Below are 56506 nucleotides of genomic sequence, written 5' to 3'. Positions count from 1 at the left end.
TGGAACAGCCAGCCGCCCGCAGCGGTCGCCTTTTCAGCGGCAGCCGCATCGGTGAAGGCATCCGGGCCTGGCCAGAACCAGACCATGTGCGCGATCGGCAGGTAGGAGAAGGTGAACCACAGCACGACGAACAACAGCACGGCCGAGAACTTGATGCGTTCGGCGAATGCGCCGACGATCAGGCCGCAGGTAATTGCCGCGAAGGTTGCCTGGAAGGCGACGAAACTGAATTCAGGAATCACCACACCCTTGCTGAAGGTGCCGGTATTGGAATCCGGGGTCATCCCTTTCAGGAACAGACGATCGAGCGAGCCGATAAAGCTGTTGCCTTCGGTGAATGCGAGCGAGTAGCCGTAAATGCACCACAACACGATGATCAGGGCGAAGATCATGAAGACCTGCATCAGGATCGACAGCATGTTCTTGGAGCGCACCAGGCCGCCATAGAACAGGGCCAGGCCCGGAATCGTCATCAGGATCACCAGCACGGTGGCTACCATCATCCAGGCGGTGTCGCCCTTGTTGGGAGCCGGTGCCGGAGCGGCGGCAGCCGAGGCGGCCGGTGCTGCGGGCGCGGCGCTTGCCGGAGCGACAGCCACAGGGGTAGCAGGAGCAGATGCCTGGGCAACGACTGCTTCAACCTTGGCGGACGGCGCATCGTCAGCCAGCGCCTGCTGCGCGAAGCCGACCGCGCACAGCAGGGCGCCGGTCGCCACGAAGCTTGCAAAGAATTTTTTCATTTCACTCCTCCTTTAGAGTGCGTCGTTACCGGTTTCGCCGGTACGGATACGAACGACTTGCTGCAGGTCGTACACGAAGATCTTGCCGTCGCCGATCTTGCCGGTACGTGCAGCGGTTTCGATGGTTTCGATGGCGCGGTCGACAATGGCGTCGTCCACTGCGGCTTCGATCTTGGTCTTGGGCAGGAAGTCGACCACATACTCGGCGCCGCGATACAGCTCCGTGTGACCCTTCTGGCGGCCGAAACCCTTGACTTCGGTGACGGTAATTCCCTGCACGCCTATCGTCGACAAGGCCTCGCGCACTTCATCCAGCTTGAATGGTTTGATAATCGCAGTGATCAGTTTCATGACAACCTCGCTTAGAAAGTTTTGGCGACGGAAACCAGCAGCGCGTTCTTGCCGAGATTCTTGCCGTCGCGCCCGACATACTTGTCGGTATTGGTGCCGATCAGCGCTGCCGAGGCGGTCGCAATGCCGAAGTCCTTGGTCACGCCGACTTTCCAGTCGGTATAGCTGAACGACGAATTGTTTTTCACCTTCTGATGTCCGGCATGCAGGTTGAGCGTCAGGCCTTCGCCGACTTCAAGATTGGCGCCCGCATCGAGATAACCGCTGCGCTTGCTGTCGGCAAAGCCGAACAGATTGGTCAGCGAGTGCGAATACTTGACATACCCTGGGCCGTAGCCGACCTGGCCATAGATCTCCGTCGTATTGGGACTCGGCGTGAGTGCATTCGACGGATATTGATAGCGCAGCACACCGACATCATAGGAAACGTCCTTGACGATCTCGCCGCGCTTGCCGCCGTAGATATCCCATTCGACATTGCCGTCGCCGCCGGTATCCTTGATCCACTTGATGGTCGACAACCAGGTGCCGGCGTAGAATCCGGTCGGGTTGTGCGTATAATCGGCGCCGCCTTGCAATGCCGGTTTCAGACGTGTCTGCGAGATGCCGCGATAACGGTAATCGCTGACAACGGAAGCATTGAAGCTGATTTCATGGTCCGGCTTCTTCTCTTCTGCCTGAGCATGGCTGCCGGCGAAAACGGCAAGCACAGCCGAAGCGAGAATCAGTTTTTTCATGGCGTTTCCCTTTGGTGTTGGAACAAAATGACTGGAATTGCATTTTCCCAAGCACTTAGCAGGACTCATGCCACCCTTTTTCCGCACGGGATGCGTTATTATTTTTCCATTTCGACGTCAATCTGCCCCTTAAACCGGCATCAGCCGCCATGGCGACTGCACCGAATTCAAACAATGCACCACACTGATCGCACCACCATGACGCGCACCATGGCGGGCCGCACCAAGAATGGGCGATTTATTCAATCAAGGATTCATCATGGACAAGACCAACTTTTTTAACGACCTTCAAGCGAAAATCAATCAGGCGCTCGAAAACTCCCCGGCCAAGGATATCGAGAAGAATGTGAAGGCCATGCTCACCCAGGGCTTTTCCCGGCTCGACCTGGTGACGCGGGAGGAATTCGATATTCAGTCGCAGATCCTTGCCAAGACCCGCGCCAAGCTGGAAGCATTGGAAGCGCGCGTCGCGGAGCTGGAGGCCCAGCTGAAAAAAGCGCCTGAACAATGAGCCTGGCAGTTCTGAAAAGCCGCGCACTTTCCGGAATGCAAGCCCCGGAGGTCACGGTCGAAGTTCATCTGGCAAACGGCTTACCGTCCTTCACGATCGTTGGCCTTCCGGAAACCGAAGTCAAGGAATCGAAGGACCGGGTGCGCGCGGCATTGCAGAATGCGCGTTTCGAGTTCCCCGCGCGTCGCATCACCGTCAATCTTGCGCCTGCCGACCTGCCGAAGGAATCCGGCCGCTTCGACCTGCCGATCGCGCTTGGCATCCTCGCCGCTTCCGGACAGATGCCGGCCGACGAACTGGACAAGTACGAGTTCGCGGGCGAGCTGTCCTTGTCGGGCGAGTTGCGCCCGATTCGGGGTGCGCTGGCAATGACCTATGCGATGCACCGCGCCGGCGATGTCAGCGGCAAGGAACGCGCCTTCATCCTGCCGCGCGCCAATGCCGATGAAGCAGCGCTGGTGCGCGATGCGTCGATTTTCCCGGCCGAGTCCCTGCTGCAGGTCTGCGCCCACTTCGCCGCCAGCGACGGAGAAGCCCGGCTCGCGCGGCATCGTGCGCATGCGGACGCAGCCCGCCCGGCCTATCCCGATTTCGCCGACGTAAAAGGGCAGGCGCAGGCCAAGCGCGCATTGGAAGTCGCCGCTGCCGGCGGCCATAGCGTGTTGATGGTCGGCCCACCTGGAACCGGCAAGTCGATGCTGGCGGCGCGCTTCCCCGGCATCCTGCCGCCGATGACGGATGAAGAAGCCCTCGAATCAGCGGCAGTGCAATCGCTTTCGAGCGGCTTTTCGATCTCCCGCTGGAAGGCACGCCCTTTCCGCGCTCCGCACCACACGGCATCCGGCGTGGCGCTGGTCGGCGGCGGCGGCACGCCACGTCCCGGCGAAATTTCGCTGGCGCATCGGGGCGTCCTCTTCCTCGATGAATTGCCTGAATTCGATCGCAAGGTACTTGAAGTGCTGCGCGAGCCCTTGGAGTCGGGTCACATCACGATTTCACGCGCAGCGCGGCAATCCGATTTCCCGGCGCGCTTTCAACTGGTCGCGGCCATGAACCCCTGCCCCTGCGGCTACCTCGGCCACCATGCCAATCGCTGCCGCTGCACGCCGGATGTGGTGGCGCGTTATCAGGACAAGATTTCCGGCCCGCTGCTTGACCGTATCGACATGCAGATCCAGGTCGGCGCGCTGCCGCATGACGAATTGCTCAGGCAAGCCGACGGCGAGGCATCAAGCGTGATTGCCGGGCGCGTCGAGCAGGCGTTCGAAAGACAGCTCAAACGCCAGGGCAAGGGCAATCACGGTTTGTCCACGGCCGAGATCGACGCGCATTGCAAGCCGGATGAATCAGGCGAACAGCTCTTGCGCCATGCCATGTCGAGGCTGAACTGGTCCGCGCGTGCCTATCACCGTGTGCTGAAAGTCGCTCGCACCATTGCCGATATTGCCAATGAAAACATCATCCGCCAGCCGCATGTGGCGGAAGCGATTCAATATCGCCGCGCGCTGCGCGAGCATTGAACCCTCGGTCGGGGCAGGCTCCGCCCCGACACTCCCAAGATCATTGCAGGATCGTCGAGCCACAATGCGGTGACGAATTCCGTCACTTGATCACCTTCGACGCGCGCTGCGTCCGCACGCAAACCGCAAGAGGCCCGCGCATCAAGCCGCTTTCCTCGCCAGGCTTCCCACAATGTCCCCCAGCCGTCGCATCGCCGCGTCAAGATCGTCGGAATGGCGTCCGCCGCAACTCACCCGCATGAAGTGCTCGAAGCGGCCGGAGTTGGAGAACATCGAACCCGGCGCAAACAGAATTCCCTCGCGCAGAGCCGCATCGAAGACATCCTTCGCCGACAGTTTGTCGGGAAGCTCAACCCAAAGTGTGATGCCACCTTCCGGCACGGTGAGCCGTGTGCCGAGCGGGAAATTGGCGGCAATCCCCTCGGCCATGCGCTCTCGCTGTCCGCGCAGGGCCGCGCGCAGGCGTCGCAGATGGCGATCATAATCGGTGGATGCGAGGAATTCCGCGGCGGCAGCCTGCGACCACTCCTCGTTGTCGCGTGTCTGTGTGTACTTGAGCATCGCAACGCGTGCATGCCAGCGTCCCGCAGCCATCCAGCCGAGGCGCATGCCGGGTGCAAGGATCTTGTGCAGCGAAGCGCAGTAGATGACATTTCCGCTGCGATCCCATGCCTTCAATGCGTTGAGCGGAGTTTCGACATCAGCCAGTGCGCTGTAGGTATCGTCCTCGATCAGCGGAATACCGTGCTGTTCGCACAATCGCACGAGGCGCTGCTTGTGCGCGTCCGGCATGATGCTGCCAAGCGGATTTTGCAGATGCGGAACCACGACCACCGCCTTGATGTCGTCGTAGGTCTGCATCGCCAACTCCAGTGCTTCGACGGAAATTCCTGTATTCGCACTGGTCGGAATTTCGAGCGCACGCAGGCCCAGACTTTCCAGTATTTGCAGCAAGCCGTAAAAGGTTGGTGATTCGACCGCAATGGTATCGCCGGGCTGCGCGACTGCGCGCAAGGCAAGGTTGAGCGCCTCGATGCACCCATGCGTCACGATCAGCTCATCGGCATTGAGCACCAGTCCGCTGGCCATGGCGCGTTTCGCCAGCACGGCACGAAATTGCGGATTGCCGCCCGGCGGGGCAGCACGCACCAGCATGTCCGGATCGCGGCGCAGCGCGCGGACAGCCGCGTTCTTCAATTGCAGGGAGGGATACAGATCCGCTGCGGCGCGCGCACCCGAGAGGTTGATTTTCGGTGGATGACGGCGTCCCTGGGCGATGAACTCGGATACCCGGGCATGTATCCCGACATACTGCGCCGGGTCGAGCGGCTGCCCGATGTCCGGCTCCTCAAGCGGCGGCATGGCAAGTCGTTTCGGCTGGCGCACGAAATAGCCCGAGCGCGGACGCGCCTCGATCCAGCCTTCGCTCTCCAACTGCCGGCAAACCTGGAGGGCCGTCGAAAGACTGACGTCGTGCAGGCGCATCATGGCGCGCACCGACGGCATGCGTTCGCCGTGCACGAGGGTGCCCATCCTGATCGCGCCCAGATAGTGATCCGCCAGTTGCCGGTAAAGAGGTCGTGCATCCATGTCGCATGATCGCCTGTCCGCGGCGTGCGGAACAGATATAGATTGCAGAAAAATGAACGATAACAGAACCCAAGCGCGCGATCTGTTTCGATGCAGCATGTCGTCTTCTGTGCCTGTTTTCCCTTGCCTTGTTTCCCTACCATGGAAGCTCGATGGCGGCACGCAAGGAGCGCAGATGAAACAACAACTTCCGCAGCAAATCCGGCTAGGCAAGGGTCGGGTCTTGCACATGTTCATGCCTGCGCGCACGACGATTGTGGCAGCAGACGGCGGCGTGCGCGTGACCGGTCCCTTGATGTGGATCGGCGAACAGGCGGTGCAACAAGATCTTGTCCTGCGGGAAGGCGAAGCGCATGTGACGCAAACCGCAGGCTGGGCTGCGGTCACGGCAATCAGTTGCGCCGAAATTCGGTGTTTTGCGCCGGAACCGTGGTATGCCGCACTGATCCCGCGCCTGCTCGCGCCGCTGTCGCGACGCGGCACTTTACTGGCCGGCAGCGGCGAGCAGCCATAAGCACCTATGTCGATAAAGATTTATGATGGCGGGCATGTTCCGCCATCCATCCGAATTCGTCACCTTCAAGGCCAGTCCGCATCTGCCGGGTGTAGAGATGTATTCGGCGCGGCTGGTCGATCATGCGTTCGCACCGCATGTGCATGACGGCTATTCTCTCGGCGCCATCGAAACCGGTGTGGAGCGCTTCCGCTACCAGGGAACGGACCACCTGGCGCCGGCCGGCACCCTGGTGCTCCTCAATCCGGATGAAATGCACACGGGCCAGGCCGAAATCGCGGCCGGTTGGACCTATCAGATGCTTTACATCGAGCCGGAAACCTTGTGCGCAATGACCGGCGGCGAAGCCTTTTTCCCTGATGCGACAACGCATGATCCGCAACTGGCCGCGGCTTTCCGGAAGACTTTTGGCCGGATGTGGAACGCAGCCGACGATCTCGCGTTCGTGTCAGAGTTCACGCGCCTGGTTGATGCGATCGTTGCGCGCTACGGCAGAAGCGCGCGCCCCGTGCGGCCCGTGTCGGCGCAAGAGAGTCGCCGCGCGGCAGGCATGCGGCGCGTGCTGGATTGCATTGAAGCGCATCTGGATGAAACGCTGAGCATCGACAACCTGGCGGCGGAAGCCGGCCTGTCGACGTTTCATTTCGTGCGCGCGTTTTCCGCCAGCTTTCACGTCACGCCCCATCAATACCTGCAGGCGCGCCGTGCGGCCCGCGCCAAATCGCTGCTGGCGCGGCGCATCAGCCCCTCGGAGGCCGCCGCCGCCGCGGGGCTGACCGATCAAAGCCATCTGAACCGCTGGTTCAAGCGCGCCTATGGCGTCACACCAGCGCAATATCAACAGCAAATCGGTACAAGACCGGAAACCGGCAAGCGCGGATAATCGCTCGTATCCATGCAGGGCTGCATGGAACCTGTTCTATCTTTCTGCGTTTGCATCATGTTCATCGGATTATTGTGTGCGCTCGGCGCCGGCCTCGTGTGGGGCCTTGTGTTCGTGGTGCCGCTCATGCTCGGCGACTACCCCGGGCTGGTTTTGTCGTTCGGCCGCTATATCGGCTTCGGTCTGATCGCGCTCGTTCCGGCGTTCTTCGATCGCCGTCGCATTGCCGCCTTGTCGAAAGCGGACTGGGTGGCTGCGCTCAAGCTTTCGCTGGTGGGCAATATTCTTTACTACGCGGCGCTCGCCACCGGCATTCAGTTGGCCGACGCGCCACTGCCGACGATGATGATCGGCACCTTGCCGATTGTCATTTCGATCTGGTCGAACTGGGCGCCGGGTCATCCCTCGGAAGCCATCGCGTGGCGGCGGCTGGTTCCTTCGCTGATGATTATCCTTGCCGGCCTGATGCTGGTGAACGCCAGCGAACTGGCACATCTCGACGGCAAGCGCTCCCTCGCGGAGTACGCGCTCGGATGCTTCATCACGCTCGGCGCCCTGGCGGCATGGACCTGGTATCCGGTGATGAATGCGCGGCACATGAAACAGCATCCGCATATTTCCTCCTCCACCTGGGCCACCGTACAGGGACTGGCGACGCTGCCCTTGGCCCTGATCGGCCTGGCGGGCTATGCGGTGTATGTGCGCTTGCTGCCGAACGGATTCGAGTTTCCGCTCGGCCCCAGACCGTGGCAATTCATCGGCTTGATGCTGACGCTTGGATTGTGCGCGTCCTGGCTGGGGACAACCTTGTGGAACAAGGCCAGCCAGCGGCTTCCGACCTCCCTGGCGGGGCAGTTGATCGTGTTCGAGACCTTATCCGCGCTGCTGTATGCATTCATCTGGCGCGGCGCCGTGCCGCCCCTGCCGGTGATCGGCGGCATCGTGCTGTTATGCGTCGGCGTGACGCTTGGCCTGCGCGCTTTTCAAAAGAAGCGGGGTGGAGGCGATACCAAGCGGCAGCTTGAAGTCGTATCGGGCGCGGATTGATGTACGGGCCGTCTTCGGACGAAAGCCGGCGCAACTGATACCATTTCGTCCATGACCAAGTTCTCCCTCGCTCCGTTTTTCAAGGCAGCATGCGTGGCATGCGCCCTCCTGCTCGCCGCATGCAGTCCCAAACTCGACTGGCGCGAGGTGCGCGGTTCCGGCGCGCCATTCGTCGTTCTCCTGCCCGCAAAACCGGCCAGCTATACGCGCACGGTGAATCTCGATGGTTTGCAGGTTTCCATGACCATGACTGCGGCCGAAGTCGACAAGGTCGTTTTCGCGGTCGGCACCGCCGAACTGCCTGACGTCGCCCTGACCCCCAAGGCGCTGAATGCAATGAAAACTGCGCTCGTGCGCAATATCGGCGGCACCATCAAGCAGGAAAAGGTATCGCAGGCCGGCACCGCGCCGGCGACGATCGATATCGAGGCAAGCGGAACCGAATCGCGCCTGCTGCTGGCGCGCTTTCTCGCAAAAGACAAACGCGTCTACCAGCTCGTGATGCTCGGCAAGGAAGGGACGCTGTCGCGGGAGGCGGCCGACACCTTCTTCGGCTCCTTCAAGCTCAATTGAGATGCGCCCGATTCGCGTCGCACTCGCGGTTCGCGTCTTTCTGAGTTTCGCGTCGGCGTATTTCCTTTCTTATGCATTCCGCTCGGTGAATGCGGTAATCGCGCCCGCCCTGATTGACGACGTCAGCTTGTCGAATGCAGACCTCGGCTTGCTATCCTCCGCCTATTTCATCAGCTTTGCCAGCATGCAGTTGCCGCTCGGGATCTGGCTCGACAAGTACGGTTCACGCCGCACCGAGTCGGCCCTGTTGCTGTTTGCCGCGGCGGGCGCGGCCATCTTTGCGAGCAGCTCATCGCTGACAGGACTCTGGATCGGCCGCGCCCTGATCGGCGTCGGCGTATCGGCTTGCCTGATGGCGCCGCTCAAAGCTTACCGCCAATGGTTTTTGCCTGAACGCCAAAGTCAGCTGGCCAGCTGGATGCTGGTCGCCGGCACCTCGGGTGCGCTGGCGGCGACGGTGCCGGTCAACGCCGCTCTGCCGCTGATCGGCTGGCGCGGTGTGTTCTGGATCATGAGCGCGATGATCGTCGCCGCTGCAGCAGCGATCTTTTTCCTGCTGAAAAAGATGGAGGCGGCGCATCCGCCGCCATCGTCGCGCCTCGCGCCGTCCGGTCCGGCCACCGACATGGGCTATGCGCAAATCTTCGGCAATCCGTATTTCCGCCGCATGGCGCTGCTGGGCACCGTCAACCACGGCAGCTTCATTGCCCTGCAAACCTTGTGGGCGGGCCCATGGATGATCACGGTACTCGGCATGGACAAGGCACAGACGGCACGCATCTTGTTCATGTTCAATCTTTCCCTGCTGCTGGCCTACCTTTTGATGTCATGGTGGGCGCCGCGTCACGTCGCGCAACACGGTTCGCGCGGCATCCCGGTCATGCGCGTGATTATCGCGGGCCTTGCGGGAACCATTCTGGCGCAGCTCATGATGCTGATGACGACGGCTTCATGGTCATGGATCCTGTGGATCGTGATGGCAACATGCATCACTGTCGCCACGCTGGTGCAAACAGAAGTGAGCCTGTCTTTCCCGATCGCATTGGCCGGCCGCGCCAATACCGCCTACAACCTTCTGCTCTTCGTCGGCGCCTTTGTCGTTCAATGGGGTGTGGGCCTGTTGATCGACATGTTCAAGACCTGCGGCGCCTCGCCCGCCAACGCGATGCGGCTGGCGTTCGCGCTGTGCGTCGCCGGCCAGGCGCTCGCGCTGGCCGCTTTTTTAATGAACCGCGCGGAACCAAACGCGGTCTGATTTGACGTATAGGAAATTCTGAAACTCATGCTATGGTGGAGATATCAGATTGAACATTGGAGGCTTCATGTTGGTTACGTTCAAATCCAAAGCCGCTGCCGAAGTGTTGATGTACGAAGAGCATGCAAAACGCATACTCGACTTGCTGAACAAGGATGTGAAGCGCGGTGTCCTGACACCGGGCGAGCTGCCAAAGGCGGTTTCGACGCTGGAGGCGGAAATCGCCGAAAGCCGGCTGCATCCGTTGTCCGAGGAAGTGAGCCGCGACGTGCTGGCGCATCACGGTGAAGACTGGGATGACAATGAACACGAGCCGGTTGAATTTGTCAGCTTTGCAACGCGCGCCTATCCCTTGCTGGAAATGATGCGCGCCGCGAAGAACGAGGGACGCGATGTCATGTGGGGGGTGTGACGGCTCCCTGGATTGAGGTTTCTGTCGAAGTGCGGACGTGACTGCCCCCCCGTAGATCGCGCCGGCGGCAACGCACTTTTCTCGCACCGCCGGGCTGCGATCACGCGATCTTCAAAAAGCCTGGCATGACCCGCACGCGCGGACGTGCGCGGCAATACATGTCTGCGGCGGCGCAATCCTCACTCGCCGCCACTCCGGCTACAATCACATCTTTATTTCATTGCATCGCTTGCCGATGCGCAATGCGCATGGATACCTTTGGCATTTCGAATTTCGGCCTGTTTTGTGCGGCAGTCCTGTTGTTGAACGCAACGCCGGGGCCGGATACCGCCTATATTGTCGGTCGAAGCGTTGCGCAGGGCCGCGCCGCGGGCTTGATGTCCGCGATGGGAATTTCCGCCGGGTGCTGCGTGCACGCCGCCGCGTCCGCAGTCGGGCTGAGCGCGATCCTGGCTGCCTCCGCCACCGCCTTCATGCTCGTCAAGTTTGCCGGCGGCGCGTATCTTGTTTATCTCGGCCTTCGCATGGCCATGGTCAAGCCGGGCGGCGCGTCCGAGCGGACCGCGGCGCACGATGTGCGTTCGCGCCGCACCATTTTCTGGCAGGCCGTCGTCACAAACGTGCTGAATCCCAAGGTCATCCTGTTCTTCCTCGCCTTCATCCCGCAGTTTGTGCGCGCCGATGCGCCGCGGCAGACCCTGGCTTTCCTGTTGCTGGGCCTCGCCTTTGCCGCCATCAGCATGTGCTGGAACAGCGGCACCGCCATTCTTGCCGGCACACTGGCGCGCCATGCGGGCCAGAATCCGCGCATCCGGCTGTGGCTGGAGCGCACCGTGGGCGCGACCTTCATCGCGCTGGGCGCAAAACTCGCTCTCGGCAGAAACTGATCCCTCAACTTCAAGGACTGCGCCGGCCATGCCGCGCAGCGTCATGTGTCAAAACCACGTTTAAAAACCGATTCGCTTGCGTTCAGCCTGCTCGGCGCAGCGCGCGCCGTCGCCAAGGTGAAGGCCGGCACTGCGCTGCCGCAAGCATTGGCGGCTGTCTTTGCGCAGACAAACGCACCGGCGCAGGCGCGCGGCGCGATGCAGGACATCGCCTACCGCACCATGCGCCGGCTCGGCAGGGCCGAAGCGCTGCTGGGCCTGCTGGCCCGGAAAGCACCGGAGGCGGCTGAACTGCACGCGCTCTTGTGCTGTGCGCTGGCGCTGATTTCCGATGCGGACAGCACCAGCGGCGATGCCCCGTATGAGGACTTTACCGTGGTTGACCAGGCGGTCACGGCCTGTTCCGCCGACAGCGCCATGTTCCACGCGAAAGGCATGGTGAATGCGGTGTTGCGACGATTTCTGCGCGAACGCGAGGCCCTGTTGCAGAAGGTGTTGACGCAGGCAGAAGCCTGCTGGAACTATCCGGCATGGTGGATCAGCGCGCTGCAGCAAGCCTATCCCGACAGTTGGGAGGCGATCCTGAGCGCGGGCAATAGCACGCCGCCCCTCACCCTGCGCATCAACCGGCGCAAGACCACAATGGGCAGTTATCTGCAGACCCTTGCCGACAACGGCATCGTCGCACGCGAGATCGGTCCCTGCGCGGTGCGCCTGGAGCGGCCGATCCCGGTCGGCCAGATACCGGGCTTCGCGCAGGGACTGGTGTCGGTGCAGGACGCCGCCGCACAATTGGCCGCGCCGCTGCTGGATCTGCACGACGGCATGCGCGTACTGGATGCCTGCGCCGCGCCGGGCGGCAAGACTGGACACATCCTTGAAAGCACGGAGGTCGACTTGCTGGCGCTCGACAGCGATCCCAAGCGCCTCGTACGGATCGAGGAAAACCTGCGACGCCTGCAACTGACCGCCACGTTGAAGGCCGGCGATGCCGGGGCTGGCGACTGGTGGGATGGACAGCCGTTCGACCGCATCCTGGCCGATGTGCCCTGCACCGCTTCGGGCATCGTCCGTCGCCATCCGGACATCCGCTGGCTGCGCCGGCAAGGCGACGTCGCACAGCTTGCAACAGTTTCAGCAAGAATTCTTGACAACCTTTGGCAGATGCTGCGACCCGATGGTAAATTGCTATTTGTAACCTGCTCGTTGTGGCCCCAGGAGTCGGAGATGCAGGCCGCCGCTTTTGCCGTGCGAAACAAGGCCGTCCGCCTGCCCGCCCCGGGCCAGTTGCTGCCGACCGTGGATGCGGGGCAAGATCACGACGGCTTGTTCTATGCGCTATTCCAAAAAGCGTCCGTCTGATAGTATCGTTGCCGGAAATGGTCAGCGAAACGGTCAGCGAGAAAGGCGCATGAAGACAATCATTTGCTCGTATTCTTATCCCCGTCCCGCGTATGGCAGGACGAATAGTGCGACGGCCGATGATTGCCGCTTTCAAGTTAAGAATTCCTGATCGGATATAGTGACAGCTTTCGCCATCGACCGAAGCCGCCTGCGAGTGACGCACCGATTCTTTTCCCTGTTGACGGGTTGGATGCTGGCGGCGCTTCTGCTCGCCCCGGCGCTGATGCCGGGGACCGCGCATGCCGAAGGTGTTGAAATCACCTCGGCCGGAGTGGAAAGCACGGACGAAGGCTACAAGCTGGCGGTCAGTTTTTCCTTCGAACTCACGCGCGGACTGGAAGATGCGGTCACGCGCGGCATTCCGCTCTATTTCACCACGGACGTGCAGCTGACGCGACCGCGCTGGTACTGGTTCGATGAAAAAGCCATCAGCACTTCGCAAACCATCCGCATCTCCTACAACGTATTGACGCACCAGTACCATGCCGCGATCAGCGGCGGGCTGCAGCAAAGCTTCAGTTCGCTGGACGATGCCTTGTCGCTGGTGCGCCGCCCGCCCCGCTGGCTTGTGGCCGACAAGGGCGAACTCAAGTCCGGGGCGACCTATAACGTGGCCGTCCGCATGGGCCTGGACGTGGCCCGTCTGCCCAAGCCGTTCCAGGTGCATGCGCTCAACAGCTCAGACTGGCGTTTCACGTCCGATTGGAAGCACTTCACTTACAGGGCCGAATAGTCGTGCAGCGTTTCCTGCGTTACTTCCTGGTCGTTGGCGGCGCGGTCGTCAGCATCCTGCTTTTCCTGCTCGCCTCGGCATCCGAGAATTCGGCCTTCTTTGACCGGCACTATCCCGAACTGCTGGTGCTCAATGCCTTGATCGCGGCATCGCTGCTCGGGCTGGTCATCCTGCTTCTTGCGCGGCTGTACCGCGGCTACAAGCGACGCGAATTCGGCTCGCGTCTGATGGCGCGACTGGTGCTGCTGTTTGCCCTGGTCGGCATCCTGCCCGGCACGGTGATCTATACCGTATCGGTGCAGTTCGTGTCTCGCTCGATCGAATCCTGGTTCGATGTGCGCGTCGAATCCGCGCTGGAGTCGGGCCTGACCCTCGGCCGCACCGCGCTCGACGCCTCGCTGGCGGACCTGAGCGCGAAGGCGCGCAGCATCGCCCTCGAGCTGTCCGAACTGTCCGACTCCGCGCAGGTGACGCTGCTGTCGCGCCTGCGCGAACAAAGTCAGATGCAGGAAGCAACTATCGTTACTGCCAATGGTCAAATCGTAGCGACGGTAGGTGGTCGCATCGGGGCCTTGATGCCCGATCTGCCCAGTCCGGCAATGCTGCGGCAGGCGCGCATGACGCGCGGCTATTCCGCGATTGAAGGCGGATTTGATTTTCATGACAACGGCGGCAAGGACAACACCGCGGCCAATATGGACGTGCAGCCGAAGGCGGCGGACTTGCGGCTGCGCGTTGTCGTTGCCATACCTGCATCCAACAATGGCTTGTCCTTGCAAAACGAGTCCCGCTTCCTGCAACTGCTGCAGCCCGTGCCCGAGCATCTGGCGGCCAACGCCGAGGCGCTGCGCGCGGCCTACAGCGAGTACCAGGAGCGCTCCTTGGCACGCACCGGCTTGCGCAAGATTTATATCGTGACCTTGACGCTGACCCTCTTGCTGGCAATTTTCAGCGCCATCGCAGCCGCCTTCCTGATTGCAGGCGACCTTGCGCAACCCTTGCTGCTGCTTGCCGAAGGCACCAAGGCGGTGGCCGAAGGCAATCTGTCGCCGCGCCCTATTGTCGCCACTTCGGACGAGCTCGGCACGCTGACCCAGTCATTCAACACCATGACGCGCCAGTTATCGGAAGCGCGCGCCTCGGTCGAGCGCAACCGCGCCGCGCTGGAAAATGCCAAGGCCTATCTTGAATCCGTGCTGGCCAACATGTCGGCCGGGGTGATGGTGCTGGACGGCCAGTTCAAACTGGTGACCTGCAACGAGTCGGTCGAACGCATCCTGCATCATGATTTCGATCCGCATATCGGCAAGCCGATCGGCGCCATCGAAGGCATCGAGTCCTTGGCGAACGCCATCACCAAGGCATTCTCCGAACAAAGCGCACAATCGGCCGGCGGCGGCGCCGGCGACCTGCACTGGCAAAAGCAGATTGAAGTGCCGCGCCGCAGCGTCGGGTCGGAAGGCGAAAGCGACATCACGCTGCTGGCGCGCGGGTCCTACCTGCCGGTTGCCGGCGGCGTCGGGCATATCGTGGTGTTCGACGATATTTCGGACGTCATTTCCGCACAGCGCTCGATCGCGTGGGGCGAAGTGGCGCGCCGGCTGGCACATGAGATCAAGAACCCGCTGACACCGATCCAGCTATCCGCGGAACGCCTTCAGATGAAGCTGGAGCCGAAGCTGGCAGGGCAGGACGCGTCCATGCTGACCAAGGGCACCGCCACCATCGTCAACCAGGTCGCGGCGATGAAGCGCATGGTCGATGATTTCCGCGACTATGCGAAGACGCCGCCCGCGGTGCTGTCGCCGCTGCATCTGAATGCACTGGTCGAGGAAATCCTGCATCTCTATGTGGGTGGCGACGAACGCGCTATCATTCACGCGACGCTGGCGCCCGATCTGCCGCAGGTCATGGGCGATGCAACGCAACTGCGGCAAGTGATCCATAATCTATTGCAGAATGCGCAAGACGCGGTGGCCGACCGGCCGCAGGACGCCGACAAGCCGCGCATCGACGTCGTGACCGAGACCATTCATTATCAGGATTCCGACGGCGACCAGCGCACCGCAGTGCGGCTGTCGATCACCGACAATGGCCCCGGGTTTTCGTCGAAAATTCTGGCGCGCGCGTTCGAACCTTATGTCACCTCCAAGTCGCGCGGAACCGGCCTCGGACTTGCCATGGTGAAAAAGATCATCGACGAGCACGGCGGTCGCGTCGATATCAAGAACCGGACGAGCGGAAGCGGCGCAAAAGTGTCGATTTTGCTGTTAAAGTTAGCGCCGGAACGAACATGATGTTTGGCAAGTCAGAACAGGCTGCGGACATCATGGGCGGCAACATGAACGAATCGTAATAGGTAACCTGCACCATCCGCAGTGCGACGAGAAAAAACACGCGACAACGGAAGCGAATAAGGTAAGCATATGGCAAACATTCTGGTAGTCGATGACGAAATGGGTATCCGGGAATTGCTCTCGGAAATACTCGGCGATGAAGGCCATGCCGTGACGGCGGCGGAAAATGCCCAGCAGGCGCGCGAGCTGCGTGCGCAAGGCGCACCGGACCTGGTCCTGCTCGACATCTGGATGCCCGACACCGACGGCGTTACGCTGCTCAAGGAGTGGCAGCGCGACGGCTTGCTTACCATGCCAGTCATCATGATGTCCGGTCATGCGACCATCGATACGGCGGTCGAGGCAACCCGCATTGGCGCCCTCAACTTCCTCGAAAAGCCGATCGCATTGCAGAAACTGCTCAAGGCCGTGCAACAAGGTTTGTCGCGCGGGCAGGAAGTCGTCCGCCCCGTGTCGATGTACCATCCGCGTCCCGTGCCGGCACCGGTCCAGGTCGATGAGCATGCAAGCACACCCGTCGCACAGACCTACACGTCGTCGGGAGTATCGGGCGGCATCGTCAGCGCCGCGCCCGCGCCGGGAGCACCGGGGGCCGCGTCCGACTCGCTTCTTTTCGGCTTGTCATTCGATCTGCCGTTGCGCGAAGCACGCGATGCGTTTGAGCGCGCCTACTTTGAACATCACCTGATCCGCGAAGGCGGCAGCATGACGCGCGTCGCTGAAAAAACCGGGCTGGAACGGACACACCTGTACCGCAAGCTCAAGCAACTGGGCGTCGAGCCGAGCAAGCTGTCGAAAAAAGGTTGACGCTTACCACCCTGGTCACCGGCCCGACGGCCGCCGCGCGCGAAGCGGCGATAGCGAACACCCTCGAGCCGGGCATCGAGACTGCACTCATCCTCGAGGGCTTGCCCGACGGCCGAACATCCCTTGCCACATATGCCGGCGTCTCCGGGCTGCAGATCGCGCGCATCGCGCCCGGATGCCTTTGCTGCACCGGCAATCTCACCATGCGCGTGACTCTCAATCGCATCCTGCGCCACCCTCCCGCTCGCTTGTATATCGGCTTGGCAACATCGGAACATCTGGAACGCATACGTGAATTTTTGACATGCGCGCCCTACGATAAATTGCTCCAGATCACTAAAGATTTGCACGCCTGAGGCCGTTGCTACCGATATAAGGCGCTTTAATTTCCTGCAAAGTCCGGCGAGCGACTTGAAATGGTGTCCGCTGGCCCCATTTTTGCATCAAAGGTAATGAGTTACCTGCAATTATTCGGTGGCACAAGGAGCGCAACATGAACTTAATCTACAACAGCGAGCAGTACAGCGTGGTGGAGTTCGGGGCCGATGATGGCCGCGAGGCTTTGCGCTTTGGCGGATACGAAATCATGGACAAGTCCGGCAAACGTGAAATCTTCATTGGCGGCACCCTCGCCAAGTCTTTCCGCGAAGAAGTGGAAAACCTGATCGCGACCGAGCCGAGCGTCGAAGAGATCGATGATTTCCTCGGCAAGTATGACGCGCTCATGCGCCAGCCAGTGACCCTGCACTAGCGCTTTTTACAAACCCCGCCACAGAATACATGGTCCGCATTCTGTGGCTGCCTGACCTCGACTGGAAGCTCCTCCGATACTGTGCCTCGATGCCAGCCTGTGGCATGATGGCGAGCATTTCAATCGACTCCCTTTCCTGACGCACAGAGACGACCGGCTGCATTGATGTCGGCCGTGCCGATGGCATTGTGTCATTGATGTTCGGGGGAGCAGACATCGAGGTCACCGATGGATCAATTCAGCGCCTTGAAGGCATTTTGCCGTGTGGTGGAAGCCGGCGGCTTTTCGGCGGCCGCCGCCGAGCTCAATGTGTCGCACACGCTCATGTCGAAGCAGGTTCGTCAGCTGGAATCCCTGCTTGGCGCGCAATTGCTCAATCGAACCACGCGCAAGCTGGCGCTGACCGAAGCCGGCACCGCCTACTATGCGCGAGCGCGACGCATTCTCGACGATCTGCACGAGGCCGACCTGGCGATCACGCAGCATCACGCCAGTCCGCGCGGCACCTTGCGCATCAACGCCCCCATGGCATTCGGTACGCTCGACATGGCGTCATGGTTGCCACGCTTCATGGCGCGCTATCCGGACCTCAGCGTGGACCTCGTCTGCAACGACCGTTATGTCGATCTGATCGAAGAAGGTTTCGATGTCGCAATGCGTCTGGCGCGCGACATGCCGGATTCGACGCTGATGGCAAAGAAACTGGCCGTCACGCCCACCTTGCTGGTGGCGTCGCCGTCCTATCTGAAGCAGCACGGCACCCCGTGTGCACCGGAAGATCTTGCAAGGCACAACTGCCTGACTTACACACTGGTGCCCAAGCCCAATGAATGGATGTTCGCGATGCCGGACGGCAGCCACCGCACCGTCGTCGTCCGCGGCAGCCTGCAGGCGAATACCGGCATTGCCTTGCGCACTGCCGCACTGGCGGGCACGGGAATCGCCACAACCGCCTCATTCATCGTGCATGAAGACCTGGCGCGCGGCACGCTGGTACCGGTACTGCCCGAGTTTCCGCTGCGCGCACGCAAGCTGTATGCAGTCTATCCGCACAACCGCCACCTCTCACCCAAGGTCCGTGCATTCATCGATTTTGCGACCGAGGTCTATCGCGCGCCGGAATGGGCATAGCGGAAAACGCCATGTACGCCAATTCCCGCCCCGTCAGCAGCGCACAGAGCGCGATCCACGATCGACTCGCATCCACCGTTGCCAGGCACGCCAGCACGCCCTTTCTCAAACCGCTAACGGATTACAATCGCGCGGCATTCGAGCGCAGCATGACAGCATGGCGGCACTCCGGAGAGCCGCCACTGATTCTCGACGCCGGCTGTGGCGTCGGTCTGTCGACACGGAATCTGGCGACGCAATTCCCCGATCATTTTGTGATTGGCGTCGATCAGTCGGCCCATCGTCTCTCGCGCAAGATCTTGTGGGACGACACCTTGCCGACCAATTTCCTGTGTGTGCGCGCCGACCTGATCGACTATTGGCGCCTCATGCTTGCAGCGGGCGTTCATCCCGCACGCCACTACATTCTTTACCCCAACCCGTGGCCGAAAATCGGCCAGCTAGGGCGTCGATGGCATGGGCATCCGGTGTTTCCGACCATCGTTGCGCTGGGAGGCATTCTGGAATGCCGAAGCAACTGGCGGATTTACATCGAGGAATGCGCCGCATCACTCAAGCAATTGACCGGCGTCGAGATCCCATGCGAGAGTTTCCACACTGAAACACCAATCAGCCCATTCGAAAAAAAATATTTGGAATCGGGACATGGGTTATGGCGTTGTAGGACAAGCCCGATATCCCACATCAGACAAAAACCAAATTTTCCGTAAGGAAATTTATTGGATAACTTTACATTTTTTGACATCCTTTGTTTATGCGGTTTGCAGCGTGATTTGGCCTTGAATGCCTCATAACCTCTGCATTTCATAGCAGAAATGACGGTTTGACAAAGCACAAACGCGAGTTGGGTTACCGTCAACTCCCCTATTTATGGCATTGTTCGCCTTACTAAAAGGCGGTAATCTCGGCTCTTAATCAAATCCCGACCGGACTCCCAAGTGGCAGGCGCCGAACTCTCCCGACGATCCCATATCGCGGGCATGCGCAACGCGATCGCGCTGCGACATCCGCCCCGGACACTTCAGCGATCCGCCTCCGGAAGTTCGACGCACATCAACAATAAAGGTATTGCGATATGCTTCGTGTCTCCGATTCCGCGCCCGCGGCGCAACCTGTCCTCGTGCTGCGCCTGAGCAATCGTAGCGGGCAAACCGCCGCATACACCGAAACCCTCAAGGAACATGGTCTTAACCTGATTGAATGCTTCACGCTCGAAGCAGCGCAGGACGCGATGCAGAACGGTTGCCGCGTCGGCCTGCTGATCGTGACGCAGGAATCGGAACTTGCGCAGCTCGACAAATGCGAGCCCTTCGTCAGCAACAACAGGATTTCCTGGGTGGGACTGGTTGCGCAGGAACTGATCTCGAAGCCGCGCATGCGCGAATTCATCGGCGAGCATCTGTTCAATTTCATTACCATCCCGGCCGATCTCGACCACATCGTCCTGACCCTGCGTCACGCATGGGGCATGGCCTTTATGCGCGATGGACAGCACAGCGCCGCGCCGGCACCGGTACCGAATGGTTCCGATTTTGTAATGGTTGGCCAAACCTCTCAAATGCAGCAGTTGTTCAACCAGCTTCAGAAAGTCGCGCGCACCGATGCGTCGGTACTGATCACCGGGCCGTCCGGGACGGGCAAGGAAATCGCGGCACTCTCCATTCATCGTCAATCGGCACGCAGGGACGCGCCGTTCGTCGCCGTCAACTGCGGCGCGATTGCCCCGCAACTGTTTCAGTCCGAGTTGTTCGGCTATGAGAAAGGCGCCTTTACCGGCGCCAACCAGCGCAAGATCGGTCGCATCGAAGCGGCGCAGGGCGGAACGCTGTTTCTCGATGAAATCGGCGACATGCCGTTCGACATGCAGGTCAACCTGCTGCGATTCCTGCAGGAGAAAACCATCGAGCGCGTGGGCGGCAACGACACGCTGGAAATCGATGTGCGCGTCATCGCCGCAACCCATATCGATCTGGCCGAAGCGGTGAAGCAGGGCCGCTTTCGCGAAGATCTTTACTACCGCATCAACGTCGTGTGCATCAGCATGCCGCCGCTGGCCGACCGCGGGCAGGATATCGAGGACATCGCGAAACACTATTTCGCCAAGTTCGCGAGCATGCACAACCGCAGCCTGCGCGGCTTTTCCAAGGCCGCGATGAATGCCCTGCTCAGCCATTCCTGGCCGGGCAATGTGCGCGAACTGGTCAATCGCGTGCAACGCGCCACCGTCATGGCGGAAGGCCGCTTCATTCAGCCGGAAGACCTCGGACTGGATCGCAGCAGCGACCAGGGGCAGCTGATGTCGCTGGAAGACGCACGGGCCGCAGCGGAACGCGTGATGATACGGCGCGCCCTCTCGCAGTCGCGCAATCAGATTTCGCGTGCGGCCTCCTTGCTGGGTGTATCGCGCGTGACACTGTACCGACTGATCGAAAAATACAATATCCGTCCCGACATGGTCACGAACGCCAGGCCGCCCTTTCTCAGCAACAGCACGCCGGACCTTGAAGTGCACAAGTAGATCTTCCAGCCTCGATTTCGTCGGCGGCATTGGCTGCGCTTCATTCGCCGGCGCAAACGGTTGAGATTCCTCACTGCGGCTGGAATGACAACTGGAATAATTGACGCTTCGAGAACGACGCTTCTCGTGAAACGCATTTCATAAATACGATTCAACCGGGCTTTCTATCGCCCCGGCAGCCTGTCCGAAACACCCTGCGCCTGCACCACGTGTCCGGAGCCGCGATGCATGGCGGTGTTGCCGACATCTCCCGGAAAGACTGAACCACGGCGAACGACGACAGCGGCGCAAGCCGATTTGTGGTGCGGGTAGCGCAACGCGAACCTGCGGAAGACGCTCGTGGTGAAGTGCCTGACGGAGCAATCCCACGCTCCGCCGGCCGTCATTGACTGCCGTCGACCCCAGCCTCGGTGTCGCATTCTCCCTCGCACCCTTTTCATGGACCAGAAACGAAAGGTGGCATAAGGATGAAATGGCAAAAAACACGTCATGCACGCATGATCCCGCTGGCACTGACCGGGCTGCTTCTTGCGGGACAGGCGCAGACAGCGGAGACCCCGGCGCAAAAGAGGGAGAAGCAGCTTCAGGAGCGCCTGGCCCGAAGCGATGCGCAGGCCGCAGCGTTGCAGAAGAGAATAGAGCAACTTGAAAAACAGGTCGCCGCATTACGCGGAACCATCGCCCACCCGGCCGTCGCAAGCGCGCCCGTCGGCGCCAAGCCGGCTACGGCTGCGGCCACGGTGGCACAGGCAACACCCTCCGCGCCGCCTCTCCGCGCATCAACAGCGCAAAGCAGCGGCGGCTCATCCGCCTCCCGTTCAGCGCCCGGGAAATTCGAAGTTGACGAGGAAGCGGCGCAACGTGCACTGGAACGCACGCTCACCCAGTCGGGCGCATTGCTCCTGCCGTTGCGCACGATCGAGCTGACGCCGAGCTATTCGTACCGGCGCACCGAAGTCAGCAACTCGGTGCCGGCGACGATTACCACCGCGACATCGCCGAGCCCGACCGTGGTGCTCGCCAATCAGCGTACACGCCGGAACGAGAACATCGCTCGCCTGGACTTGCGCGCGGGCCTGCCGTATCAATCCCAGCTGGAATTCAGCCTGCCCTATAACTATGTACGCTCGTCGCAGACGACGGACCTCGGCGGCACCACTTCCGCCAATGGCAGCGGCATTGGCGATGTCACGTTGGGGCTGGCAAAGACGCTGGGGCGCGAAAACGGATGGCGTCCGGATCTGATCGGCCGCCTCAGCTACAACTTCGGTAATGGACGGCGTACCGATAATAACGTGGCGCTGCTCGGCGGTTATCGCCAGCTGCAGGCCGAAGTGCTGGCGCTCAAGCGTCAGGATCCGCTCGCCTTCTTCGCCAGCGCCTTCTATGGCAAGACCTGGGAGAAGGATGGCGTCAAGCCGGGCGATGTGGCGGGACTTTCCCTGTCGAGCGTGCTCGCCGCCAGTCCGGCAACCTCTCTGCAGTTCGGTTTCTCACAGATCTATCGCAAGGACCAGGAGCTCAATGGCGCGAAGGTCGCGGGTTCGAACCAGACTTATGGCGTCATCAATCTCGGCGCCTCGTCGGTGCTGTCGCGCGACATGACACTGGTGTCGCAATTCGGCATCGGCCTGGGCAACGACGCGCCGAAATACAATTTCACGGTTTCATTCCCGATTCTCTTTCGCTGAAGGCAGATGCGAGAAAGGCGGGCGTCTGCCCGCCTTTCTCGCTCGTTCGACGCAACTTATTGCGAGATATAAGCGTTGTTGCCGCTGGCGACGAAGGCATGGTTCTCTGCGCCCAGCGACAGCAGGTTCAATTGCAGGGCTGTGACCGGCGACGTGTTGGCCTGATTGACTTCGGCAAACTTGAACACGTATGTGTGGCCTGCAGTAACGCCATCCATCTCTGCCGCGCTCAGCAGCATGGGTTCTGCCGTTGCCGGCTCCGTGGCGAAAGCCATCGACGACAAGGCCAGAAGCGGCGTGGCGACGAGTGTAGTGACCAGTGTTTTCTTCATTTTGCGTACTCCTAAGCGAGCATGGGTATGAATACATGAACACGCTTCCTGCGGAAGGCGTGCCGTAATTGATTCGAACAAACAGCTGCGTGGTGACACCCGTCGCACCCCTCGCCCCATCACGCGAACGATGAGAGCAGGCGCACCACGCACGGGACGCGCGGCCCCGTTACTGATGAATCACGGCGGTATTGCCGCTGATGACCGCCGCGTAGTTGCCGCCGCCCAGCGTCAGCACATTGGCTTGTGCGATCGTGACCGGAGAAGCATTGAGCTGATTAACCTGGGCCCACTTGAAAACGAACACCCCTGCGGTGACGCCATCCATTTCGGCTGAGCTCAACAGCATGGGTTCGGACGAAGCGGGCTCCGCGGCAAACGCCATGGAGGACAAGGACAGCAGCGGAACCGCAACCAGTGTGGTGATGAGTGATTTTTTCATTTCGTGTGCTCCTAATTGATAGTAATGAAGTGATGAAAGGCGAACGCAATATGCGCCGCGATTCCCTATCACTCTAGCCAGCGAAGTGTCGAAGAATAAGTACGAAATTTCGATAGCGCAGAGAGAGTTCGGCTTCGCATGAACGACTTTATTGATCGATCGCGCATTACACTTGCCATGGCATGGCAGCGGCTTCTCAGGGTGCGGGAGTCAGCCCTTGGCCAATGCCGCCCAGATTCCCGCTGATGATGCCGGCCAGATTATTTCCGCCGCCGAAATTCAGCGCGCTGATCTGCACCACTGTGACCGGCGAGATATTGATCTGGAAGAGGCCCGCGTTGAACAATTGTCCGGCCGTTACGCCATCCATCTCGGCGGCGCTCAGCATCATCGGCTCGCTGGACGCGGGTTCAGCTGCGAACGCAAGCGACGACAGGGACAGCAGCGGTGCAGCAATCAAGGTGGTCATCAGTGATTTATTCATGTCGAATTCTCCTAAGCTGAAAAAAAGATCGCGAAACGCCAACACGCATGGTGCTGCGATTCGCTTTCACTCTAAACAGCGTGCGTCGAAAAAATAAGTATGAAAATTCGATGTCAACCTGCGGCTCTCCTCGCGTTCCATTCAGCTTTTTGATGGGTCGTTTCAAGTAAACGCGGCCCAGCGCCAACAGCCGCCTGCCCGAATAGGAACGGCAGGCGGCGCCGAAACGACGCGGTTGATGTGTCGCGAGGAAAGGGCGGCGCAAGCGCGCCCGGGCCTTTACAGGGCCGTTCTTTGCGTGGAGGTGACGGAGGTATTCCCGGTGCCGTTGATGAAGAGGTAATTGGTCGTGCCCGCGCTACCGGATTGCTGCACGTTGAGGCTTTCACCCGGCTTCAAGAGGTATGTCGAGACGGTATCGCCGGCGGCCTGCGGGCGCAGTGTCGATGCCTCCGCCGCATTGAGCTGCCTGACGAGCACGAGCTGTTCGCCGGACGGTAATTGTTGGGTGGCGACCAGCTCGCCAGGTGCCATCAGACGAAACGTGATCGGTTCGCCGGACGCGAGCTGCGTCAAAAGCGCCATTCGATCCGGTCCCAGCAGCGTCAGCAAATCGCCGACATAGGGAGTTCCCGGCACCCGGGGTATGGTCGCCAATACTTCGGCAATGCGTTCAATCACGGGCTGTGCGCCGGCCGTGATGCCATCCAGTGCCGGCGCATCGAGCGTCATCGGCCCATCCGCAAACGCCCATGCCGAACAGGCCAGCAATGGCAATGCGAGCAGTTTGCTTTTCAGATTTGCTTTCATTTCGTCGTCCTTCGTTCATGACGGCCGCCGGCCCGCCGATGGGTACGCGGGCCGGCGGCCGATTCGGTGCTACTGGAAGATTGATGCGAAATTGCCGCTATAAACAATTGCCGTATTGTTGTTGCCGATCTGGATGATCACAACGGGCGAGATGTTTATCTGGCTGATTTCGGCACGCTTGTACACAGCGGGGAAAGGGCGCCAGAAACCATTTCCCGCAAGGGATCCTCTGCCTGCGTCGTATCTGCCGCCCGCCGTGACGTCATCCATTTGGGCTGCGGACAAAAGCATAGGTTCGTGCGCATCGGGTTCGGCGGCGAAGGCCATGGAGGACAAGCTCAACAGGGGGAGTGCAATGAGGCTGGCTGCCAGCGCTTTTTTCATACTTATCTCCTTGAGTGATGGGGAATCAAAAGGGGGAACCGACTGTGCATTCCGGTCCCCTTCCACTTTAGTTGCCCGCGTCTCGGAAAATAAGTAGCAAATTTCGATGATGAGCGATTGAATCGTGCGCCGTTGATCTAGTTTTTGGATCGTCGATGACGATCGATGCTTGTTATCGCAAGCTCACGAAGTCATCCCGCGTAGGCTCCAGCTGATTGGGCGGCAAGCTGCCATCCCGCCGCTGGACTGCAAATCCGATATGCCCCAGCGAAGGATAATCGATCCACCGTTCGGCAAACTCCTCAACGCGCATGGTGCGATTGCCCCATGCCGGATCGGCCAGCAAGACGCGGTCGCCCTGCAGTCCGCGAAACACAACGAAATGGTTGTAGCCGTTGGTCTGTATCGGGACAATGAGCGGCGCCTTCGCAACCAGGTCTTTCATTTTCAGCTTGCCGAAGCCATTCCCGACATAGCCGCGTGCGTCAACATGCCTTTTCAGGTCGAGCAACGAGAAGCCCTCGCGGGTTTGCACGAGTTGCGGGTTGCGGATGTACTCCTCGCGATTCATCAGGGCAAGCGCCACCTCGCGCTCGCTCACGTCCTCGCCGTGCTGATATCGCAATAGCGTGGCGAGCGCCGCTGCTCCGCAACTCAAATCCCACTTTTGTATGACGACGTTTTCACGTCGCATTTCCAGCAGCGACTTGACCGTGCGCTCGCCGGCATGCGCCGCCACAACCCATAGAAAGCTGCACAGCGCAATGCCGAAAGCGACCCCGGCCGTACGCATCGCGGCCGCCCGGCGCATGCGCCGCACGGCAATCATTTTGCGAGCCAATCCTTGCGGCAATTTTTTCATTTTCATGTTCACCTGTCAGATACGCGGTCGATCGTGTTATCCCTTCTTGATGCCATGTGCTCATTCGGTTTGAGCGGGGCACTCGGACGGAAGCGTGGCCATGCTTCGCAGCACATCGGCAAGCCGCCCTGCCGCCGGACTGGCCGCCCAGGGGCGTCCATGGATCAGATACAACATTGACTTGTTGACCCGCTTGTCGCTCAGCGGCAGGCGGACGAGCGTTCCCTCATCAAGCCAATGTTGAATCCTGTGCTGCGGCAGCCATGCGTAACCGAGACATTCGGAGACTGCCTCGAGGACGGTATCGATGCTGCTCATGAGCCATCGCTGCTGCGTCGATCCGCTGCCGGCTCCCGCGCCGCGATCCCTGTCCTGCGCATTCCCGATGCCTATCTGCGTCTGCTGCGCAAGATCTGCCGATGTGACGTCGCGCCCAAGCTGCAGCAAGGGATGTGCGGGATGCGCCACCGGAAGATGTTCCACCTCGAGCAAGGGCTCGCCAAGAAAGCCGAGCGGGACGCGCTCGCTGATGGCGAGATCGACCGTGGTATCGCGCAGCACCTCCTCGGCGTGCAGCATCGCCACTTCACTCAACTTCACCTGCGCGGCACCGCGGCCGGCCTGCGAGAATTTGCTCAGTGCACGCATCAGCACCTGCGAAGGAAAATTGTGATCCACCACCAGACGCACATCGCCGCCCCATCCCTGGCCCAGATTGCGTGCGAAGGTCTCAAGCTCGATGGCTTCCTTCAGCACATGGCGCGAGCGCTCCAGCAGCGCACGGCCTTCCGAGGTCAGCGCAGCCTTGCGCCCCTCGGTCTTCAGCAGGGGCGTGCCTAACTGTTCCTGCAATTTCGCGACGGTATAACTGATGGTCGATTGGCTGAGATGCAGCGTCTTGGCCGCCTCGGCGAATCCGCCGCAATCAATGACCGCATGAAATATCCGCCACTGTTTCAGGCTGACGTAAATCTTCTGCACGTCATGTGCGCGAGAGCGAAAGATGGCTTGTCCGACATCTCGCCGGCGAGCTTGTTCCGAAAGCTGATTTCTCGAATACCTCATATGTCTTCCTTTGCTATGTCTGTACGGATGAACATCGGTTGGCCGTGATCAACGATCAAATCTCGTGACTGCTTGCCGGTCGGCACGTGCCGCAAGCATCTGCCATCAGCGCGCGACAACGGGTCGCGCGCCTCGTCTGGCAGCAGCAAATTCATGGATTGCAATCAATGCCCGGTTCGACAGAAATGTCACATGCTCAATCCGGGGCGAGCGCCTCCGCCGCCTCGGGAGCCGATTTCATGCAAAACCTACGCCCATCGCGCAAGCTATTGATTTATCGAGAAATCCGGCTGATACGCGGGCTGACGTGTCCGTCCTTGTATCGTATGCGGCGCGAATTGCGTTAACGCCCGGATAGACCGGCTCTTCAATTCGCGACAGCGCAACAGTTTTGGACCATCTCAACACGATACGACGCTCCGCCGTCGTGTGTTAAGCACTCTGCGGCGGGCAGCCCTGCCCAATCCATGTCGCTGGCGCTCCATATCGTCACCGTCGAAATGTGTACACCGTAGCGATTCCAAGAGGGAAGGCCAGGGCCGAATGGGGCGCGAACCGGCGCCTCCGGATGGAACCAGGGCGGAAACGCACGTAACAGCGCTGCGTGTCGTACCGTTCGCTTCCTATAGAAGCGATCGCTGCGCGAAAAAAAGCCCGCCACGTTTGCAATCGCAAGCCATGGCGGGAACCGGAGAGGTACAGGCGGAGGTATTCGCTGCAAGGAAACGGCGGGATCGCCGGTGGCGTCTGCCCGCATCGCCTCGCAAAGCGGTCCTCTTCCTTCGCTCACCCCTTTCGCAAGTCCTATGCCAGTCCGGTAAGCGTCTGATTTCTCGGCCTATTCCCGCACGGGCCCGGATTTGGTCGCGTTTTCCGTCCTCGATTGTGCCAGACGCGTATCAAACAACGGGAGAATGAGGCGAAGGCCACATGCCCGCGCAAAGCGGTGCTCCGGGGTGGTGCGTCACTTCGAGGAACGACAGGCCCTACGGATTGCGTACCTAACAAAAACCATGAATAATTGCGAGCTACTATTTCGCGTTCAGAAACAATAAGGCCGGGCACATGGATCGTCTGCAATCAATGCGCGTGTTTGCGAAAGTTGTCGAACAAGGCAGCTTTGCCGGCGCGGGCAAGGCGCTGAATATTTCGAACGCGGTCATCACGCGTCACGTCGCTGACCTGGAAGAGCATCTCGGCACGCGGCTGCTCAACCGCACCACGCGCAAGCTGTCGCTGACGGAGACCGGGCATGCGTATCTGGAACGGGTTCTGCAAATCCTGCAGGAAATCGACGATGCGGAAGCAATCGCCTCCTCGCACGCAAAGAAGCCGAGCGGCACGCTGCGCATCTATTCACTGCTGGGCTTCGGGCAATCGCACCTGGCCCAGCTGCTGCCCTTGTACGCGGCCCAGTTTCCGGATGTCACGCTGGATATCACGGTTTCGGATCGCACCGTCGATCTGGTCGAAGATCGTTTCGATGTCGGTATTTTCGTCGACTTCCAGAAGTTCGATGCGAGCATGGTCGCCCGTCAGCTGGGCGTATCCGAAATCGTCTTGTGCGCCTCACCGCAGTATGTGAAAAAGCACGGCACGCCGCGTACGCTGGAGGACATCTCGAAACATGCCTGCCTGAATTTTTCCTACGAGCAGATGCGCCGTCACTGGCCGGTCAAAGGCCCGCACGGCGATACGATCAACATACCGATCACCAGCAAGGTCATATCCAACAATGGCGATTTGCTGCGCCAATGCGCGCTGGCCGGCATGGGCATCGTGATCCGCCCTTCGTTTGCGCTGGGCGACGACCTCGCGGCGGGAAGGCTGGTGCGCCTGCTGCCCAAGCATGAACTCGGTCAACTGTCGGTCGTAATGGTGTATCCGAGCCGCCGCCTGCTATCCGCCAAGGTGCGCAGCTTCGTGGATTTCATCGCAAAGCAGTATCCCCGACCGGAGAGCGACCCCTGGCTGCGCGACTAAGAGCGCATTTCGGCAGGCAGCACCAGCAGCTTACTGAAATGCGCTCTGACAAGCTGTTGAAAAACGTAGCGAGCGGAGCGAGATTGGGGCCCGCGCAGTAGTTTTTCAACAGTCTGCTAAGCGGCGTCAGCGCGGACGTGCTATTTTGTAAGTTCACAGGCATTCCCTTCAAGATCATGTGCCAGCTACTCGGAATGAATTGCAATGTCCCGACGGACATTGTGTTCAGCTTCACCGGCTTTGCCACCCGTGGTGGCCGGACCGACGTGCATAATGACGGCTGGGGCATCGCGTTTTTCGAAGGCGCAGGCGTGCGCCATTTCGTCGATTACGAAGCCGCGATTGCATCGCCGGTCGCCGAGTTGATCAAGCGCTGGCCGATCAAATCCAAGAATGTCATTGCCCATATCCGCAAGGCAACGCAGGGCCGCATCGCGCTGGAGAACTGCCATCCATTTGTGCGCGAGCTGTGGGGCCGCTACTGGGTGTTCGCGCACAACGGCGACCTCAAGGACTTCGTGCCGACACTCAACGGCGCATTCCGCCGCGTCGGCACCACAGACAGCGAACTGGCCTTCTGCTACCTGCTGCAGGAATTGCGTCGGCGCTTTGGCGATACGCCGCCGGCATTGCCCGAACTGTGCCGGGCGATGCGCGAACTGAGTTCCGAAATCGCCGCGAACGGCACCTTCAACATGATGCTGTCGGATGGCAATGCCTTGTTTGCGCACTGCTCGACGCAACTGCACTACGTCGTCCGCCAGCATCCTTTCAGTACGGCAAATCTGTCGGACGAAGACCTCAGTGTCGATTTCTCGAAAGTCACCACGCCCAATGATCGCGTTGCGGTCATCGTCACCGCACCGCTGACCACCAACGAACGCTGGACGCAATTTGCCCCTGGCGAGCTGAAGGTGTTCGTCGACGGCGCGCCTCTAGACCTTTGAATCCATACGGTTTTTTCGGTGTGGCGCCGGGACTTCCGGATGTGTCAGGTTGCATCGCACAATCGAAAGTTGCGATATGGAAATAAAAATGCGCTACAGTGAATATAAGCGCCCTGCCGGCACCATCTCCAGCAAGTGCGAACAGGCCGTATGCGTTGCAGTTCAGAGCGCGGCGAATGCCGCCCGATCCGCCTTCACGCAGCGCAGCGACTTTGACTGCGACCCATACGACCTGTGCGCATTTGCAGTTTTCAGACTGAACGGCGCCTGATAACAATCAACAAGAGACAAACCCTAAGCGAAAACATGACCGCAATGACGGCCAATTCCACCTCGGATGCCGGTAACGCCCGTCCCCTGCGCGTGCGGGAATTTTTCCTCGCCCGCCAGCCGATCCTCGACCGCAGCCAGGCGCTGGTAGCCTACGAACTTCTTTTCCGCAATGCGGCCGTCGGCCCGGCCAACATCACCAACGACCTCTCGGCGACCGCCTCCGTCATCGCGCATGCCTCGCAACTCGGCATGGAAAAGGTGATCGGCAACGTGCTCGGCTATGTCAACGTCGACGCCGCCGTGCTGATGAGCGATATCTTCCAGTTCCTGCCGCGTGAACAAGTGGTGCTGGAAATCGTGGAGACGATGAAGGTGACGCCGGAGATCCTGGCGCGCATAGAACAACTGGTGCAGGAAGGTTTCCGTTTCGCGCTGGACGATGTGATTACCGATAGCGAGGATGTGCAGAAGCTGCTGCCGCTGGTCGAAATCATCAAGTTCGATTTGCGCGACATGCCGCTGTCGGCGCTGCTCAAGCTCACACCCCGGTTCAGGAGCGCGAACAAGAAGCTGCTCGCGGAAAAGGTCGAGAACCAGGAGCAGTTCGACACCTGCCTCGAACTCGGCTTCGACTATTTTCAAGGCTACTACTTTGCCAAGCCGGTGATCCTGAGCGGCAAGAAGCTGTCGCCTTCGCAACTGGCCATCATGCAGTTGATGACGCTGATTACCTCCGACGCGGACACCTCGGAAGTCGAGCGTGCCATCAAGAACGATGTCTCGCTCTGTTTCAACCTGCTGCGCCTGGTGAACACACCGGCAGTCGGCGTGCGGCGCCGCATCGATTCAGTCAACCAGGCATTGCTGCTGCTCGGGCGCAATCAGCTGCAACGCTGGCTGCAGATCATGCTGTACGCGGAGCCGTGCAAGAAAGGCCAGAGCATGACGCCGCTGCTGACCTTGGCGGCGACACGCGGCAAGTTGCTGGAACTGATCGCGCAACAATACGATCCGCACAATCGCAGCATCGCCGATACCGCGTTCACGGTCGGCATCATGTCCTTGATGGATACCCTGTTCAGCATCCCGATGGCCGAGATTCTGGAACAGGTCGCCGTCGTTGACGCGGTCAGTGACGCCCTGCTGCATCGCAGGGGTGACTTTGGCGACATGCTGAGACTGGCCGAGCACATGGAACGCATCGAAGAGGCCGGCCAGATGCTGGACGACCTGGTGGAACGCTTCCGCCTGTCCAGCGAAGACCTGTACAAACTGCAGGTCTCCGCCTTCGAGTGGAGCGACAACGTCGCCCGCAACGTGCACTAGCCTGAATTACAAATTCGGCGCCAGCCAGCGCTCGATGTCATCCTTGCTCACTCCGCGCCGCGCCGCCATGTCGTTCACCTGATCCGTTCCGATCTTGCCGACGCTGAAGTATTTGGACTTCGGATGGGCGAAGTAGAAGCCGGATACCGATGCGCCGGGATGCATCGCGAACGACTCGGTCACTTGCATGCCGATTTCCTCGCATTGCAGCAGCTTGAACATGTCGCCTTTTACCGTGTGCTCCGGGCATGCCGGATAGCCGGGCGCCGGCCGGATGCCATTGTAGGCTTCCTTGATCAGCTCTTCGTTGCTGAGCGTTTCATCCGCGGCATAGCCCCAGAAATCCTTGCGCACGCGCTCATGCAGGTGTTCGGCAAAAGCCTCGGCCAGCCGGTCGGCCAGCGACTTGAGCATGATGCTGCTGTAGTCGTCGTGCTCGTCCAGGAAACGCTTTTCATGCTTCTCGATGCCGATGCCGGCCGTGACTGCGAACAAACCGATGTAGTCGGCAATGCCGGATGACTTCGGCGCGATGAAATCCGCGAGACACTGGTTCGGCCGTGCCACGCCATCGATGACCGGCTTCACGGTTTGCTGGCGCGCGCCGTAGTAGGTGAACGCGACTTTCGTGCGCGTCTCGTCGGTGTAGATTTCGATGTCGTCGTCGTTCACCGTATTGGCGGGTAGTAGCGCGATCACGCCGTTCGCCGTCAGCCAGCGTCCTTCGATCACCTTCTTCAGCAAGGCCTGGCCTTCCTCGAACACGTTGCGCGCCTGCTCTCCCACCACCGGGTCCTTCAGGATCGCGGGGAATGCGCCGGCCAGGTCCCAGGTCTGGAACAGCGGGCCCCAGTCGATGTACTGCGCGATCGTCGCGAGATCGTAATTCTTGAACACGCGGCGGCCGATGAACTTCGGCTTGACCGGCGCAAATTCAAGTTTTGCCTTGTTCGCGCGTGCCTCGGCCAGGGTGAGCAAGGGCACCGTTTTCTTGTTCGCATGCTGCTCGCGGATGCGCTTGTAATCGCTCTCGATGTCTTCGATGTACTGATCGCGCTGCTCCTGCGTCAGCAAGGATTGCGCGACCGAGACTGAGCGCGATGCGTCCGGCACATACACCACCGGGCCCTCGTAATTCGGCGCAATCTTCACCGCGGTATGCGCGCGGCTGGTAGTGGCGCCGCCGATCAGGAGCGGAATCTTCAGCATGCGAAAGTGCGGATCGCGCTGCATTTCCTTCGCCACGTGCGCCATCTCTTCCAGCGAGGGCGTGATCAGGCCGGACAGGCCGATGATGTCGGCATTTTCCGCCTTCGCCTTCGCGAGAATGTCGGAACACGGCACCATCACGCCCATGTTCACCACTTCGAAATTATTGCATTGCAGGACCACCGACACGATGTTCTTGCCGATGTCGTGCACGTCGCCCTTCACCGTTGCGACCACGATCTTGCCCTTGGGCTTGGCGGCGATGCCGGTCTTCTGCTCTTCCAGCCGCTTTTCTTCCTCGATATACGGGATCAAATGGGCGACTGCCTGCTTCATCACGCGCGCCGACTTCACCACCTGCGGCAGGAACATCTTGCCCTGGCCGAACAGGTCGCCGACGATGTTCATGCCATCCATCAGCGGGCCTTCGATGACATTGATCGGGCGGCCGCCGGCGTTCAGCGTCTTGAGGCGCATTTCCTCGGTATCCTCGACGATCCATTGCGTGATGCCGTGCACCAGCGCATGCGAAAGCCGCTTCTCGACCGGCTCGTTGCGCCACTCGAGACTTTGCTCTTCCTTCTTGTCGCCAGCCTTCAAGGTGGCGGCGAATTCGATCATGCGCTCGGTGGCATCCGGACGGCGATTGAGCACCACGTCTTCGACGCGCTCGCGCAGTTCCGGCACGAGGTCGTCGTACACGCCGACCATGCCGGCGTTGACGATGCCCATGGTCAGGCCGGCCTTGATCGCGTGATACAGGAATACGGTGTGAATCGCTTCGCGTGCCGGGTCATTGCCGCGGAAGGAGAAGCTCACGTTCGACACGCCGCCGCTGATCTTCGCGTAAGGCAGGTTCTGCTTGATCCAGCGCGTCGCATTGATGAAGTCGACCGCGTAGTTGTTGTGCTCCTCGATGCCGGTGGCGATGGCAAAGATGTTCGGATCGAAAATGATGTCTTCCGGCGGGAAGCCGACCTTTTCGGTCAACAGCTTGTAGGCGCGCGCGCAGATCTCGGTCTTGCGCTCGAAGGTGTCGGCCTGTCCCGTCTCGTCGAAAGCCATCACGATCACGGCTGCGCCATAACGGCGGCACAGCTTGGCCTGGCGCAGGAATTCCTCTTCGCCCTCTTTCATCGAAATCGAATTGACGACGGCCTTGCCCTGCACGCACTTGAGGCCGGCCTCGATGACCGACCATTTGGACGAGTCGATCATGATCGGCACGCGCGCGATGTCCGGCTCGGAAGCGATCAGGTTCAGGAAGCGCGTCATCGCCGCCACAGAGTCGAGCATCGCCTCGTCCATGTTGATATCGATGACCTGCGCGCCATTTTCGACTTGCTGTCGCGCGACCGACAATGCATCATCGAATTGCTCGTTCAGGATCATGCGTGCGAATGCCTTGGAGCCGGTGACGTTGGTACGTTCACCCACGTTCACAAACAGCGATTCATCATCGATGATGAAGGGCTCCAGCCCGGACAGTTTCATGCGGTGATCGGATTCCGGCACCTTGCGCGGCGGAATATCGCGCAAGGCGTTGGCGATGGCCTTGATATGGTCTGGCGTCGTGCCGCAGCAACCGCCGGCGATATTGACGAAACCGGCTTCGGCAAATTCCTTCAGCAGCGACGACGTGACGTCCGGCGTTTCGTCGAAACCGGTATCGGCCATCGGATTGGGCAGGCCGGCGTTGGGATAGATGCAAACGAAGGTATCGGCGATCTTCGACAACTCCTCCGCATACGGGCGCATCACCGACGCGCCGAGCGCGCAGTTCAGGCCGATGGTCAAGGGCTTGGCATGACGCACCGAGTGCCAGAACGCGGGCACGGTCTGGCCGGACAGGATGCGGCCCGAGGCATCGGTGACCGTGCCCGAGATCATGATCGGCAAGCGCTTGCCCGACTCCTCGAAGAAGGTGTCGATGGCGAACAGGGCCGCCTTGCAATTGAGCGTATCGAAGATGGTTTCGACCAGCAGCACATCGACGCCGCCTTCGACCAGCGCGCGCGTCTGCTCCAGATAGGCGGCGGCCAGTTGGTCGAAGCTGATGTTGCGTGCGCCGGGATCGTTCACGTCGGGGGAAATCGATGCCGTCTTCGGCGTCGGCCCGAGCGCTCCGGCAACGAGACGCGGCTTGTCGGCCGTGGAATACTTGTCGCACGCGGCGCGGGCCAGTCTGGCGGCAGCCACATTCATCTCGTAGGCGAGATGACCCATGTGGTAATCCTCCTGCGCCACGCTGGTCGCGCCGAAGGTATTGGTTTCGATCAGATCGGCGCCGGCGGCGAGGTATTTTTCATGGATCTCGCCAATGATCTGCGGCTGCGTGAGCACGAGCAGATCATTGTTGCCCTTGACGAACAACTGCTTGCCGGGGACGGCGAAGTCGGCAAAACGCGCGCCGCGGTAATCCTCCTCCGTCAGCTTGTACTGCTGAATCATCGTTCCCATCGCGCCGTCGAGGATCAGGATGCGTTGAGACAACAAGTCGCGCAACAGCGCTTCAGTGGAGGAAATCGGTTCGCGTTTCATTTTTTCTCTCTAAAAAGCAAAAAACCCGGTCTAAAAGCGAGACCGGGTCATTCCTTGTCCGCTTTAGCTGTATTTATTCATGGTGTGACAACCACGGCGCCCGCAAGCTGGTTTTGACTTTTCAATCAAATCGGCGCAAACAAAATTATACGTCGAATCAATGGCTTGCGCATTCGTCATGCAAATGCCGGCAGGCAATGGACCAAGTCAGTTGTATTTGCACAAATTTATTAATTCAAAATTAACATTTCTTGCCCTTGCCCGGGTCGATTTGAATCATCGCGGCACATATCCTGTACATCCAGAGCCCTATCGCATGCGGAGTGCGGCCGCTAAGCTGGCGACATATTCACTCAGGGAGCCACCATGCCACATCCGACCATGCGCGCCATCAGCGGCGCAGCCGCCACCAAGACCTTGAACGCGAAAAGCGCGGCATTGATCGTGATCGATTTTCAACTGGAGTATTTCGACGGAGGCCAGCTGTTCATTCCCGACGGGGCCTCCGCAATGGCATATGCCAGACGTTTGATCGACTTCGCGGATGCGCATGGGATGCCGGTCTTTCATGTCCAGCATCTGGGTCCGGCCGGGGGACCGCTGTTTGCAAAGGATGGCGACACAGTTGCTTTCCATCCCGAGATGACTCCCGGTCCGCGGCATGTCGTGGTTCAGAAGACCACCGCCAGCAGTTTCGCCAGCACCGACCTGCACGCGCAATTGCAGGCGCACGGAATCAGGACGCTCGTCATCTGCGGCTTGATGACGCATATGTGCGTCTCGACCACGGCACGCGATGCACGCCCGCTCGGCTACCAAGTGTTGGTGCCGGGCGACGCCTGCGCTACGCGCGACATCGACGCATGGGACGGCGGCGTCGTGGACCATGCGACGCTGCATAGGGTGGCCCTGACCGAGGTATCCGACAGTTTTGCGGAAGTTTTGCCGACTGCAGCGATCACTGCGCTCACCGTGCAGGAATGAAAGGATCATCATGCCACTCGTCACCCTCACCACCCGCAAGGGAAAATCGCGCGATTTCAAATCATCGGTGCTGAATGGCGTGCATGCGGCGCTGGTCGCGTCCGGCATTCCCGCAACGGACCGCTTTCAGCGCGTGCTGGAATTGGACGCGGAGGATTTTGTATTCGATCCGCACTATCCGGATGCCGGCTCCGCTCGCACGGAGGATTTTGTGTTGATCGAAATTCTGTTGTCCTTCGGACGCAGCGTCAAGGTGAAGAAGAAAATCCTCGCCGATATCACCGCGCACCTGTCCGACGAACCAGGTATCGACCCGGAAAACGTGATGGTGTGTTTCAAGGAAACCGCCTGGGAGAACTGGTCGTTCGCGGGCGGCCGCCAGATTCACGTCTAGCTGAAACGCCCACCCTCGAGCGGGAATCCTTTGAGGAATTCCGCCGCGGGCAAACGCTTGCCGCCCGGCTTCTGCAATTCACGCACGCGCAGCGCCCCCGAACCGCAGGCGATCAGGACGCCGTCCTGCGCATTCGCGGCCAATACCTGGCCGGGCACGGCGCTGGAGTCGGTCGAGGCAAGTTCGGCGCGCCAGAATTTGACCGGGACGCCGTTGAATGTCGCGTATGCTCCCGGGAAGGGATTGAATGCACGGATCCGGCGCCACAACACCTCCGCAGGCTGCGTCAGATCGAGCGCAGCCTCTTCCTTCGCAATCTTCGCCGCGTAGGTAACGCCCTCTTCCGGCTGCGGCACGGCCGTCAGCGCACCCCGCTCCAGCTTGCGCATCGCATCGACGATCATTTTGCCGCCGAGCTCGGCAAGCTTGTCGTGCAAGCTTGCGGTCGTGTCCTCAGCGCCGATGGCAATGCGCTCCATCGAAAGCATCGGTCCGGTATCCAGCCCTTCTTCCATCTGCATGATGGTGACGCCGCTCTCCGCATCGCCCGCTTCGATGGCACGGTGGATCGGCGCGGCGCCACGCCAGCGCGGAAGCAATGAGGCGTGGATATTGATGCAGCCGTACTTCGGAATTTCCAGGACGCTGCGCGGCAGGATCAGGCCGTAAGCGGCGACCACCATCACGTCATGCGGTGTGGCATGCAGCAAGGCGTGCGCCTCTTCCGCGATATCGGGATATTTGCCGTTGAGGCGCAGCGACACCGGTTGCGCAACCGGGATGTCGTGCGCGACCGCGAATTGCTTGACCGGCGATGCGTGCAATTGCATGCCGCGACCGGCGGGCCTGTCCGGCTGGGTCAGGACGAGAGGAATGTCGAAGCCGGCGTCATACAAGGACTTCAGCGCGACGGCGGCAAATTCCGGCGTGCCGGCAAAGAGGATTTTCATGGTTATTGATCTTGTTGCTGCCCGGGTGGATGGGCGAAAACCCTGAAGGAAACATCAGGCGAAAAATATCGCCGGTTCAGCGGACGGCGGCGACGGCCTTTTTCTTCTCGCGCTCCATTTCCCGCTCTTCCTTCAAGAGCTTGGTCTTGATCCGGTTGCGCTTGAGCGGCGACAGGTACTCAACGAACACCTTGCCCTTGAGATGATCCATTTCATGCTGGATACATACCGCCAGCAGTCCCTCGGCATCGACTTCGAAGGATTTCCCATCCAGATCGAGCGCCTTTACCTTCACGCGGGCCGGACGTTCGACGCCGTCGTAGATACCAGGCACCGACAGGCAGCCTTCGTCATACACCTGCTTCTCTTCACTGGCCCAGATGATCTCCGGGTTGATGAAAACGCGCAGGTCGTCGTGCGTTTCGGAGGTGTCGATCACGACCAGTTGCTCATGAACATCGACCTGAGTCGCGGCAAGGCCGACCCCAGGCGCGGCATACATGGTTTCGGCCATGTCGGCGGCAAGCCTCTTCAGCCGATCATCGAAAACGGTTACCGGCTTGGCAATCTTGTGCAGGCGCGGGTCGGGATAACGCAGAATATTTAGTAATGACATACGGCTTTTGTGCAACAAACCAACGGTATAAGAGCGTCGTTTCTCTTGCTAGTTCAAGGATTTATGTGCAGAATTTGATTCAATTTGACAAGTTTTGCCATGCAGTTATTTATATGCTGGCAACATGCTGTGGCAGTCATTATTGTCTGTATTCGAGCCACATTCACCGGACAGATCATGAAAAAGTTTAGCACAGCCGCCCTTATCCTCGCTCTGGCATCCGCCTTCAACAGCTTTGCGGCATCCGGCGAGGAAGCCACGCATTCGCCGCGCTGTGCTTTTCTGCCCAACGCACCTGACCAGCACACCGTCGTGCGCGGCGACACCTTGTGGGGCATTTCCGGCAAGTTCCTGCAGCATCCATGGTGCTGGCCACAGGTCTGGGGCATGAACAAGGAACAGATTCGCAATCCGCACTGGATTTATCCCGGCCAGATCGTTTATTTCGACCGCGTCGCGGGTCGCTTGCGGCTTGGAACGCCGGTTGGCGGCGGTGCCGGCGCGACTGCGGATAGCCGCGGCGTGCCCACCGTCCGGCTGGAACCGCAATTGCGTACTGAAGGATTGGGCCAGGAAGCTGTGCCCGCCATTCCTTCGAACGCCATCGAACCCTTCCTGTCGCAGCCGCTGGTGATTGCGGAAGATGAACTGGACACCGCGCCGCGCATCATCGCGACCCAGGAAGGCCGGGTCATGCTGGGCAAGGACGACAAGGCCTATGTCCGCGGTGAACTTGGCGCAGGCACTTCCTTCCAGGTATTCCGTCCCGGCACCGCGCTGAAGGACCCGGATACCAACAAGGTGATTGCACATGAAGCAGCATATCTGGGCACCATCAAGCTCGAACGGCCGGCGCAAGCCGCGGACGAAGCGCATGTGTTCAGGGTTGTTTCCGTCAAGCAGGAAATGGGGATCGGCGATCGATTGCTGCCGGTACCGCCCACGCCGATTCTGAACTATGTACCGCACCCGCCGGAACATCTGGTGAATGCACGCATCGTGTCGGTCTATGGCGGCGTGTCGCAAGCCGGCCAGAACCAGATCGTCGCGATCAATCGCGGCAAGAAGGATGGCATGGACCTCGGCACGGTGCTGGAACTCTATCGCTACGGAAAAGTCGTGGCGGACCGCACCGACAAGGCGTCGTTCTGGGCCTTCGGCTCCTTCGGCCGTCCGAAAGTGAAACTGCCTGATACCCAGTACGGCAGCCTCTTCATCTTCCGTGCGTTCGAGAATATTTCGTACGGTTTGGTCATGCAGGTGACAGACACCGTGCAAATCGGCGATATTGCGAAATCGCCTGAATAATCCTCTTCCGCTTTAAATGACGCAACATGATTGGGCGCAGGATCTTGCGCCGTGGATCCGGCTTGAACAGATTCCCGGCGTGGGCCCGGAGACTGCCCGCAAATTACTGAATACCTTTGGCTTGCCGGAGAATATTTTCTCGGCGAGCTTTTCTGCCTTGCAAAAAGTCGTTTCCGAACGCATTGCGCAAGCGCTGCTCGCCCCGCCCTCCGATGAGGCGTCCGCATTAATCGACAAGACGCTGACCTGGGCAGAGCAGCCGGGCAACCGCGTGTTGACACTGGCCGATGCGGATTATCCGAAAACCTTGCTGGACATTCCCGATCCGCCCCTGATCCTGTATGCAAAGGGGCGGATCGACTTGCTGCAGAACCGCTCACTCGCCGTCGTTGGCAGCCGCAACGCCACCACGCAAGGCGTGCTCAATGCAGAAAAGTTTTCCGAAGTATTGAGCCAGGCCGGCCTGACGATCATTTCCGGCATGGCACTGGGAATCGATACGGCGGCGCATCAAGGCAGCTTGCGAGGCGCGGGTTCGACCGTCGCGGTGATCGGCACCGGGGCCGACATCGTCTATCCGGCCCGCAATCGCACCCTTGCTCATCAGATCGCTGCCGAAGCTTGCATCATCAGCGAATATGCGCTCGGCACACCAGCCATCGCCTCCAATTTTCCGCGCCGCAACCGCATCATTTCCGGACTGGCACGCGGCGTGCTGGTGATCGAAGCGGCCGCGCAATCGGGTTCCCTGATCACGGCGCGCATGGCGGCTGAGCAGGGGCGCGAAGTATTCGCCATCCCCGGCTCGATCCATTCTCCACTCTCCAAGGGTTGCCATCTGCTGATCAAGCAAGGTGCGAAGCTGGTTGAGTCGGCGCAGGATGTGCTGGAGGAAATTCAGCACCATGACGTGCCGCTGCGTCCGACGCCGGCACCTTCACCTGCGGCCAAGGCGCCCGCGGCATCGCCAATCCTCGTCGCGATGGGTTTCGATCCGGTCGCTCCCGATGTTCTCGCTACACGCTGCGAGATTGATATTGCCGCTATCCATGCGCAATTGTTAACACTTGAACTCGACGGCTTGATCGAAATGCTTCCTGGCGGCATGGTACGTCGCCTCGCAACATCCTGACACCATTTGTTGCTGTCACCGTTCCGTTTTTCGGATATGCTGTAAAAAGAAGGGCTCGATGTACGTTGTACTGTCGCCGGCATGACACTATTTTTCTTGCTTGACATGGTGCCGCAGGTAAGGAAAACTGATTCACGAGAGTGTCATTTTTCGAATCCTGGTCGCGATGTCGCTTGCGGCATATCGACCTTCACGCTACAGTAAATCATGTTTGACGTTCTCGTTTACCTTTACGAAACCTATTATCGTCCCGACGCTTGCCCAGACGCAGATGCATTGGTCAAGAAGTTGTCCGCCGTCGGCTTTGAAGAAGATGAGATCTCCCAGGCGCTGGGATGGTTGACCGATCTCGCCGAAGCCACCAACGAATATTCCGACCGTTATCCGCAGCAAACGGCGTTTTCTTTCGGCATGCGCATTTATGCGCAGCGGGAACTTGACGTGCTGGGTACGGAAGCCGTTGGATTCCTGCAATTCCTGGAATCCGCCAAGATCATCGACCCGATGCAACGCGAGATCATTATCGAACGCGCATTGGCGGTCAGCGATTCGGAAGTGTCGCTCGACAAGATCAAGGTCATCGTTCTGATGGTGCTCTGGAGTCAAGGCAAGGAACCGGATGCCTTGATTTTCGATGAATTGTTCGCCGACGATGACGACGACGAACCGCGTCTCTTGCATTAGTTTATAGCGCAAATCTGCGCCAGTTGTCGAATCGCCAAGCTGTCTCGCTCTAGCGACTTGCCCGTCTCCTCCTTGCGGTTTTCGCCGCAACGCGCTTATCATTGGCCGCTAAATCCCCGGATCGTTGTTATATTAGTAGGAATTTCGTTTTAGCAACCTTGTCCGGCAGTACTCATACATTGCATTGCGCGCGCTTTGGCGCCACTTTCGAGATCCTGAAATATGACTAAGACCCTCATCATCGCAGAGAAGCCCTCTGTCGCGAACGATATCGCGAAGGCGCTCGGCGGCTTTACCAAGCACGATGAGTACTTTGAATCCGACGAGTACTTGCTGTCCTCCGCCGTCGGCCACCTGGTTGAAATCGCCGTACCGGAAGAATATGACGTCAAGCGCGGCAAATGGACGTTTACGCATTTGCCGATGATCCCGCCGCATTTCGCGCTGAATCCGATTGCCAAAACGGAATCACGTCTGAAAGTGCTGACAAAGCTGCTCAAGCGCAAGGATGTCACGGCCACCATCAACGCATGCGACGCGGGACGCGAGGGTGAGCTGATTTTCCGCCTGATCATGCAGTACGCGAAAGCCAAGCAACCGATCCGGCGTCTCTGGCTGCAGTCGATGACGCCCGCGGCCATCCGTGACGGGTTTGCGCGGCTGCGCGAAGACAAGGACATGCTGCCCCTGGCGGATGCCGCGCGCTGCCGCAGTGAAGCGGACTGGCTGATCGGCATCAACGGCACACGTGCGATGACAGCCTTCAATTCCAAGGAAGGTGGTTTCTATTTGACAACCGTCGGCCGGGTGCAGACCCCGACGCTGTCGATCGTGGTCGAGCGTGAAGAGAAGATCAAGGGCTTCGTGCCGCGCGATTATTGGGAAGTGCGTGCCGACTTCGTGTGCGCCGCCGGCATCTATGAAGGCCGCTGGCTCGACACGAAATTCAAGAAGGATGAAACCGACCCGGAAAAGCGGGCCGAGCGTCTGTGGAGCAAGGCAGCCGCCGAATCGATCGTCGCCGCCTGCCGCGGCAAGCAAGGCACGGTCACGGAAGAATCCAAGCCCGCGACCCAGATTTCTCCCGCCCTGTTCGACCTGACCAGCCTGCAGCGCGAGGCCAATGCACGCTTCGGCTTTTCCGCGAAGAACACGCTGGGACTGGCGCAAGCCCTGTATGAAAAGCACAAGGTACTGACCTATCCGCGTACCGATTCGCGTCACCTGCCGGAAGACTATATGAATACGGTCAAGGAGACGCTGGAAGTCGTTGCGGAAAACAACAACTACCATCAGTTCGCGAAGCAAATCCTGAACAAGAACTGGGTAAAGCCGAACAAGCGCATCTTCGACAACACCAAGATCAGCGACCACTTCGCCATCATCCCCACGCAACAGGCGCCGAAGAACCTGTCGGAGCCGGAACAGAAGCTGTACGACCTGGTGGTGCGCCGATTCCTGGCGGTGTTCTTCCCCGCTGCCGAATTCCTGGTAACGACGCGCTTCACGGAAGTTTCCGGCCATTCCTTCAAGACCGAAGGTAAGGTGATGACGAATCCGGGCTGGCTCGCCATCTACGGCAGGGAAGCGGCAAACGACGACGACAAGGAAAACGCGGGAACGCTGGTGCCGGTCGCCAAAGGCGAGAAGGTCCAGACCGACAAGATCACGGCCAACGGACTGGTGACCAAACCGCCGGCACGCTATACGGAAGCGACGCTGCTGTCGGCGATGGAAGGCGCCGGCAAGCTGGTCGAGGACGAAGATCTGCGCGAAGCAATGGCCGGCAAGGGCTTGGGGACGCCAGCCACGCGTGCGGCCATCATTGAAGGCTTGTTGAACGAGAAGTACCTGCTGCGCGAAGGCCGCGAGCTGATTCCGACGGCCAAGGCCTTCCAGTTGATGACATTGCTGCGCGGCCTCGGGGTCGACGAATTGACGCTGCCCGAGCTGACCGGCGAATGGGAATACAAGCTGGCGCAGATGGAGCGCGGCAAGATCAGCCGAGAAGAATTCATGCGCGAGATCGCGCAGATGACGCAGATCATCGTCAAGCGCGCCAAGGAATACAACAACGACACCATCCCCGGCGATTACGCGACGCTGAAGACGCCCTGCCCGAATTGCGGCGGCGTGGTGAAGGAAAACTATCGGCGCTTTGCCTGCACCAAGTGCGAGTTCTCGATCACCAAGATTCCCGGTAGCCGCCAGTTTGAAATCGCGGAAGTCGAGGAGTTGCTTGCCAAGCGCGAGATCGGTCCGCTACAGGGATTCCGTTCCAAGATGGGCCGCCCGTTTGCTGCCATCCTGAAGATCGTGCGCGACGAAGAGATCAAGAACTACAAGCTGGAGTTCGACTTCGGCCAGGGCCAGGAAGACGACGAGGACGGCGAAGGCGTCGATTTCTCCAACCAGACGCCGCTCGGCGCCTGCCCGAAATGCGGCAGCGGCGTGTACGAGATGGGCCTGGCCTATGTCTGCGAGAAGACCGTCGCCAAGCCGAAGGCCTGCGACTTCCGCAGCGGGCGCATCATCCTGCAGCAGGAAATCGTGCCCGAACAAATGGCCAAGCTGCTCAACGAAGGTCGCACGGACCTGCTGCCCGGGTTCATTTCGCAACGTACCCGCCGCCCGTTCAAGGCCTTCCTGGTGAAGGACAAGAATGGCAAGGTGAGCTTCGAGTTCGAAGAGCGCAAGGCCAAGGTGCCGGCGAAGGGCAAGGCGGCCGCCACGGAAGAGGCGCAGGAAGAAGCACCGAAAAAGGCCGCGGCGAAAGCAGCAACAAAGACGGCAACGAAAACAGCGGCCAAGCCGGCTGTGAAAAAAGCTGCAGCGAAAAAGAGCGCAACCAAGAAAGCCGCCTGAGGCTTGCGCCATGTACGTCGCGCCGTGAGGCGCGGCGAAGAATCAGGAGCCCGCGATGAACGAGATGATTGAAAGCAGCCCGAGCAAGGACGAATGCAATCTCGCGATGCTGGCGCATCTGCTGGGCGTCTTCACCGGCTTTGTCGGCGCGCTGGTTCTCTGGCTGGTGAAAAGGGATGAAGCGGGTTTTGTCGCGCAAGAGGCACGAGAAGCGCTGAACTTTCAGATCACGGTCGCGATTGCCCTTGCCGCGAGCGTGATGCTCAAGCTGATCCTGATCGGCTTCCTGCTGTTCCCGCTGATCTTTCTCGCGAACTTCATCTTCAGCATCCTCGGCGCCGTCTCGGCGGCCAAGGGGAAGCATTACCGCTATCCGATTGCGCTACGCCTCGTAAGCTGATCCTCTAACAAGCTGCTAACGCCGCGCTTGCGGTTCAAGGCCCTCATAGCGCGGACAATCGTCATCCATTGCCGCCCACGCCGGCAGCTTCGTCGCGAAGATATGTGCGGCCGGGCGCGCGTCAGTCGGCGTATCAATTGTTCCCATGCGCAGCCGCAACACATCCGGCGAGCCATCGCGGCGTGAATACAACGGCGTTCCGCAGCGACTGCAGAAGGCACGCATCTTTCCGGGCGAGGATGCATACTCGGTGATCAGGCCCTGCCCCTGCAGCCACTGAAGGCGCGCCGCGTCGATCGGCGCGGCCACCACGGAGGTGCTTCCCTGCGCCTTGCGGCAATCACTGCAATGACAGACGGTGATGGTGCTAAATTCACCTTCGTAGCGATAGCGCACGCCACCGCATAAGCAACTTCCTTCGATCATGTTCTTCCTTTCCTGAAAAGCGCAGCACGATTCCCGTTTGGAAATGTCCGCCGGAACTCAACCCGGAGAGCAACAGTCGAACCGGGTACGCATCACTTTATTTACAAGTTTCGACCCGATCTTCCGGAGGGCAAGATGAGTACATGCAAGCTGATGTCAATTGCCAGCGCATTGACGATGGCAACAGTTCTGTCCGCCTGCGGCAGCACGCCGACGCACCAACAGGTAGGCATAGGCACGGGCGCGGTGCTAGGCGGTGTCGCAGGTCATGTCCTGACTGACAGCACGGTAGGTACGGTCGGCGGCGCGGCGGTCGGCGGACTGATCGGCAACGAAGTCACCAAGCCGAAGAAATAAGTCAATCCTTCCCGGCGAGCACGTCCGGCTCGAAGAAGCACCACTTGGCCTGCGGCCACTTGCGCTGGAGACTTTCTTCCACCACGTTGATTGCATCGACCAGCGCGGCATCGGATGCCTGCTGCCGCATTTTGGCTTGCACGGCGATCATCAACTGCTCGCCCCATTGCAGCGTGATCAGGTTAATCACGTGCTCGACTTCGGGATGGCTTTCGATATGCGACTTGATGGCGGCATGCACTTCGGGCGCAGCGGATTCGCCGGTAATCATCGCCTTCACTTCGCGCACGATGAAGATCGCGACGATCATCAGCAGGACGCCGACCGCGATCGATCCGACTGCATCCCAGACCGGATTGCCGGTGACGACAGCCAGCAGCACGGCGATGAAGGCGAAGCTCAGGCCGGCGAGCGCGGCGATGTCTTCGCCGGCCACCACCATCAGTTCTGACTGACGCGTTTCGCGGAACCATTTCGCGAAGGATTTCCCGTGCGAGATCTTGCGTATCTCCTTCATCGCGCCATAGAGCGAAAAACCTTCCAGCACCACGGAGATGCCGAGCACCGCCAAGGCAACGACAGGACTGCTCAGGGGTTCGGGATGCTTCAGGTGCCCGATGCCTTCCATGACCGAAAACGCGCCGCCGAGGAAGAACAGCAGCAGCGCGACCATCATCGCCCAGAAGTAGACCACGCGACCGTAACCCATCGGATGCAGTTCATCGACGGGCTTCTTCGCTTCCTTGAGGCCGATCAGCAGGAAGACTTGATTGGTGCAATCGGCCAGCGAGTGAATCGACTCGGCCAGCATGGCCCCCGATCCCGTATAGAGAGATGCGGCGAACTTGGCGATCGCGATGCCGCCGTTGGCACCGAGCGCATAAAAAATCGCTTTGGTAGAACCGTCGGAATGGGAAGACATGGGATTATCAAAAAGAAAATGACGGCGTCACATTACTTGCTGTTTCGATTGCACGCAAGTTTTTCTCCTGCGCAGGAATACATGGGGGAACAAGTGCGATGCTGCACGCTTGCAGCGGGCGAGAAATTTCCTTCACACAGTGGCTCTCCGGTAATGTGCAACACGATGTATCAGGCCGAAGCTATGCCGGAACTTTCGCTTAATGAAAGATTCTACTCACTCGCATGCATGCAATTTTGGCATGATGGGTATCTCATGTCGCTTCTCACGCTTTCAGCGAATCAGCACGATTTCTTAAGGAGAATTCTTATGATGAAATGGACCATCCCTTTGGCATGCGCTCTGGCACTCTCGGCATGCGGCACTACTGGCACGGGAACCACATCCGGCTCGTCTTCCGGCATGGGCTCAGGCTCGGGATCCGCTACCGGCACCATGTCCACGCCAAGCTCCGGCGCATCGGGCAGCTACGGTTCCGGCGCCAGCGGCACGTCCAGCACCAGCCCTGGCTCGTCCAGTTCCTCGCCAAACTCGCCAAGCCCAAGCAGCAATTCCGGCACCCCCCTGCCGACTACGCCGACGCCAGGCTCGTCGTCGTCGAGCGGTTCGACGGACATGTCCGGCACTTCGGGCACCTCGAGCAGCTCGGGTACAAGCGGCTCGACCGGATCATCGACCTCCGGTTCCACATCGAAGTAATCACCCCTGGCAGTGCGCTTCGCGGCGGTGCGCCGATCGCGTGGCTCACTGCTAATTCTTGCAAGAGAGGGCACTGACGCGTGCCATCCTTCTTGCGGGCTGCCTCTGTTTTATTTTCACGCCCCCCTTTTCCAGCGCGAGCAAAAATCGCTTGCGCTCCAGTCCTCCTGCATAGCCGGACAAGCCTCCGGAACTGCCGAGCACGCGGTGACAAGGCACGATGATCGAGACCGGGTTGCGTCCGATGGCCGTGCCCGCGGCACGTATCGCTTTCGGATTGGCGACGCGCTGCGCGACATCCTGGTAAGTGCTCGTGCTGCCGTAAGGCAGTTCGCGTAATACTTGCCATACCATCTGCTGGAAGGCGGTACCGTGCAGGTCAAGTGCGAGATCGAATGCGCTGCGCTTGCCGGCGAAATACTCGTCGAGCTGGGCGCAGGCATCGCGCAGATGCGGATGCCGGTCATCGCGTGTCCAGCCCAGCGGGCCGCTGAAGTATTTGTGCTCGTCGAAATACAGGCCGGCAAGGCCTGCGTCGCTTGCGGCAAGCAGCAAGGTGCCGAGCGGACTGGGATGTTCGGTGTAATACATCATGATCAAGCCATCCATAATGCGAGTGCCGCGTAGCCGCGCCATGGCGACCATGCGAGGGCGCGTGCGGCGAGTTGTTTTTCGGTGAGACGCGCGCCATCGCCGGCGGCGGCTTTTTGCAGGCCGAGATCGCCGGCGGGGAATGCGTCGGGAAAGCGCAATGCGCGCAGCGCGATGTAGTGCGCGGTCCAGTCGCCGATGCCGCGTACGGTTTTCAGTCGGGCGACGGCCTCGTCGAGCGGCAGCCCCGGCGGCATGTGCAATCCGCCCTGCGCGGCGAACTGCGCGAGATTGCCTATCGTTTGCGCACGTGTCTGCGGCAAGCCGATCGCGGCAATGTCAGCGGACTCCAATGCGGCGAGATCTTCGGCAAGCGGAAAGTGATAGGACACCGACGCATACGGCGTCACAACCGGTTTGCCGAAGCGTTGCACCAATCTTCCCGACAAGGTCGTTGCGCCCGCGACGCTGACTTGCTGGCCGAGCACCGCGCGCACCGCCAGTTCGAAGGCATCGAATGCGCCCGGCACGCGCAGGCCGGGCAGCGCATCGATGCGTGGCGCGAGCAAGGCATCCTGGCGCAGATGTTCTTCGATCTGCGACGGATTGGCGTCGAGGTCGAACTGGCTGCGCACGCGTGCGAGCAGCGGCATCAGCACCGGCGACAGCGACGGCGCCGCTTCCAGTTCGAGCTGTCGCCGGTCGGGCAGATGCGTCACCCGCAGCCAGCCTTCGACCTGGCCGATGCGCACGCTGCGCAGATAAGCGCCCTGCGGGTGATCATCCAGCACCGCTTCCACCGAGCGAATCGCTCGCCCAGACAAGTAGCGCAAGATCCGCGGCCAGTCGAACGGCGGCCGGTAGGCCAGGCGCAGCTTCAGCGCGTCCGGTGTTTCGACGCTGTCTTTTTCGGGAGTCCGCCGAATCGCCGTCGGCGCGATGCCGTAGCGCGCTGCGAACAAAGCGTTGAAGCGCCGCACGCTGCCAAATCCTGCAGCGTAGGCGATATCCGCCATCGGCAAGCGGGTTTCCTGCAACAGTTTTTTCGCGAACAAGAGCCGCTGCGTTTGCGCCAGTTCGACCGGCGTCACGCCGAAATGCTGCAACAGCACACGGCGCAACTGGCGCGAAGACAGGCCGACCTCTTGCGCCAGCCGTTCGACATCACCGTCGTTGAGCGCGCCGGCGGCAATGCGTTGCCAGACCGCGTGCGCCAGGTTTTGCTGCAAGGCATAGGGCGCGAGTTCCGGGCGACAGCGCAGGCAGGGACGGAAGCCGGCGGCTTCGGCGGCGGCCGCGGAGCTGAAGAACCGGCAGGAAGATTCACGCGGGGTCTTCACCGTGCACACCGGGCGGCAGTAGATGCCGGTGCTCGTCACGCCGGTGAAGAAAACGCCGTCGAAGCGCGTGTCCTTCGCCGCCAGCGCGCGGTAGCAACTGGCGTGGTCCAGGGTCGTTATGCCGGCGACCGGCGTCATGTCGGGGCTGTTCATAACTCCTTTATACGCGCCGCTCCATTCGGCGTCTAGCCGTTTTCGGACATGAGTTTCCTTGATCAGGACATCCCGGTTTGATGCAGCGCATATCAACTGCACCCCGTATTTCTACTACTTTCCTGCGGTAAGCGCTTGGAGTAATCTGGCCAGAGCCAGATTTCTTATGTGTCGTCCACGGAGTTCTTCTCCAGCGTCCGGAATGTTGGGCGTGGTACGCGATGCAGTGGCAATCCGGTCCCAAAACAACCAACAAGAAGGATGAGACGCAATGAGACACCACCTGATGGCGGCGGTCGCCGCGCTATGCTGCACCACAGCACTCCACGCAAAAGACATCAAGATCGCGCACGTGTACGACAAGACCGGCGCGCTGGAAGCCTATGCGAAGCAGACGCAGATCGGCCTGATGATGGGACTGGATTACGCCACCAACGGCACCATGCAGGTCAACGGCAACAAGCTGGTCGTCATTGAAAAGGACAACCAGGGCAAGCCCGACGTGGGCAAGGCGCAGCTGGCTTCCGCCTTCGCCGACGACAAGGCCGACATCGCGGTCGGCCCGACCAGTTCCGGCGTGGCGCTGGCCATGCTGCCGGTGGCCGAAGAATACAAGAAGATCCTGCTGGTCGAACCGGCAGTGGCCGACGCCATCACCGGCGACAAGTGGAACCGCTACATCTTCCGCACCGGCCGCAACTCCTCGCAGGACGCGATTTCGAATGCGGTCGCGCTGGACAAGGAAGGCGTGTCGATCGCGACGCTGGCGCAGGACTATGCCTTCGGCCGCGATGGCGTGAAGGCGTTCAAGGAAGCCCTGAAGAAGGCCAAGGTGGTGCATGAGGAATACCTGCCGACCAATACCACCGACTTCACCGCCGGTGCGCAGCGCCTGTTCGATTCGCTGAAAGGCAAGCCGGGCCGCAAGGTGATCTTCATCATCTGGGCGGGCGCGGGCAATCCGTTCAAGATCGCCGACCTCGATCCGAAGCGCTATGGCATCGAAATCGCCACCGGCGGCAACATCCTGCCGGCGATGGCCGCGTACAAGAACTTCCCGGGCATGGAAGGCGCGACCTACTACTACTTCGCCATTCCGAAAAACCCGGCCAACAACTGGCTGGTCACCGAGCACTACAAGCGCTACAAGTCGCCGCCCGACTTCTTCACCGCAGGCGGCATGACGGCAGGCATCGCGCTGGTGGAAGCCTTGAAGAAGACCGGCGGCAACACCAACACCGAAAAACTGATCTCCACCATGGAAGGCATGAGCTTCGACACGCCCAAGGGCAAGATGATGTTCCGCAAGGAAGACCATCAGGCCATGCAGTCGATGTACCACTTCAAGATCAAGGTCGATCCGGCCATGCCTTGGGGCGTGCCGGACCTGGTGCGCGAGATCAAGATGGATGAGATGCAGATTCCGATCCGGAACAAGCGGTAATTTCTTCGCGTCGTCTTTTTTACTAATCTACTGTCGAGTAATCCGCGGCGAACCCCGTCCCCCTGCAAGGGGGCGGGGGTGCGTCGCTGCATTGCACTGACAGCGGAGGATCGCATGCCCCTGCACCACGCCGGTTCGCTCGAAACCCGCAATCTCACCATCCGCTTCGGCGGCCATGTCGCGGTCAATGCCGTGTCCTGCGCGTTTGCGCCAGGTACGCTGACGGCCATCGTCGGGCCGAACGGCGCCGGCAAGACGACCTATTTCAATCTGATCTCCGGCCAGCTCAAGGCCAGCGAAGGACAGGTGCTGCTGAACGGCCGCGATATCTCCGCGCTGTCCGCGTCGGCTCGCACTCAAGCAGGACTGGGCCGCGCGTTCCAGCTCACCAGCCTGTTTCCGAATCTGAGCGTGATGGAAAACGTGCGGCTTGCGCTGCAGTCGCGCAAGCACATCGGGCTGGATATGTGGAATGTGTGGAGCCATCATCGCGCTCTGATCGAGCGCGCGGAACAATTGCTGGAAAGCGTGGCCCTGTCCGCCAAGCGCGACATGCATGCGGCGGCGCTGCCGCACGGCGATCAGCGCAAGCTGGAGGTCGGCTTGCTGATGGCACTCGATCCCGAGGTCTACATGTTCGATGAACCGACCGCCGGCATGAGCGTGGACGAGGTGCCGGTCATCCTCGACCTGATCCGCGCACTGAAGGCGCGCCGCGACAAGACCATCCTGCTGGTCGAGCACAAGATGGACGTGGTGCGCGAACTGGCCGACCGCATCATCGTGCTGCACAACGGCACGCTGATGGCGGACGGCGATCCGGAAACGGTGATCGCCTCGCCGGTGGTGCAGCAAGCCTATCTCGGCCTGGCGCCAGTGGAGGATGCAGCATGAATGCACCGCTCTTGAAACTCGACGGCGTGCACACGCACATCGGCGCCTATCACATTCTGCATGGCGTCGATCTGGAGGTGCCGCGCGGCCAGCTGACCATGCTGCTCGGGCGCAATGGCGCGGGCAAGACCACCACGCTGCGCACCATCATGGGCTTGTGGCAGGCGTCGCAGGGACGCATCACGTTCGACGGCATGGACATCACGGCCAAGGCGACGCCGGACATTGCGCAGCTCGGCATCGCCTACGTGCCGGAGAACATGGGCATCTTCGCCGACCTGTCGGTAAAGGAGAACATGCTGCTCGCGGCGCGTTCGGCGCGTCGCGTCGAGGACATCGACGACAAGCGGCTGGAGTGGATTTTTTCGCTGTTTCCCGCGATGAAGAAATTCTGGCTGCATCCTGCCGGCAAGCTGTCCGGCGGGCAGAAGCAGATGCTGGCGGTGTCGCGCGCGATCGTGGAGCCGCGCAAGCTGCTCTTGATCGACGAGCCGAGCAAGGGTCTGGCGCCGGCCATCATCGCCAACATGATTGCGGCCTTTCGCGAACTGAAGCAGACCGATACGACCATCCTGCTGGTCGAGCAGAATTTCAATTTCGCCAAGCAGCTCGGCGACACGGTGGCAGTGATGGATGACGGCAGGATCGTGCATCGCGGCCTGATGCAGGAACTGGCGGAAGATGAGGAACTGCAGACGCGATTGCTGGGCTTGTCGCTGGCGGCGCACCATTAGATTGATTGGCAGGGTGCGCGCCCGACAAACTCAAGAACGCCCCCTTCCCCCTTGCAGTGGGAAGGTTGGGATGGGGGTAGAGTGCATGAATCCACTTCTGCGGTAGCTCAGTCTCACTACCCCCACCCTAGCCCTCCCCCTGCAAGGGGGAGGGAGCCGGTAGCCGATCATTTTTTCGAAGGACTACGAATGGCACAAGCATTAACACATTCCGCCGCACCACCCGCCGGCAAACAGATCGATTGGGCGCCGCTTGCGCTGGTGCCCGCGCTCGCGCTGGCCGCACTGCCCTTCGTCGGCTCCGCGCCTACCTGGGTCACGCTGACGGCAGCCGGGCTGGCGATGGGGATGATCATCTTCGTGATCGCCTCCGGCCTGACGCTGATCTTCGGCCTGATGGATGTGCTCAACTTCGGCCATGGCGTGTTCATCGCACTGGGCGCCTTCGTCGCCGTGTCAGTGATGGGCGCGCTGCCGGAGTGGTCGAATGCGGAAAGCCTGGCGCAGAATCTCGGTGCGCTCGGCGCGGCGATGCTGGTGGCGATGCTGGTGGCCGGTATCCTCGGCGCCATCTTCGAACGCGTGCTGGTGCGCGTGGTGTATGGCCAGCACCTGAAGCAGATCCTGATCACGATGGGCGGCATGGTGGTCGGCGAGGAATTGATCAAGGTGTTCTGGGGACCGCAGCAGATTCCGCTGCCGCTGCCGCCGTCGCTGCGCGGCTCGGTCTTTCTGGGCGATGCCGCGATCGAGAAATATCGCCTGATGGCGGTGGTGGTCGGCCTGATCGTGTTCGCCGCGCTGGTGCTGATCCTGAATCGCACCAAGCTCGGTCTGCTGATCCGCGCCGGCGTGCAGGATCGCGAAATGGTCGAGAGCCTCGGCTATCGTATCCGTCGCCTGTTCGTCGGCGTGTTCATCGCGGGTTCGGCACTGGCCGGACTCGGCGGCGTGATGTGGGGCCTGTATCAGCAGAACGTGATCCCGCAGATGGGCGCGCAAGTGAACGTGCTGATCTTCATCGTGATCATCATCGGCGGGCTCGGCTCGACGGCGGGCTGCTTCCTGGGCGCGCTGCTGGTCGGGCTGCTGGCCAATTACACCGGCTTCCTGGTGCCGAAGATCGCGCTCTTCTCCAACATTCTCCTGATGGTGGCCATCCTGCTGTGGCGTCCGCAGGGCGTTTATCCGGTGACCAACAAATGATGACGCGCCTCCTTTCCCATGATCTGCCGCGCAGCCGCGTGCTGGCGGTGATCCTGACCGTGATCGTGCTCGGACTGGCCTTCGCGCCCTTCCTGTTTCCCGGCGCGAAGTCGATGAACGTCGCGGCGAAGATCCTGATCTTCATCGTGCTGGTTGCGAGCTACGATTTGCTGCTCGGTTACACCGGTATCGTGTCCTTCGCGCATACGATGTTCTTCGGCATCGGCGCCTACGGCGTGGCCATTGCAAGCTCGCGCATGGGGCCGGGTTGGAGCAGTCTGTTGGTCGGCGTGCTGGGTGCGGTGGCGCTGTCGGTGCTGCTGTCGCTGGTGATCGGCCTGTTCTCGCTGCGGGTGCGCGCCATCTTCTACGCCATGATCACGCTGGCGGTCGCCTCCGCGTTCCAGACGCTGGCATCGCAGCTGTCCGAGATCACGGGCGGCGAGGACGGATTGAACTTCAAGCTGCCGGAGGTGCTCGCCCCTTCATTTCAACTCAGCGAAGATCCCTTTCTCGGCGCCTGGATGGATGGCCGGTTCATCACCTACTATCTGGTATTCGTCGCGGCGGTCATTCTCTTTCTCGCGATGCTGCGCGTCGTCAATTCACCCTTCGGCCATGTGCTGAAGGCAATCCGGGAAAACGATTTCCGCGCCGAGGCGATCGGCTATCGCATCGTGGTGTTCCGCACCTGGTCGAATGTGCTGGCGGCTGTGTTCGCCACGCTGGCAGGCTGTCTGCTCGCCATCTGGCTGCGCTACAACGGGCCGGATACCTCGCTGTCCTTCGAGATCATGATCGACATCCTGCTGATCGTGGTGATCGGCGGCATGGGCACGATGTATGGCGCGGTCTGCGGCGCGACGGTGTTCCTGCTGGCGCAGAGTTATCTGCAGGACCTGATGGCGCTGGCCGCGAATGCCACGCAGGCGGTGCCGGTCCTGTCCGCCCTGCTGTCGCCCGATCGCTGGTTGTTGTGGCTGGGCGTACTGTTTATCCTGTCGGTGTATTTCTTCCCGACCGGAATCGTCGGCAAACTTCGTACATGGAGGACGTAATGCTTCCTGCTTCTCATTACCTGCGCTGCTGTGACCGTGAAATCCATTATGTCGAATGGGGCGCGAAGGATGCGCCGCCGCTGATCATGTGGCACGGGCTGGCGCGCACCGGCCGCGATTTCGACGACATCGCGGCCGAACTCTCCGATACCTACCGCATCATCTGCCCCGACACCATAGGCCGCGGCCTGTCGCAATGGAGCCCGGACCCCGATGCGGAATACTGCCTCGCGTTCTATTCAAATATCGCACAAGCGCTGGTGGACCAGCTGGGCCTATCGCGCGTACGCTGGGTCGGCACCTCGATGGGCGCCGCGATCGGTACGGTGGCGGGCGCAAGCACATTGAAGGGCCGCATCAGCCACCTGGTGCTCAACGATAACGGCCCGTCGCTGGCCGCCGCCGCGATCGAGCGCATCAAGTCCTATGCAGGCAATCCGCCGCAATTCGACACAGTGTCGGAACTCGAAGGCTTTTTCCGCACGGTATACAAGCCCTATGGCTGGCAAAGCGATGCGCAATGGCGGCGCATGACGGAAACCTCCACGCGTCGCATGCCGAACGGCAAAGTGACGCCGCACTACGACCCCGCGATGGTGCGGCAGTTCATCGTGCATCCGAACGATTACGATCTGTGGAACGAATACGATGCCCTCGACATGCCGACGCTGGTGCTGCGCGGCGCGGAATCGGATCTGCTGCTGCAGGAGACGGCCGATGAAATGAAGCGGCGCGGGCCGAAGGCGCAGGTCGCGGTGATTCCCGATTGCGGGCACGCGCCTGCCTTGAACGTTCCCGAGCAAATTTCGCTGGTCCGAAACTTCCTCGCCGGCTGATTGTCGGCAAGCAAGCGGACCGTGGCCCGGAAGATCCGCCGGGCCACACGTTCTTTCTCTTTACGCTAAACTCGTCCGTTCCTCTTCTGTTCCGGCGAAATTCCGACATGCTCACTGCCACCCGCGCCCCGCAACTGAAAACCGTTCTGATCGCCAGCGGCCTGGTACTCACGCTCGCCATGGGCGTACGCCACGGCTTCGGATTCTGGCTGCAGCCGATTTCCCAGGCACACGGCTGGACGCGCGAGACCTATTCGCTGGCGATGGCGCTGCAGAATCTGCTGTGGGGTGCATTCGGGCCGTTCGCGGGCATGGCGGCGGACCGCTTCGGCACGGCGCGCGTGGTGATAGTCGGGGCCTTGTTCTACGTGGGCGGCCTGCTGTGGATGGCGATGGTGAACCAGCCGACGCTGTTCGTGATCGGTTCCGGCGTCCTGATCGGCGCGGCGCTGGCCTGCACCGCATTCGGCGCGGTCAGCGGCATCATCGGGCGCGTCGCGCCGGACGAGAAGCGCTCATGGGCATTCGGCATTTCGTCGGCCGCCAGCTCCATCGGCCAGTTCCTGATGATGCCGGTCGAGCAGCGGCTGATCTCGTCCACCGGCTGGGATACCGCCTTCTTCATTCTTGCGGCGCTGGTGGCGATCGTGATGCTGCCGATGGCATTCGGCCTGCGCGAACTGCCGCATGACAAGGCGGCCGGGCATCATCAGAGCATGAAGGAAGCGATCCGCGAAGCCTTCTCCCATCGCCCCTTCCTGCTGCTGGTGGCAGGCTACTTCGTGTGCGGATTCCAGCTCGTGTTCATCGGCGTGCACATGCCGTCCTACCTCAAGGACAAAGGCATCATGGATCCCGGAGTTGCCGTGATGGCACTGGCGCTGATCGGCCTGTTCAATATTTTCGGCTCCTATTACGCGGGCAAGCTGGGCGGCTTCCTGCCCAAGCGTTACCTGCTCTCGTCCATCTATCTCACCCGCGCTGTCGTGATCGCGTTGTTCCTGCTGGCGCCGCTCACGCAATGGTCGGTGTATATCTTCGCCTGCGCGATGGGCCTGTTGTGGCTGTCGACCGTGCCGCTCACCAACGGCGTGATCGCCGGCATCTTCGGCGTGCGCTATTTGTCGATGCTGTCGGGCTTCGTCTTCTTCTCGCACCAGGTCGGCAGCTTCATCGGCGTGTGGCTGGGCGGCTATCTGTTCACGCGTGACGGTAACTACAATACGGTGTGGGGCATCACGATTGCGCTCGGCGTGTTCGCTGCGCTCGTCAATCTGCCGATCAACGAGAAGGCGATCGTGCGCCAGCACGTCGCGACCGCCTGAGCACCCGAGCACCATCATGCGCGACCAGCTCAAACGCTTTCTGTTCGGCCTCGCCCTGGCGGCGGTGCTGGCGCTCGGCTTTCTCGCCTACCTGCGCCCTGCCTTCATTGTCGATCTC

At 60.5% G+C, this 56506-nt stretch carries 57 protein-coding genes (2 of these 57 only partly in view); 38 read left to right on the top strand and 19 right to left on the bottom strand.

Annotated elements, in window-relative coordinates; genetic code table 11:
• The 3 genes in view from VJ651_RS20895 to VJ651_RS20885 are tightly spaced (at most 12 nt apart) and all read right to left on the bottom strand, a layout consistent with a single transcriptional unit that may run on beyond the window.
• On the bottom strand, nucleotides 1–740 hold the beginning of the coding sequence (locus VJ651_RS20895; protein WP_324109276.1) for an ammonium transporter. Its footprint begins 781 nt before the window's first position; only the first 740 of its 1521 coding nucleotides appear in the window; it begins with the start codon at nucleotides 738–740; its stop codon lies off the left edge, out of view.
• Nucleotides 741–752: 12 nt separating this feature from the next.
• Nucleotides 753–1091 carry a P-II family nitrogen regulator gene (locus VJ651_RS20890; RefSeq protein WP_324109275.1) on the bottom strand — a complete coding sequence of 113 codons (339 nt, stop codon included), beginning with the start codon at nucleotides 1089–1091 and terminating at the stop codon, nucleotides 753–755.
• Between the two features lie 11 nt (nucleotides 1092–1102).
• The gene (locus VJ651_RS20885; protein ID WP_324109274.1) at nucleotides 1103–1828 is read right to left on the bottom strand and encodes a TorF family putative porin; all 726 of its coding nucleotides are present in this window, start codon (nucleotides 1826–1828) and stop codon (nucleotides 1103–1105) included.
• A 259-nt stretch (nucleotides 1829–2087) separates the two neighbouring features.
• On the opposite strand from VJ651_RS20885, the gene VJ651_RS20880 reads away from it, so the two are divergent.
• Nucleotides 2088–2339: an accessory factor UbiK family protein gene (locus VJ651_RS20880; RefSeq protein WP_136413677.1), complete on the top strand. Its 252-nt coding sequence runs from the start codon at nucleotides 2088–2090 to the stop codon at nucleotides 2337–2339.
• A complete protein-coding gene (locus tag VJ651_RS20875) occupies nucleotides 2336–3859 on the top strand; it encodes a YifB family Mg chelatase-like AAA ATPase (protein ID WP_324109273.1) in 1524 nt (507 codons plus the stop codon). The genes VJ651_RS20880 and VJ651_RS20875 overlap by 4 nt, the downstream gene beginning before the upstream one ends.
• A 141-nt stretch (nucleotides 3860–4000) precedes the next feature.
• Here the strand turns inward: VJ651_RS20875 and VJ651_RS20870 are convergent, their stop codons facing one another.
• Complete coding sequence (locus tag VJ651_RS20870; protein ID WP_324109272.1) at nucleotides 4001–5449, bottom strand: PLP-dependent aminotransferase family protein; 1449 nt, start codon at nucleotides 5447–5449, stop codon at nucleotides 4001–4003.
• Between the two features lie 175 nt (nucleotides 5450–5624).
• On the opposite strand from VJ651_RS20870, the gene VJ651_RS20865 reads away from it, so the two are divergent.
• From VJ651_RS20865 to VJ651_RS20785, 17 genes are all read left to right on the top strand, one after another.
• Nucleotides 5625–5963 carry a hypothetical protein gene (locus VJ651_RS20865; RefSeq protein ID WP_324109271.1) on the top strand — a complete coding sequence of 113 codons (339 nt, stop codon included), beginning with the start codon at nucleotides 5625–5627 and terminating at the stop codon, nucleotides 5961–5963.
• A 34-nt stretch (nucleotides 5964–5997) separates the two neighbouring features.
• Complete coding sequence (locus tag VJ651_RS20860) at nucleotides 5998–6846, top strand: AraC family transcriptional regulator (RefSeq protein WP_324109270.1); 849 nt, start codon at nucleotides 5998–6000, stop codon at nucleotides 6844–6846.
• Nucleotides 6847–6903: 57 nt separating this feature from the next.
• A complete protein-coding gene (locus tag VJ651_RS20855; RefSeq protein WP_324109269.1) occupies nucleotides 6904–7893 on the top strand; it encodes a DMT family transporter in 990 nt (329 codons plus the stop codon).
• Between the two features lie 51 nt (nucleotides 7894–7944).
• Entirely contained in the window at nucleotides 7945–8466 is a 522-nt protein-coding gene (locus VJ651_RS20850) for a hypothetical protein (protein ID WP_324109268.1), read from the top strand.
• Nucleotide 8467: 1 nt separating this feature from the next.
• A complete protein-coding gene (locus tag VJ651_RS20845) occupies nucleotides 8468–9721 on the top strand; it encodes an MFS transporter (RefSeq protein WP_324109267.1) in 1254 nt (417 codons plus the stop codon).
• A 67-nt stretch (nucleotides 9722–9788) separates the two neighbouring features.
• On the top strand, nucleotides 9789–10133 hold the full coding sequence (locus VJ651_RS20840; protein WP_324109266.1) for a DUF1840 domain-containing protein: 345 nt from the start codon (nucleotides 9789–9791) through the stop codon (nucleotides 10131–10133).
• 248 nt (nucleotides 10134–10381) lie between these two features.
• Nucleotides 10382–11020, top strand: coding sequence for a LysE family translocator (locus tag VJ651_RS20835; RefSeq protein ID WP_324109265.1), 639 nt, complete (start codon nucleotides 10382–10384; stop codon nucleotides 11018–11020).
• A 45-nt stretch (nucleotides 11021–11065) separates the two neighbouring features.
• Nucleotides 11066–12382 (top strand): 16S rRNA (cytosine(967)-C(5))-methyltransferase RsmB, encoded by a 1317-nt coding sequence (gene rsmB / locus VJ651_RS20830; protein ID WP_324109264.1) that lies wholly within the window; start codon nucleotides 11066–11068, stop codon nucleotides 12380–12382.
• 196 nt (nucleotides 12383–12578) lie between these two features.
• On the top strand, nucleotides 12579–13157 hold the full coding sequence (locus VJ651_RS20825; protein ID WP_414691368.1) for a DUF4390 domain-containing protein: 579 nt from the start codon (nucleotides 12579–12581) through the stop codon (nucleotides 13155–13157).
• Between the two features lie 2 nt (nucleotides 13158–13159).
• Nucleotides 13160–15454 carry a sensor histidine kinase gene (locus VJ651_RS20820; RefSeq protein ID WP_324109263.1) on the top strand — a complete coding sequence of 765 codons (2295 nt, stop codon included), beginning with the start codon at nucleotides 13160–13162 and terminating at the stop codon, nucleotides 15452–15454.
• Nucleotides 15455–15583: 129 nt separating this feature from the next.
• Complete coding sequence (locus tag VJ651_RS20815; RefSeq protein ID WP_324109262.1) at nucleotides 15584–16321, top strand: response regulator; 738 nt, start codon at nucleotides 15584–15586, stop codon at nucleotides 16319–16321.
• Nucleotides 16318–16677, top strand: a complete 360-nt coding sequence (locus VJ651_RS20810) for a GTPase (RefSeq protein WP_324109261.1) — start codon at nucleotides 16318–16320, stop codon at nucleotides 16675–16677. Before VJ651_RS20815 ends, VJ651_RS20810 begins: the two co-directional genes overlap by 4 nt.
• 137 nt (nucleotides 16678–16814) lie before the next feature.
• Nucleotides 16815–17072 (top strand): BTH_I0359 family protein, encoded by a 258-nt coding sequence (locus VJ651_RS20805; protein WP_136413705.1) that lies wholly within the window; start codon nucleotides 16815–16817, stop codon nucleotides 17070–17072.
• A 228-nt stretch (nucleotides 17073–17300) separates the two neighbouring features.
• Complete coding sequence (locus VJ651_RS20800; protein WP_324109260.1) at nucleotides 17301–18203, top strand: LysR family transcriptional regulator; 903 nt, start codon at nucleotides 17301–17303, stop codon at nucleotides 18201–18203.
• Nucleotides 18194–18913 (top strand): SAM-dependent methyltransferase, encoded by a 720-nt coding sequence (trmB, locus tag VJ651_RS20795; RefSeq protein ID WP_324109259.1) that lies wholly within the window; start codon nucleotides 18194–18196, stop codon nucleotides 18911–18913. Before VJ651_RS20800 ends, trmB begins: the two co-directional genes overlap by 10 nt.
• Nucleotides 18914–19278: 365 nt before the next feature.
• Complete coding sequence (locus VJ651_RS20790; RefSeq protein ID WP_324109258.1) at nucleotides 19279–20721, top strand: sigma-54 dependent transcriptional regulator; 1443 nt, start codon at nucleotides 19279–19281, stop codon at nucleotides 20719–20721.
• A 467-nt stretch (nucleotides 20722–21188) separates the two neighbouring features.
• On the top strand, nucleotides 21189–22412 hold the full coding sequence (locus tag VJ651_RS20785) for a hypothetical protein (RefSeq protein ID WP_324109257.1): 1224 nt from the start codon (nucleotides 21189–21191) through the stop codon (nucleotides 22410–22412).
• A 56-nt stretch (nucleotides 22413–22468) separates the two neighbouring features.
• On the opposite strand, the gene VJ651_RS20780 is transcribed toward VJ651_RS20785, so the two are convergent.
• The 7 genes from VJ651_RS20780 to VJ651_RS20750 all read right to left on the bottom strand — a co-directional run bounded on the left by VJ651_RS20780 (nucleotide 22469) and on the right by VJ651_RS20750 (nucleotide 26707).
• Entirely contained in the window at nucleotides 22469–22744 is a 276-nt protein-coding gene (locus tag VJ651_RS20780; protein ID WP_324109256.1) for a hypothetical protein, read from the bottom strand.
• Between the two features lie 169 nt (nucleotides 22745–22913).
• Nucleotides 22914–23186: a hypothetical protein gene (locus VJ651_RS20775; RefSeq protein ID WP_324109255.1), complete on the bottom strand. Its 273-nt coding sequence runs from the start codon at nucleotides 23184–23186 to the stop codon at nucleotides 22914–22916.
• Between the two features lie 196 nt (nucleotides 23187–23382).
• On the bottom strand, nucleotides 23383–23670 hold the full coding sequence (locus tag VJ651_RS20770; protein WP_324109254.1) for a hypothetical protein: 288 nt from the start codon (nucleotides 23668–23670) through the stop codon (nucleotides 23383–23385).
• A 279-nt stretch (nucleotides 23671–23949) separates the two neighbouring features.
• Nucleotides 23950–24480: a hypothetical protein gene (locus VJ651_RS20765; RefSeq protein WP_324109253.1), complete on the bottom strand. Its 531-nt coding sequence runs from the start codon at nucleotides 24478–24480 to the stop codon at nucleotides 23950–23952.
• 69 nt (nucleotides 24481–24549) lie between these two features.
• Complete coding sequence (locus tag VJ651_RS20760) at nucleotides 24550–24864, bottom strand: hypothetical protein (protein ID WP_324109252.1); 315 nt, start codon at nucleotides 24862–24864, stop codon at nucleotides 24550–24552.
• 172 nt (nucleotides 24865–25036) lie between these two features.
• A complete protein-coding gene (locus VJ651_RS20755) occupies nucleotides 25037–25732 on the bottom strand; it encodes a C39 family peptidase (RefSeq protein WP_324109251.1) in 696 nt (231 codons plus the stop codon).
• A 54-nt stretch (nucleotides 25733–25786) separates the two neighbouring features.
• The gene (locus VJ651_RS20750) at nucleotides 25787–26707 is read right to left on the bottom strand and encodes a LysR family transcriptional regulator (RefSeq protein WP_324109250.1); all 921 of its coding nucleotides are present in this window, start codon (nucleotides 26705–26707) and stop codon (nucleotides 25787–25789) included.
• 1149 nt (nucleotides 26708–27856) lie between these two features.
• Between VJ651_RS20750 and VJ651_RS20745 the strand changes: the two genes are divergently transcribed.
• From VJ651_RS20745 to VJ651_RS20735, 3 genes are all read left to right on the top strand, one after another.
• Entirely contained in the window at nucleotides 27857–28774 is a 918-nt protein-coding gene (locus VJ651_RS20745) for a LysR family transcriptional regulator (protein ID WP_292937146.1), read from the top strand.
• A gap of 176 nt (nucleotides 28775–28950) precedes the next feature.
• The gene (locus tag VJ651_RS20740; RefSeq protein WP_324109249.1) at nucleotides 28951–29721 is read left to right on the top strand and encodes a class II glutamine amidotransferase; all 771 of its coding nucleotides are present in this window, start codon (nucleotides 28951–28953) and stop codon (nucleotides 29719–29721) included.
• 315 nt (nucleotides 29722–30036) lie between these two features.
• Nucleotides 30037–31320 carry an EAL and HDOD domain-containing protein gene (locus tag VJ651_RS20735; RefSeq protein ID WP_324109308.1) on the top strand — a complete coding sequence of 428 codons (1284 nt, stop codon included), beginning with the start codon at nucleotides 30037–30039 and terminating at the stop codon, nucleotides 31318–31320.
• A 6-nt stretch (nucleotides 31321–31326) separates the two neighbouring features.
• Here the strand turns inward: VJ651_RS20735 and metH are convergent, their stop codons facing one another.
• Nucleotides 31327–35070, bottom strand: a complete 3744-nt coding sequence (gene metH, locus VJ651_RS20730) for a methionine synthase (RefSeq protein ID WP_324109248.1) — start codon at nucleotides 35068–35070, stop codon at nucleotides 31327–31329.
• A 366-nt stretch (nucleotides 35071–35436) separates the two neighbouring features.
• Here metH and VJ651_RS20725 point away from each other — a divergent pair, with 366 nt between their 5' ends.
• Nucleotides 35437–36054, top strand: coding sequence for a cysteine hydrolase family protein (locus VJ651_RS20725; RefSeq protein ID WP_324109247.1), 618 nt, complete (start codon nucleotides 35437–35439; stop codon nucleotides 36052–36054).
• A gap of 10 nt (nucleotides 36055–36064) precedes the next feature.
• Nucleotides 36065–36448, top strand: a complete 384-nt coding sequence (locus VJ651_RS20720; protein ID WP_324109246.1) for a tautomerase family protein — start codon at nucleotides 36065–36067, stop codon at nucleotides 36446–36448.
• On the opposite strand, the gene fmt is transcribed toward VJ651_RS20720, so the two are convergent.
• On the bottom strand, nucleotides 36445–37398 hold the full coding sequence (fmt, locus tag VJ651_RS20715) for a methionyl-tRNA formyltransferase (protein ID WP_324109245.1): 954 nt from the start codon (nucleotides 37396–37398) through the stop codon (nucleotides 36445–36447). The genes VJ651_RS20720 and fmt overlap by 4 nt on opposite strands.
• Before the next feature lie 76 nt (nucleotides 37399–37474).
• Complete coding sequence (def, locus tag VJ651_RS20710; protein WP_324109244.1) at nucleotides 37475–38014, bottom strand: peptide deformylase; 540 nt, start codon at nucleotides 38012–38014, stop codon at nucleotides 37475–37477.
• Between the two features lie 177 nt (nucleotides 38015–38191).
• Between def and VJ651_RS20705 the strand changes: the two genes are divergently transcribed.
• The 5 genes from VJ651_RS20705 (at nucleotide 38192) to VJ651_RS20685 (ending at nucleotide 44403) form a co-directional block, all read left to right on the top strand.
• Nucleotides 38192–39322 (top strand): LysM peptidoglycan-binding domain-containing protein, encoded by a 1131-nt coding sequence (locus VJ651_RS20705; RefSeq protein WP_324109243.1) that lies wholly within the window; start codon nucleotides 38192–38194, stop codon nucleotides 39320–39322.
• A gap of 16 nt (nucleotides 39323–39338) precedes the next feature.
• Entirely contained in the window at nucleotides 39339–40454 is a 1116-nt protein-coding gene (gene dprA, locus VJ651_RS20700) for a DNA-processing protein DprA (RefSeq protein WP_324109242.1), read from the top strand.
• Nucleotides 40455–40661: 207 nt separating this feature from the next.
• Nucleotides 40662–41138: a DUF494 family protein gene (locus tag VJ651_RS20695; protein ID WP_136413748.1), complete on the top strand. Its 477-nt coding sequence runs from the start codon at nucleotides 40662–40664 to the stop codon at nucleotides 41136–41138.
• 222 nt (nucleotides 41139–41360) lie between these two features.
• Nucleotides 41361–44003 (top strand): DNA topoisomerase III, encoded by a 2643-nt coding sequence (locus VJ651_RS20690; protein ID WP_324109241.1) that lies wholly within the window; start codon nucleotides 41361–41363, stop codon nucleotides 44001–44003.
• A 55-nt stretch (nucleotides 44004–44058) separates the two neighbouring features.
• The gene (locus tag VJ651_RS20685) at nucleotides 44059–44403 is read left to right on the top strand and encodes a DUF4870 domain-containing protein (protein WP_136413752.1); all 345 of its coding nucleotides are present in this window, start codon (nucleotides 44059–44061) and stop codon (nucleotides 44401–44403) included.
• Between the two features lie 15 nt (nucleotides 44404–44418).
• Here VJ651_RS20685 and VJ651_RS20680 read toward each other — a convergent pair whose 3' ends face one another.
• Nucleotides 44419–44829 carry a GFA family protein gene (locus tag VJ651_RS20680; RefSeq protein ID WP_324109240.1) on the bottom strand — a complete coding sequence of 137 codons (411 nt, stop codon included), beginning with the start codon at nucleotides 44827–44829 and terminating at the stop codon, nucleotides 44419–44421.
• Nucleotides 44830–44964: 135 nt separating this feature from the next.
• On the opposite strand from VJ651_RS20680, the gene VJ651_RS20675 reads away from it, so the two are divergent.
• Nucleotides 44965–45186 carry a glycine zipper 2TM domain-containing protein gene (locus VJ651_RS20675; RefSeq protein WP_136413756.1) on the top strand — a complete coding sequence of 74 codons (222 nt, stop codon included), beginning with the start codon at nucleotides 44965–44967 and terminating at the stop codon, nucleotides 45184–45186.
• Between the two features lies 1 nt (nucleotide 45187).
• On the opposite strand, the gene VJ651_RS20670 is transcribed toward VJ651_RS20675, so the two are convergent.
• From VJ651_RS20670 to VJ651_RS20655, 4 genes are all read right to left on the bottom strand, one after another.
• A complete protein-coding gene (locus tag VJ651_RS20670) occupies nucleotides 45188–46108 on the bottom strand; it encodes a cation diffusion facilitator family transporter (RefSeq protein ID WP_324109239.1) in 921 nt (306 codons plus the stop codon).
• 467 nt (nucleotides 46109–46575) lie between these two features.
• A complete protein-coding gene (locus VJ651_RS20665) occupies nucleotides 46576–46881 on the bottom strand; it encodes a hypothetical protein (protein ID WP_324109238.1) in 306 nt (101 codons plus the stop codon).
• On the bottom strand, nucleotides 46859–47401 hold the full coding sequence (locus VJ651_RS20660) for a methylated-DNA--[protein]-cysteine S-methyltransferase (RefSeq protein ID WP_324109237.1): 543 nt from the start codon (nucleotides 47399–47401) through the stop codon (nucleotides 46859–46861). The genes VJ651_RS20665 and VJ651_RS20660 overlap by 23 nt, the downstream gene beginning before the upstream one ends.
• 2 nt (nucleotides 47402–47403) lie before the next feature.
• Nucleotides 47404–48891: a DNA-3-methyladenine glycosylase 2 family protein gene (locus tag VJ651_RS20655; protein ID WP_324109236.1), complete on the bottom strand. Its 1488-nt coding sequence runs from the start codon at nucleotides 48889–48891 to the stop codon at nucleotides 47404–47406.
• A gap of 286 nt (nucleotides 48892–49177) precedes the next feature.
• Here VJ651_RS20655 and VJ651_RS20650 point away from each other — a divergent pair, with 286 nt between their 5' ends.
• The 8 genes from VJ651_RS20650 to VJ651_RS20615 form a co-directional block, all read left to right on the top strand.
• Entirely contained in the window at nucleotides 49178–50335 is a 1158-nt protein-coding gene (locus VJ651_RS20650; RefSeq protein WP_414691370.1) for a substrate-binding domain-containing protein, read from the top strand.
• Nucleotides 50336–50449: 114 nt separating this feature from the next.
• The gene (locus VJ651_RS20645) at nucleotides 50450–51229 is read left to right on the top strand and encodes an ABC transporter ATP-binding protein (protein ID WP_324109234.1); all 780 of its coding nucleotides are present in this window, start codon (nucleotides 50450–50452) and stop codon (nucleotides 51227–51229) included.
• Complete coding sequence (locus VJ651_RS20640) at nucleotides 51226–51963, top strand: ABC transporter ATP-binding protein (protein ID WP_324109233.1); 738 nt, start codon at nucleotides 51226–51228, stop codon at nucleotides 51961–51963. Before VJ651_RS20645 ends, VJ651_RS20640 begins: the two co-directional genes overlap by 4 nt.
• A 189-nt stretch (nucleotides 51964–52152) precedes the next feature.
• Nucleotides 52153–53169, top strand: coding sequence for a branched-chain amino acid ABC transporter permease (locus VJ651_RS20635; RefSeq protein WP_324109232.1), 1017 nt, complete (start codon nucleotides 52153–52155; stop codon nucleotides 53167–53169).
• Complete coding sequence (locus tag VJ651_RS20630; protein ID WP_324109231.1) at nucleotides 53166–54227, top strand: branched-chain amino acid ABC transporter permease; 1062 nt, start codon at nucleotides 53166–53168, stop codon at nucleotides 54225–54227. Before VJ651_RS20635 ends, VJ651_RS20630 begins: the two co-directional genes overlap by 4 nt.
• The gene (locus VJ651_RS20625) at nucleotides 54227–55063 is read left to right on the top strand and encodes an alpha/beta hydrolase (protein WP_324109230.1); all 837 of its coding nucleotides are present in this window, start codon (nucleotides 54227–54229) and stop codon (nucleotides 55061–55063) included. Before VJ651_RS20630 ends, VJ651_RS20625 begins: the two co-directional genes overlap by 1 nt.
• 107 nt (nucleotides 55064–55170) lie before the next feature.
• Nucleotides 55171–56388, top strand: a complete 1218-nt coding sequence (locus tag VJ651_RS20620) for an MFS transporter (protein WP_324109229.1) — start codon at nucleotides 55171–55173, stop codon at nucleotides 56386–56388.
• A 16-nt stretch (nucleotides 56389–56404) separates the two neighbouring features.
• Nucleotides 56405–56506, top strand: partial view of a hypothetical protein gene (locus VJ651_RS20615; RefSeq protein ID WP_324109228.1) — the 5' portion only. Its footprint extends 27 nt past the window's final position; 102 of the gene's 129 nt are visible here — the first part of the coding sequence; the start codon lies at nucleotides 56405–56407; the stop codon falls past the right edge of the window.

The organism is Noviherbaspirillum sp., assembly GCF_035254865.1.
Taxonomy (GTDB): domain Bacteria; phylum Pseudomonadota; class Gammaproteobacteria; order Burkholderiales; family Burkholderiaceae_D; genus Noviherbaspirillum.
The sequence above is the reverse complement of the archived record's forward strand: the minus strand, read 5'-3'. Positions and strand labels throughout refer to the sequence as shown.

What these genes read in the sequence shown, in the direction of transcription:
- VJ651_RS20890 (WP_324109275.1), bottom strand. Translation starts at nt 1,091, where the DNA reads ATGAAACTGATCACTGCGATTATCAAACCATTCAAGCTGGATGAAGTG.
- VJ651_RS20885 (WP_324109274.1), bottom strand. Translation starts at nt 1,828, where the DNA reads ATGAAAAAACTGATTCTCGCTTCGGCTGTGCTTGCCGTTTTCGCCGGC.
- VJ651_RS20880 (WP_136413677.1), top strand. Translation starts at nt 2,088, where the DNA reads ATGGACAAGACCAACTTTTTTAACGACCTTCAAGCGAAAATCAATCAG.
- VJ651_RS20875 (WP_324109273.1), top strand. Translation starts at nt 2,336, where the DNA reads ATGAGCCTGGCAGTTCTGAAAAGCCGCGCACTTTCCGGAATGCAAGCC.
- VJ651_RS20870 (WP_324109272.1), bottom strand. Translation starts at nt 5,449, where the DNA reads ATGGATGCACGACCTCTTTACCGGCAACTGGCGGATCACTATCTGGGC.
- VJ651_RS20865 (WP_324109271.1), top strand. Translation starts at nt 5,625, where the DNA reads ATGAAACAACAACTTCCGCAGCAAATCCGGCTAGGCAAGGGTCGGGTC.
- VJ651_RS20860 (WP_324109270.1), top strand. Translation starts at nt 5,998, where the DNA reads ATGTTCCGCCATCCATCCGAATTCGTCACCTTCAAGGCCAGTCCGCAT.
- VJ651_RS20855 (WP_324109269.1), top strand. Translation starts at nt 6,904, where the DNA reads ATGTTCATCGGATTATTGTGTGCGCTCGGCGCCGGCCTCGTGTGGGGC.
- VJ651_RS20850 (WP_324109268.1), top strand. Translation starts at nt 7,945, where the DNA reads ATGACCAAGTTCTCCCTCGCTCCGTTTTTCAAGGCAGCATGCGTGGCA.
- VJ651_RS20845 (WP_324109267.1), top strand. Translation starts at nt 8,468, where the DNA reads ATGCGCCCGATTCGCGTCGCACTCGCGGTTCGCGTCTTTCTGAGTTTC.
- VJ651_RS20840 (WP_324109266.1), top strand. Translation starts at nt 9,789, where the DNA reads ATGTTGGTTACGTTCAAATCCAAAGCCGCTGCCGAAGTGTTGATGTAC.
- VJ651_RS20835 (WP_324109265.1), top strand. Translation starts at nt 10,382, where the DNA reads ATGGATACCTTTGGCATTTCGAATTTCGGCCTGTTTTGTGCGGCAGTC.
- VJ651_RS20815 (WP_324109262.1), top strand. Translation starts at nt 15,584, where the DNA reads ATGGCAAACATTCTGGTAGTCGATGACGAAATGGGTATCCGGGAATTG.
- VJ651_RS20805 (WP_136413705.1), top strand. Translation starts at nt 16,815, where the DNA reads ATGAACTTAATCTACAACAGCGAGCAGTACAGCGTGGTGGAGTTCGGG.
- VJ651_RS20800 (WP_324109260.1), top strand. Translation starts at nt 17,301, where the DNA reads ATGGATCAATTCAGCGCCTTGAAGGCATTTTGCCGTGTGGTGGAAGCC.
- trmB (WP_324109259.1), top strand. Translation starts at nt 18,194, where the DNA reads ATGGGCATAGCGGAAAACGCCATGTACGCCAATTCCCGCCCCGTCAGC.
- VJ651_RS20790 (WP_324109258.1), top strand. Translation starts at nt 19,279, where the DNA reads ATGCTTCGTGTCTCCGATTCCGCGCCCGCGGCGCAACCTGTCCTCGTG.
- VJ651_RS20785 (WP_324109257.1), top strand. Translation starts at nt 21,189, where the DNA reads ATGAAATGGCAAAAAACACGTCATGCACGCATGATCCCGCTGGCACTG.
- VJ651_RS20780 (WP_324109256.1), bottom strand. Translation starts at nt 22,744, where the DNA reads ATGAAGAAAACACTGGTCACTACACTCGTCGCCACGCCGCTTCTGGCC.
- VJ651_RS20775 (WP_324109255.1), bottom strand. Translation starts at nt 23,186, where the DNA reads ATGAAAAAATCACTCATCACCACACTGGTTGCGGTTCCGCTGCTGTCC.
- VJ651_RS20770 (WP_324109254.1), bottom strand. Translation starts at nt 23,670, where the DNA reads ATGAATAAATCACTGATGACCACCTTGATTGCTGCACCGCTGCTGTCC.
- VJ651_RS20765 (WP_324109253.1), bottom strand. Translation starts at nt 24,480, where the DNA reads ATGAAAGCAAATCTGAAAAGCAAACTGCTCGCATTGCCATTGCTGGCC.
- VJ651_RS20760 (WP_324109252.1), bottom strand. Translation starts at nt 24,864, where the DNA reads ATGAAAAAAGCGCTGGCAGCCAGCCTCATTGCACTCCCCCTGTTGAGC.
- VJ651_RS20755 (WP_324109251.1), bottom strand. Translation starts at nt 25,732, where the DNA reads ATGAAAATGAAAAAATTGCCGCAAGGATTGGCTCGCAAAATGATTGCC.
- VJ651_RS20745 (WP_292937146.1), top strand. Translation starts at nt 27,857, where the DNA reads ATGGATCGTCTGCAATCAATGCGCGTGTTTGCGAAAGTTGTCGAACAA.
- VJ651_RS20740 (WP_324109249.1), top strand. Translation starts at nt 28,951, where the DNA reads ATGTGCCAGCTACTCGGAATGAATTGCAATGTCCCGACGGACATTGTG.
- VJ651_RS20735 (WP_324109308.1), top strand. Translation starts at nt 30,037, where the DNA reads ATGACGGCCAATTCCACCTCGGATGCCGGTAACGCCCGTCCCCTGCGC.
- metH (WP_324109248.1), bottom strand. Translation starts at nt 35,070, where the DNA reads ATGAAACGCGAACCGATTTCCTCCACTGAAGCGCTGTTGCGCGACTTG.
- VJ651_RS20725 (WP_324109247.1), top strand. Translation starts at nt 35,437, where the DNA reads ATGCCACATCCGACCATGCGCGCCATCAGCGGCGCAGCCGCCACCAAG.
- VJ651_RS20720 (WP_324109246.1), top strand. Translation starts at nt 36,065, where the DNA reads ATGCCACTCGTCACCCTCACCACCCGCAAGGGAAAATCGCGCGATTTC.
- fmt (WP_324109245.1), bottom strand. Translation starts at nt 37,398, where the DNA reads ATGAAAATCCTCTTTGCCGGCACGCCGGAATTTGCCGCCGTCGCGCTG.
- def (WP_324109244.1), bottom strand. Translation starts at nt 38,014, where the DNA reads ATGTCATTACTAAATATTCTGCGTTATCCCGACCCGCGCCTGCACAAG.
- VJ651_RS20705 (WP_324109243.1), top strand. Translation starts at nt 38,192, where the DNA reads ATGAAAAAGTTTAGCACAGCCGCCCTTATCCTCGCTCTGGCATCCGCC.
- dprA (WP_324109242.1), top strand. Translation starts at nt 39,339, where the DNA reads ATGACGCAACATGATTGGGCGCAGGATCTTGCGCCGTGGATCCGGCTT.
- VJ651_RS20695 (WP_136413748.1), top strand. Translation starts at nt 40,662, where the DNA reads ATGTTTGACGTTCTCGTTTACCTTTACGAAACCTATTATCGTCCCGAC.
- VJ651_RS20690 (WP_324109241.1), top strand. Translation starts at nt 41,361, where the DNA reads ATGACTAAGACCCTCATCATCGCAGAGAAGCCCTCTGTCGCGAACGAT.
- VJ651_RS20685 (WP_136413752.1), top strand. Translation starts at nt 44,059, where the DNA reads ATGAACGAGATGATTGAAAGCAGCCCGAGCAAGGACGAATGCAATCTC.
- VJ651_RS20680 (WP_324109240.1), bottom strand. Translation starts at nt 44,829, where the DNA reads ATGATCGAAGGAAGTTGCTTATGCGGTGGCGTGCGCTATCGCTACGAA.
- VJ651_RS20675 (WP_136413756.1), top strand. Translation starts at nt 44,965, where the DNA reads ATGAGTACATGCAAGCTGATGTCAATTGCCAGCGCATTGACGATGGCA.
- VJ651_RS20670 (WP_324109239.1), bottom strand. Translation starts at nt 46,108, where the DNA reads ATGTCTTCCCATTCCGACGGTTCTACCAAAGCGATTTTTTATGCGCTC.
- VJ651_RS20660 (WP_324109237.1), bottom strand. Translation starts at nt 47,401, where the DNA reads ATGATGTATTACACCGAACATCCCAGTCCGCTCGGCACCTTGCTGCTT.
- VJ651_RS20655 (WP_324109236.1), bottom strand. Translation starts at nt 48,891, where the DNA reads ATGAACAGCCCCGACATGACGCCGGTCGCCGGCATAACGACCCTGGAC.
- VJ651_RS20650 (WP_414691370.1), top strand. Translation starts at nt 49,178, where the DNA reads ATGGCGGCGGTCGCCGCGCTATGCTGCACCACAGCACTCCACGCAAAA.
- VJ651_RS20645 (WP_324109234.1), top strand. Translation starts at nt 50,450, where the DNA reads ATGCCCCTGCACCACGCCGGTTCGCTCGAAACCCGCAATCTCACCATC.
- VJ651_RS20640 (WP_324109233.1), top strand. Translation starts at nt 51,226, where the DNA reads ATGAATGCACCGCTCTTGAAACTCGACGGCGTGCACACGCACATCGGC.
- VJ651_RS20635 (WP_324109232.1), top strand. Translation starts at nt 52,153, where the DNA reads ATGGCACAAGCATTAACACATTCCGCCGCACCACCCGCCGGCAAACAG.
- VJ651_RS20630 (WP_324109231.1), top strand. Translation starts at nt 53,166, where the DNA reads ATGATGACGCGCCTCCTTTCCCATGATCTGCCGCGCAGCCGCGTGCTG.
- VJ651_RS20625 (WP_324109230.1), top strand. Translation starts at nt 54,227, where the DNA reads ATGCTTCCTGCTTCTCATTACCTGCGCTGCTGTGACCGTGAAATCCAT.
- VJ651_RS20620 (WP_324109229.1), top strand. Translation starts at nt 55,171, where the DNA reads ATGCTCACTGCCACCCGCGCCCCGCAACTGAAAACCGTTCTGATCGCC.